Below are 52755 nucleotides of genomic sequence, written 5' to 3'. Positions count from 1 at the left end.
TTCTCTACTTCATATTTAGATGATTTATAAATTCGGGTTACAAAATATTTATCATCAGTAGAGAGATCAACCATTGTTTTTCTATTCTTCATTCCACGATCAAAAACGGCAATATCTTTTTTGTTGGCTATGTGCTCTTCTAGAATATTGCCCAAAGCCAAATCTTCACTAATCATTTTTTGATCCTTGTGAAACTTTACATTAAAGGGCAATTCATTAAAACCAATTGTAAATTTTATACTATTTTTGCCCTGTTCTCCTTTTTTGTTTTTCTGCCCATTTCGCATCCCGAAACTTAACAAAGAAGCAGATAAGCTTGTAATTGTGGAATCATACAAACTTAATTTGATCTTATCTTTATCATTGAGTTTATCCTGAAAAACAGTAACGGTGTGCTGATAAAGTTTTTCGAAATACTCAACGTTTATTTTTCCTATTCTCTCTGCAATACTGCTGTGACTTACACTTTTATCTTTGGGAATTTGAGCATATTTACAAAAAAAATGATTCTCATAAAAATTCTCAAATACTCTAGAGCTGGCTCTATTTTCATTTAAGACTCCAAAAACACAAAGTTTAAATAATTCCTTGCCTTTTAGTTTTTTAGCATTCCAGTCAACCATAGTTTGCTGAGCAAAAAAATCAAGTTGATCTTCTGAAATATAATTTAATATTTCTTTTACTTCTGTTCTGATTTGCATTTTCTGATAGATTTATAAATACAGAAAATAAAAATAATAGTTTTTTACAAAAGTTCCTTACACTCTTGGTTTCGAACTTTGACAAAGGTCCTTAGCTCAAAAAATTCGCAAAGTATTTTACCTCTTGAGAATCTCTGTGTAATTCTTTGTGTGTTTTGTGAATTTTTTTTTGTGTGTGTGTGTGTGTGTGGTGAAATCCCAAATTTAATCTAACTCATCGAGAAGCTTCTCAACATCGTCATAGTTTTCATAATCCTGCGAAATGGTTTCCAGGATTTCTCTACATTCTTTGTACTTCTTTTGTTTCAATTTAGACAAGGCAAGACTCCATGTTGCTTTTTCTTTATAAACAGATGTTCCTGATCTTAACTCATTAAAAACAGCTTCGGCTTTTGGATATTTACTTTCTTCTAATAAAGAAATCCCATAAAAATATTGAATTTCGGGTGTTTTATTTTCTTTTAAAATTGCTTCAAAATGCGGAATTGCTGTTGCGTATTTCCCATCATTAAATGCCGCCTGAGCTTCTTTTAAGTTTTCATTTGTATCGCCTCTTTCTACAAATGCGGCCGTTTCAGGATTATCATAATCAGCAAAAGTTGGGTTGTTATAATCAAAAAAGAACAATCCAAATAAAATAATTACAGATGCCGCCGCTGCATAATACCAAGGACGCATTAAAACAACTTTTGGTTTACTATTATTAAAATGTTTTTCTGAAATTGTTGTTAGATTCGTTTTAAACGCTTCTCTTTCTTCGTCGTGTTCAAATTTAGTTGTAAGTCGGAGCTGCACTTCTTTAAACGTTTCAAATTCTGAGGACAATTCATGATCTTCAGACAATTGTTTTTCAAAATTATTTTTTTCCTCCTCAGTCATTTCTCCCTGAAGATATTGATCGAATAATATATAGCGTTCTTCGTTCATGGCTAATTATTTTTTAGCGATTTAATTTTTTTGGCTTCGTGAATCCATTGCATTAATTGCCCCACACATAACAGTTCTTTTTTTCGGGCACTATCATAAGTACCACTAGCCTTTTTAACCACTTCTTCAGTCTTTTTAGTGGTAAAATTCAGCCTCAATAACTCCTGACACTTATCTCCTAATTTCTGGAACATAGTGTCAAAAAGCTGCTGATTTTCATCAAATTCTTCTGTGTTTGTAATCAGTTGAAGTGCAGATTCATTCATAGATAAAATATCTTCATTGATTGCGACTTCTTTGTTCGATGTTTTTTTGAGCTCGTTCAACCATTTTCTTTTACACAATAAAAAAAAGTAGGCATCAAACGGGCAAGTCAGTTGCAGTGCATTTGCTTTGGCCTGATTAAAAAGTAAAATCATGATTTCCTGAACCACCTCCTGCGCATGTTCTTTATCTCCTGAATTATTCATAATGAACATTACCACTTTTGGAACGTACTTTTTGTAAATTGTCTGAATGATTGCTGAGTCATTTGCAGCAAGTCCTTCAATGTACATTTGATCAGGATGAATCTTATTTTGGCCCATAAAAAAACTTTTTGTAGCTAATTTAGAAAACAATTGTAAATAAACTTCACATTCATAGGTAACAATTAACATATCAAGCCAATATAATGCAACAGAAGTCTTTTAGCATTCAAAAATATGATTTAGGTTATCATAAAAAATAGCCACAGATGAAACGAATTAAAACAGATCGTTACCAATTTTGTCATTCATAGAATTTGCAATTCGTTCTCATTTATATATTATAATTCAACTTTTCTCTAATAAAAATCGACGAATTATATCTTTTACAGGAATTAGTTTATTGACTGTAATTGGTTTATTTTTGGTTTTCAATCACTATCGAAAATGGAAAATCTTCACGAAATTCTCAAGAAAGAGAAATACAGGAAAATAAAATTCAAAGTTACCAAAACACAACATCTTCTGATAAAAGCCAAAATCAACGGCGTTTCTGGTAATTTTATTTTAGATACAGGAGCATCTAATTCCTGTGTAGGATTTGAAAGCATCGAACGTTTTGAATTAAACGCAAAAAAATCAAAAACCAAAGCTTCCGGAGCCGGAGGAACTGGTATGAAAACACAAATTTCGACACACAATAATCTACAACTTGGCAGTTGGAAAAACATTGATTTTGGTTTGGTTATTTTTGATCTTTCACATGTAAATGAAGCTTTACAAGCTTACAAGGCAAAACCTGTTCACGGTATTATTGGGGCAGATGTTTTACTTGAAGGGAAAGCAATTATAGATTATTACAATCATTATTTGTACCTGAAATAATACTTATAAATTCCAAATTTTAAAATTCCAAATTCCAAATCTTAAAGTGGTTTCTGGTTCAATAAAAAATCCCAAATTTCAATTAAGAAATTTGGGATTTTTATTTTTACCAATTCCAACATTGGAATTTGGAATTTTAATATTAAGATTTAAAATTTTAGTGCGTATGTTTAGGATTAAAACCATCTTCACTAACTTCTGTTGGCGTATAATCAGCAAACATTTCAGCTTCGTAATCGATTTTTTCTCCTTTAGATAATCTGGCAATTATTTTTTCCATAATAAGATAAATAACGGGAACCACAACTAAGGTTAGGAATAAAGATGAAATCAATCCACCTATAATTACCCAAGCCAAACCATTTTTCCATTCAGCTCCTGCACCAGATGCTAAAGCAATTGGGAACATACCAAATACCATCGCAATTGTAGTCATCAAAATTGGACGTAAACGAGCGTGATTCGCCTGGATTAGTGCATTTCTAATGCTCTCCCCCGCTGCTCTTCGCTGATTGGTATAATCGACAAGCATGATCGCGTTCTTACACACCAGACCAATCAACATAATAATACCCAAAATGGTAAAGATGTTCAGTGTGTTATTAGTTAAAGCCAGGGCTAATAAAGCTCCAATAAATGAAAGCGGAATAGCAAATAATACTACAAACGGGTGAACGAAACTGTCATAAAGACCTACCATTACCAGGTAAACTAATATAATAGCAGCTAATAAAGCGATTCCTAAAGTACCAAAACCTTCACTTTGGTTTTCCTGATCTCCACCCCAGATATAGTTTACTCCTACTGGTTTTTTAAGTTTATCTAATCTCGCTTGCCATTGTGTTACAATTGTTCCTGAAGGAACCCCAACGTTTTGTCCTTGAACAGTTACAGAAGCAGATTTATCTCTACGCTCTAATTGGCTAGGACCAGAACCTTCAGTAATTGAAGCAAATTGAGACAATTTAATTTGTTGCCCCGCATTATTAATAAATATTAAATTACTAACATCGGTAATGTTTTTTCTATCAAAAGCATTATACTTGATATTGATATCGTATTCGTATTCGCCAGCTCTGAACTTTCCATCCGTATTTCCACTAAAAGCAGTTTGCATGGTCATACCCACTGTTTGAAGTGTTAATCCTAATGCAGCCATTTTATCACGGTCTACTTGTACGTTAACTTCAGGATTTCCATCTTCAACAGTCAATTTAATCTCTGTTGTTCCAGGTATTTTGCGTAATTCAGCTTCTGCTAATTTGGCAAATTTCATAGCGCTTTCTACAGATGGACCAGTTACAACTAATCCCAAAGTAGCATTTTCAGCTGTTCCTAAAATACCAACCGGAACCGTTTTTACTTTGGCTCCAACCAATACTTTTTCTAATTTACGTTTTATTTTCGCAGCATAAACCGAAGCATCATCTGTTCGTTCTGATTGATCAATCATTTTTACGTTAATCTCTGCCTTATAAGCTGTCGCTTGTGCCGCACCCATTCCTTCTGAAGTTTGTCCTACAGTTGTAATTTGGCTAAACACATATTTTTCACCTTTCAAATACGCTTCTGCTTTTTGTGTCATAAAGTTGGTTTGTTCCAACGAGGCGTCTTTCGGCATCTCTATTTGAACTAAAAACTCCCCACTATCTGATTTGGCAAAAAATTCTCCTCCAATAAATCCTCCTCCAAACAACGGAATTATAGTACCGAAAAACAATAGTAAAACAATTATAATAGTTTTGAAGTAATGATCTAAACACCAGTTTAACAATGTAGTAACCCAATCAGTAAAACGAGTTAATAATTTTTCGAAACCAAGAATTACTCTCCCAAATGCATTCTTTCCTTCAATGTGTTCTAATTTTCCAAAACGAGAAGACAACCAGGGAATAATTGTAAACGATGCTAAAAGTGAGAATAAAGTAGAAATAATTACCGTTACACAAAACTGTGTGATAATGTTCGAAACCAAACCAGAACTCATTGCAATAGGCAAGAACACTACGACAATTACCAAAGTAATCGAAGTTACTGTTCCACCAATTTCGGCTGTACCGTCATAAGAGGCACGAATTCGGCTTTTACCCATTTCCATGTGTCTGTAAATATTCTCCAATACTACAATGGCATCATCGACCAGAATACCAACCACAAGAGATAATCCTAATAAACTCATTAAGTTTAAGGTATATCCTAAAAGATAAATCCCAATAAATGTAGCAATTAACGAAGCAGGAATCGAAACCATTACAATCAATGAGTTACGAATACTATGAAGGAAAAACAACATTACAAAAGCAACTAAAACTACCGCAATCAATAAATCGTGAATTACAGAATCTGCAGCTTCTAAGGTATAAACGGTACTATCCTTGGCTATTTCTAACTTTAAATCATTAGTTTTATAATCTTTTTCCAGATTTTTAATACTTTGAATCAACTGCTCACTTACAGCAACCGCATTAGCGTCAGATTGTTTAATTACTTGTAAAATAATCGCACTTTTTTGATTTACTCTCGAAATTTTTTCAGCAATTTTTTGATCATCTTGTACATCTGCAATATCTCGTAAACGGATTTGAATTCCGCCTTTAGATGAAACTACTAAGTTTCTTAATTCTTCAACATTTTTATATTTACCCGCTAAACGAATTAATATTTTCTGATCACGAGTCTGAATATTTCCCGTTGGGAAATCTAAGTTCGAAGTCAAAATATTTTGTTGTACTTCTGGAATAGAAAGCCCGTAACCCTGCATTTTTAATGCATCCAGGTTTACTTGAATTTCACGTTCCTGACCACCAATAATATCTACTTGTGCCACACCGGGAACACGAGATAAAACGGGAGCAATCTTTTTATCAATTAAGTCATAAAAAGCAGCCTCATCCATTTTTCCATTGGCTCCAATAGTCATAATTGGCAAATCACTCAAAGAAAATTTACTTAGCGATGGCGTTTTGGCATCGTCCGGTAAATCACTAATAATGGCATTAATTTTTCGCTGAGCATCATTCATCGAGACATCAACATTAGCTGTTGAAGTCAAAGAGATAGATACAACAGACAAACTTTCATAGGATTTGGAATCAATTTTCTTAATGTTTTCCAATGATGCAATCGCATCTTCCATTTTTTTGGTAATTGTATTTTCTACCTCACTTGGAGAAGCTCCGGGATAAACAGTAGAAATCGTAATAACGTTTTGTTCAAATTTCGGGATCAGCTCATAGCCTAACTGGCTGTAGCTAAACAATCCACCAAGTGTTAGAATTGTAAACAATACAATTACTAACGACGGACGTTTTATGGATATTTCGGCTAATTTCATATTTTTTGCTTTAGGCTGTAGGCTTTAGGCAATAAGCTTAATGCTTATGGCGTATAGCTTAATGCTTTAAATTATTTAATAATTTCTACTGTATTACCGTCTTGTAAATTAATTTGACCAGTAGTAACTACAGTTTCTCCGTCAGATAATCCATTGATAACTTCAACTCTATCTCCTAAAATTCTTCCGGCAGTTACTTTTCTTAATTTTGCAATACCTTTTTCAACTACAAAAATTTCGTTGCTGCTCACACTTCCTACAAAAGCATTACGTGGTACAACCATCATCTGCTGTTTTTGTTGTTTAGAACCAAAGTTTGCCGTTCCGTACATACCCGCTTTAAGGTCGTTATTGATGTTATTTGTAATTTCAATTTCAACCGGGAAGTTTAAAGATTCATCCGCTTTTGCAGCAATAAAAGTAATTTTTCCAGAGAAAGTTTTATCAGGATAAACACTTGCAGTTACATTAACATGGTCTCCTACTTTTAAACTTGCTACCTGATTTTCGTTTACTGTAACTACTAATTTTAATTTAGAAACATTTACGATATCAAACAATGCAGTTGCAGGCGTTGCTGCTAAAATAGATCCCGGCTCAATGTATTTTTTATTGATAAATCCGTTTATTGGCGCTTTTACTTTAGTATCGCCAACATTAATATTTGCTTGTTTTAGGTTAGACTCAGCATTTGTTAATGCTAATTTTGCCTGATCTAATTGTTGCTTAGTCACACCACCGGTTTTAAAAGCATTTTCGTAACGGCTGTAATCTGATTTTGCATTTTGATATACTGCTTGTGCTTGTTGTGCACTTACATTAATCACATCACCTCTCACTGTTAATAAAGTCTGACCTACTCTTACATAATCACCTTCTTTTGCCAAAACACTAATTACTTTTCCTGATTTTTCAGCAGAGAAAGTCAATTGTTGAATTGGTTCAAAATTTCCGTTTGCAACGAAATCCAGCGAAACTTCTTCTGTTTTTACAGAAGCTACTTTTACTGATACTGCAGCATTTTTCTCTGCTACGATATCTGTTTTTTCTTTATTCTCTTTCTTATTCTTATTTAAGACATATCCAATCACACCCAGCGCTGCAATTATGATTACGATTGTTATAATAGTTTTCTTCATTTTTTTTAGTTATTTAATAAGAGTTTTAAGTTCGCCTTTTGATTTGATTAATGCTACTTCGGCAATTTTGTAATTTAAGACTGCTCTGGTAAAGTTATTTTGAGCTTCAAGTGATGCATTTTCAGCATCCAGTAAATCTGTTAATGATGCTAATCCCTGAAGATAATTGTTTTTTGTGTCGCTTAGGATTTCTGTAGCTAAGCGCATGTTTTCTTTTTGATTATTAATAGTGATAAGATTATTATCTATATCAGCCATTGCATTTCTATAATCTAAATCAAGAGAAAGTTTAGTGTCTTTCATGTCTTCCTGAAGGGATCTGATTTCTACATCAGCTTGTCTTACTTTTGCACGAGTTCCGAATCCTGTAAAAATTGGTACGTGTAGATTTAATCCAATTGCTGAGTAATCTGACCAATATACTCCATCTGAAGGTTTTGCAAACCAAGGCATTTGTGGACCCTGACCAATAAAATTGTAACCAGCAGTCAATGAAAGTGTTGGATAATATCCTGCTTCAACTGCTTTTTTATTGTATACTAAAAGCTCTTCCTGTTTTTTCAATAACAAATATTCTGTTCTGTTTTCTGTATTAGGAACTTCTGTCAAGGCAGCAGGCACAACTTCAAATTCTTCTTTAGGAATCTCAATTACAGTTTCAATAGGCATTCCCATATAAAACTTCAAAGCATTTTCCTGTAATGTAATTTGATTTTTAATTTGCTGACGTTCTGTATCAATGTTTGACATTTTTACAACAATACGGTCTAAATCAATTTTTTTAGCCAGACCATTATCAAATTGTCCCTTTACGATGTCACGAACTTTAGTAGTATTTACATAATTACTATCTAATAAAACTAATCTTTCGCGCTGCACATAAACTGAATAATAGTTATTTGCAACTCTCTCAATTACTTGCTCTTCTGTCAACTGATCGTTTATTTGATAAAATTCACGAGTAGATCTCGCTGCTCTTAATCCTGTAAACACAGATTGATCAAATATAGTCTGCGTTAATGAAACTCCTGCGTTTGAAGTCCATTTTTGACCAAATGCCGCCTGAATCGTAGTTCCCGGCTGACCAAATCCTGCTCCATCAATAACTGTTGTCTGAATGATTGGGTTGTGAGTTAAGTTTCCGTTTGCAGAAATTTGTGGTAATGCTCTGGAACGTACTTCCTGAATTTTGTACTCACTATTTTCAACCTGTAATCTTGCCTTTTTTGCATCGGCTTTGTTTTCAAGCGCGTATATAAGAGCATCTTTCAGGGTTAGTCTTTTGACTTGTGCGTTGGCAGACAAGCCAATTGAACACAAAAATATAAGAATTATTCGTTTCATAGATTAATGATTAAATGGTAATTTTTTAAGTTGTTTTTCTAATTCCAGTATTCCTTTTTCAGTTGCCATAGCTCTGGTGTGGTATTCCAACGCTTCTAATTCTATTTTTTGCGCTTCTCTTTCTGAGACTGTAGTTGCATTTATATGAAAAATCAATGTATAATAGAATTTCACATATAAATCTATATTCAAATCCGGTCTGTACAAACCTTCGGTGATCCCTTTTAGGATATTATCTTTAAAATAATGGTTACACTGATCTATTTCATGTGTCATTAAATTTTGATAAATTTCAGGATAATGCTTTTTGAGCTGATAAAGAGGTGAAGTATCTGCTGCATTTTTAAACATATCGCGAAACATTTCTCTAATTTCAAAATTCTCATGAATTGCATTATAGTTTTTAGCAACCACAGAATCAATAACTTCATGTACTTGCTTATGAACTGTCGAGGTACTTTCTTCGATCAAAACTTCTTTATTACAGAAGTATTTATAAATCGTTTTTTTAGAAATACACATTTCGCCTGCGATATCATCCATCGTAACACTCTTAAAACCAAGTTTTAAAAATAATTCACTTGCTTTTGATATAATTTTCTCTTTCATTTTAACTTTCAAATTATATTGCAAATATACTCAGGAAACTAAAATCAGAAAAATAGTTTCCATGATATTTGTAATAATTTTACATTAATTTACTCATTATAATTAGATTATATACTGAATTCTAAATTGGCAATCAGCTTAATATCTTTTCCTAATGCCAAACCTCCGTTATGATTGAACGAATTATAATCTAATCCAAAATCCTGACGTTTAATATCGCCTTTGATCTCAAAAGCAACTTTTCTCTCGCCATTGTAGTTATTAACGCCAATAAATTCAGCATCAAGTTCTACTACCCGAGTCACATCTTTTATCGTTAAATCTCCTTTGAAGAAATTGATATTGTTATTTACTTTTTGAAAAGAAGTCGATTTAAAACTAATAATCGGATGTTCATTTACATCAAAAAAGTCCTGAAGCTGTAAATATGTGTCGATTTGTTGAAAACTATCTTTTTTATTATTGATGTCTAATGAGAACTCAACCGAAGCATCTTCAATTTCATTGTTTTCAATATTCACATAACCATCAAATTTATTGGTAGTTCCTCCCATATAGGCAATTATCGAATGTCTCATTTTAATTAAAACATCTGATTGGCTAGAATCTAAGGTCCATGTTGTTTTCATAAATATTTGATTTTACTGAGTTAATAAATTACCCAAAACCTATTACGGAAACTCTCACAGTGTTTCAAGTTTCCAATTAAAGGTGCAAATATAGAAAGGAAACTCTAAACACCAAGAAAGTTTCCAAGTTTTTTTTAAATAATTTTAAGAACCTGATAATTAATAGATTTTAAGCGGATTTTAAGGAGAAACCCGCATTTAAAATTTTAAGAAAGAAATAATTCATAATGAATCGTATCTTTGAGCCTCGCAATTCAGATTATATTTTATGCACGATATCAGCCAATACCAGGATTTTTTTATTAATTATTTAGAAACCCAAAGCATCAGCAAAGAGCCTAAAAACCTCTACGACCCTATTAAATACATTTTAAGTCTTGGCGGAAAACGCATGCGTCCGGTACTTACTTTAATGGCTTCAGAAGTTTTTGATACTGATTATAAAGTAGCACTTCCTGCCGCAATGGCTGTGGAAGTTTTTCATAATTTCTCATTGGTTCACGATGATATTATGGATGATGCGCCTTTGCGAAGAGGACAGGAAACTGTGCATGAAAAATGGGATCTCAATACTGGGATTCTTTCCGGAGATGCGATGCTGATTCTGGCTTATCAGTATTTTGAACAATACGAACCAACCGTTTTTAGGGATTTAGCAAAATTGTTCAGCAAAACCGCACTTGAAGTTTGCGAAGGACAACAATGGGATGTTGATTTCGAAAAAAGAAACGACGTTACGATTCCTGAATATCTTAAAATGATCGAATATAAAACAGCCGTATTAGTTGCCGCAGCCATGAAAATGGGTGCAATTGTAGCGAAAACTACTGAAAAAGAAGCTGATTTTATTTATGATTTCGGATTAAACTTAGGATTGGCTTTCCAGCTTCAGGATGATTATCTGGATGCTTTTGGAGATCCGGAAACCTTCGGAAAACAAGTTGGCGGTGATATTATGGTCAATAAAAAAACTTATTTATACCTAAAAGCACGCGAATTTTCATCAGCTGAAAAAGCTTTAGAATTAGAAAAATTATTCAGTTTACAATTAGAAGACAATACCGCTAAAATAGAAACGGCAAAAGCAATTTTTAATGAATCAGGAGCTTCAAAAGCTACTCAGGATGCTATAGAAATGTATACTTTTAAAGCTTTTGAAACCTTAGAAAAAATGGATATTAATTCAGAAAAGAAAGATATTTTAAGGACTTTTGGTGAGAACTTGATGGGAAGAAAGGTTTAGTTTTCAAAAGGGTTTCGACTCCGCTCAGCCAGACATCACCAGTGTCATCCTGAGCGAAGTCGAAGGCTTATAAAAAAATAAACCCGACAGGTTTTTAAAACCTGTTAGGTTTGACACAGAACTTAAATACAACTAAAATTTAAGCCACAGATTAAAAGATTTTCACAGATTAAATCCTTGAAATCCTTTAATCTGTGGCTGTTTTTTTGCGCATAGTAAACCTATTAGGTTTGGCACAGAACTTAAATACAAATAAAATCTAAACCACAGATTAAAAGATTTCCACTGATTTAATCCTTGAAATCCTTTAATCTGTGGCTGTTTTTTTTGCGCATAGTACACCTAACAGGTTTTAAAAACCTGTTAGGTGTGTCATTTTCGACACTCAAAAAAGGGCTTCGACTCCGCTCAGCCAGACATCACTAGTGTCATCCTGAACGGAGTCGAAGGCTAATTAAAACAAATCATCAGGATCAACTAAATCTGATAATTTTTGTTTTAGATTATCTTCTAAAATCGTTAATCCGTATTGATAAGAAGCGTTCATCCAGCCAAAACCTTCTTCGGTGATATAATCAAACTCAGTTCCTACGTTTCCGTATTCTGCCAGAATTTTGTGTGAACTTATCGATAGATCAAACTTCTCCGGAATGGTTCCGTTATAATCAACCGCATTTCTGGTAATCAGCCAAAGCCAGCGATAGACCATTTCCTGTGCTTCTTCATTAAAATTATAATTGAGTAAACCTTCCCATAAAAGCATTTGATGCGGTGCCCAGCCAAACGGATAATCCCATTGTCTGATTGGTGCATTTTCGTCAACATCAGCAATTGATTCTTTGGTACAGCCTGCAATTCCTCCTTTCATTTTAAATCTTGGCAGTGTTTTTTTGACCAGAATTTCTGCTTGTTCCTGCGTACTTATTTTTGCCCAAAGCGGATAAAATGTTGGAGCTGCCTCAAATAAATGCTGTTTTTCGTTTACAAAATCGTAGTCGAGATAACAGCCGGATTCCTCATTCCAACACAGTTTGTTGATTTTTTCTTTTCTCGAAGCCGCTTTCGAAAGCCAATATTCACTGGAGAAAGATTTATCCTCAAAATATTGAAATTCATTTTTAAAGTATTTTTCAATCAGAAACGCAATATCAGTTTCATATTTATAAAGCAAACTATTGATGGCAACAGTATTTAAATTGGCACAAATACCTACTAATCGATTCGTAGTGTCGTGACCACTTTCGCGCATGCTGCGATCGTGTATAAAGTACTTATCAAGCTCCTCATCAACCACTTCTCTTTCGAGATATTTCTTTTCAAATTCGCGAGTAGACAAATTATACTTTGGTGCATATTGCTCCAGAATATCATCAAAATGCCCTTCTTCAACCTCAAACGGAAGTCCAATTCCTTCAGCTTTATAACGATTTAATCCATTTGCTGTAAGACGTTTCCCTTCTTCCATCCAAACGGTGTGGTATTCTTTTATAGCCGTTTTTAAATGTCTTTCGATCCAGAAAATATCAGGATTCGACTTTTCTAAAACATCTCTAATTAGTGATGTATAAAGCGGTGGTTGTGTACGGGTCAAATAATAACTACGGTTCGCATTTAGTATTTTTCCGTAATGATCAATCTGGTATTTAAAATTTTCAGCAATACCTAAAGCAAGTTCTGTTTTATCATCTATCAAAAGTCCTTTGGCAATAAAATAACTGTCCCAACCGTACATTTCGTTGAATCTTCCGCCTGGAACTACAAACGGAACGCCTGAAATTTCATTGTTTTTAATTTGAAGTGCCAATGCCAAAATCCCCGGTTTTTTATTGAGAGATAAAACATATTCCGGCGAAATATTTTTAGGCATCTGCACCACTTTCAACTTTGGAGTTACGGCTTCTAATTTCTTGAAATAATCGAAAACTATTTCATCTCCAAAAGGCACGTATAAATAAGCCAATTCATTTTCGATCTTATTATCTTCCAGAATTTTCTTCACCCCATCGGCATCAATAGTTCGGGTCAAACCTTTCCAATACAGATTTTTTATTTTTCCTGAGATTCTTTTTACCGGATCTTCTGTAATTTGATCCAGTGCAATTTCAGCAAATTCTGTCTTGTTTTTTTTAGCCAAAGCCAATTCCTGCAATAAATTAGAAAGCTGATAAGTACCTTCAATCAGCGCCGAATTTCCGTTTTCATCATTCAGTAAAAACTTTTTTGGACCATTATCATCAATGGTTATTTTTTTATCGCCATCAGTATCTTCCTGAGCTAATAATTTTTCGATCGTTTGGGTTATATGTAATTTAAATTTCATCTTTTGCAGTTATTTTTTTGAGAATAAAAAAGGATATTAATAATAAAGACATTGGAATTAAAGTAAAGTAAAAGGCTTTTTCCGGCCCTTCATTTTTAAACAGCCAGCCTGTTATCCTGGAGCCTAATGTGCCACCAAGCGCAGAGAAAATTACAATTAATCCGGTCATTGAACTTTGTAGATTCTTTGGTAAAGCACTTAGTACAATCGAATTCAATAAAGGATAAATGGGCGCAATAAACAATCCGATTAATGGGAATGCAAAACCAATTAATGGGATATCTGAAAGTGTATTGATAGTCTTAACTTCTAACCCGACTGTTTTTGGAAGTACAAAAACGACAATCAGCATGGCAGAAAAGATACAGAAACTTAATACCCAGATCCAATTTATTTTTTTTGTCACAATTCCTGCAATCATTCTTCCGATAGCCAATGAAATAGCCAAAATACTGGCCATCATAATACTGATATTCTCCGGTAAATGAAGCACTTTTGTATTGAATGTTGGCAGCCAGGAAAGGATTCCCTGTTCGATCATGACAAACAAGAAGACACTAATAACAAAAATAACGGTAAGCAATTTTGCCATTAATCTGAACATTTGCATGAAATCATCTTTGAGATTTGCTCCTGCTGAAACCTCGGGTTCTTTGAATTTTACAAAAAATAAAAACAGAAATGACAGGAATGATAATGCTGCCAAGAACCAATATACGTTCAACCATGAATTAGGATCGTTTTCGTTATTAAAAGCCGGAAATAAAAAATAAGCCAATGCAATCCCCACCATAAAAAAACCTTCGATACTGCTCATTAAAGCATTGTGATCTTTCTTGGTTTCGGTCACGGTTCCTATCAGTGAATAAACAGAAACTTTGATTAAGGCAAATGAAACTCCAACGGTTGCAAAAAGAACCTTGGCATTGTCAAAAGAGTTTCCAAAATACATAGAAATACAAGCCAAAGTAACCAATGCCAAACCTATAAGCATCGATTTTCTATAGCCTATTCTTGGTAAAAAAGAGGCTATAAAAAAAGATACAATAGCAATAGGCATGTCTTTAAAAGCTTCCAGAATACTGGCCTGAACTTCATCTACCCCGTAATTTTTCTGCGATTTTAAAATCACAATGCCTACACTATTTAATAAAATAGCAAAGACAAAATAATTGAGATAAAGAGAGATTTTGATTCCTAGGTTTTTCATTTTTCCGGATTTGTTTTTAATGCATATTATGCACGCTGCTGTAAATGGATATTATGCAATGACTAAAATTTATTTAACACATAGAAACATAGATTATATAGTTTAAAAAAGAATGCAAAAAGAAATACATTTCTTTCACATAGTTCCGAAACCGCAGGATGAATTTTAAATAAATGAAATGCCTTTTTGAGTTTGTAAAATCTATGTTTCTATGTGTTTAAAAAATAATTACTTTGTGGTTATGGTGCGGAGACGCACTGCTGTGCGCCTCTACGTTACCGTATATATAAATTTAGAAATTAATTGCTACCGAAAATCTAAAAGCACGTCCTAAAATAGGTCTCGCCATAAACACATCGCTTGCTGCAGATGTTGTTTGTCTTGGATCTCCTTCTGTCAAACCAATTTCGTTGAATAAGTTCGAAGCATCTACTGCAAAACGAAGATTATTATAGGTATAATTTAATCCTGCTCCTACTTCTTTGTAAGCTGGCAAAACTTGTTTGTTATCCTGATTCGTAAATTTTTTATCATAATAAGAGAACTGAACATATGCGGTAAGATCTTTTGTAATATCTACTTCCGGTCTTAGGTTACAGAAAAACTTAGGGATTCTACGAGCTGTATTTCCGTTGAAATTAAAAGCAGAACCATCGGCATTTGTACCTGTAAAATTATCGTATTCCGGTTTTTGAACGGTAAATGTAAAGTTCAGTTTTACAATACTATATCTCGCATTAGTTTCTACTTCAAGACCAATATTATTTACATCAGCAAATTTATTTTCAGAACTTCCGTCAGATAAAATATCAGTAAAAGCTACGTTTTTCAATCCCATGTGAAATAAATTCGCGTTTACAGAGAAAAATGAACTGGCATATTTATATCCTAATTCGATTTGATTTACTTCAGTATTTTGAAGTTTGCTTAAATCAGCTGCATTATCATAAAAAGACTCTTCGATTGGCGATCTAAAACCGTGACTGTAACGGGCATATGAAGCCATTTTGTCATTGAATTTATAATTCGCCGCCGCAGTATACGACCATTCGCTCACATCATATCTCCAATATGTGTACGGATTTCCTTTTACTGTTGTCACCGCATCATCAGCCGTATTGTTGTCTAAAATTCCTAAATTCTCAGCAAAAAATCTAGCGTTGTCTCTATAACCTGAATATTTGTCTTTGTTGTATCTTAAACCAGCGTTGAAAATCAAATTATCTGTCACTTTAATTTCTGCATCAGCATAAATATCATTCAAAAGACCTTTGGTTTCCGCATCTCTTTCTAACCAAGTAATTCTTTCCACACCGTTCCAGGTATGATCTACTCCGGTCGTATTGTCTTTTACGTTTAATAATCTTGGATTGTCTGAAACTCCAACTAAATAAGAATTCCAATTCCAGTATTGGCTTGATTTCCAATTAGAATAATAATAACCGGCAGTTAATTTTACAGGATCTAAATCAAAATTGAAAGACAAATTATTCGCAAAATTGTTCATCTTTTTCTCGATATGCCAAAGATCAGCTCTCATGATCAAAGCGTTTGGATCCAGCTTTTGTCCGTTATCTACATAAGAATAAGTCAGATTACTTGCCGTTGTATTTTGAACACTTGTTGCATAAGCATCTTGTGTCCACGGACCTCCATTTGGAAAAATAGCATTATAATCCAAATCGATATTGGTGTTTTTGAAAGAATTTTTGAAAGTTACTTTCTCTGAAATTTTCTTTTTGAATTCCGCTCCAATTGAATTAATAACGGGATGAGAACCATTTTCTAAATCAGCACTAAAAGTTCCGCCACCATATTGAGGCACATTCAAACGGCTTAAATTTACTGAAGTCAACGTTCCATAATTTGGATTAAATCCAGGAATTCCTTCAATTTTACCGTTATTACTTTTTAGCGGAATTGGTAAATAAAAGGCATTTCTATCGTCCAGATGTTTAAAGTTAATTCTTAAATAATCGTCATCATCAAATTTATAAGTAATATTTCCTTTTATCTGACCTCCCTTATTTGCTGTAAAACCAGTATTTCTTACCCCATTATCAGCTCTGTAAAAACCTCCAACATTAAAGAATAATTTTTCCTGAATCAAAGCTCCTGACAAATTAAGATCAGTTCTGAACATTCCGTAATCTGAAGTAGTGAATTTTGCTCTTCCTTTAAATTCATTCTGACCTGTTTTAGAAATAAAATTGATAATTCCTCCAGGAGCATTATTGGCAAAAATAGATGCAGAACCTCCACGAACGGCTTCCATTTTACTTACCGTTTCGTCTAGTCTGTAAAAAGTATCGGCGTTAGCAAATTGCAAAGCCCCATCTTCAAAAACCGGCAATCCGTCTTCCTGAATTTGTACATATTCATAAGCTCCCGCAGACGGAATTCCTCTTGCAAAAAGATTATTTCCTATTTCTCCTCCGGATGCTTCAACAACAAATCCCGGAATTGACTGCAATAAAGCTGCCGTGCTAGATGGCGCTCTGTCTTCGATTGCTTTTGCTCCCATTGTTGTAATTGCAACACTGGATTCCAGTTTAGATCTTGGCGTTGATGATCCTGTCACAACAACTTCTTTTAAGCTTTGTGATTCTCCTTCAAGAAGTAAATTTACCTCCAGAGATTCTCCTTCTTTTATTGCAATTTTTTTCTCGAAGGTTTTATATCCCACATTCGTCGCAATAATGGTATAAGTTCCGGCTGTAACATTCGAGAAAGAATATTCTCCGTTTTCATTTGTAACAGTACTTTTTCCTGTTTCCTTAATCGATACATTTGCTCCGGGAACAGTTACTCCGCTATCGTCGAGCACTTTTCCTGAAACTATATTGGTATTTTGGGCAAACCCATTATTTGGTAAAAAAAATAGGCAAAACATTAAAAGTAATGTACCTAAATACTGGTGTAGCTTTTTCATTTTTTTGTTTGGTTAGTTTGTAATTATGGTTATCACTGTCAAACTTAATAACTAATTATAAGGAATATAGAAAATTAAAATCGAAAACGTTTTCGAAAAGACCTAAAACGTTTTCGGAACTTAAAAACTTATCAATGCAGTTTATTTTTAGTACTTTTATTTCATGAATGACACAAAATTAATAGATATAGCCTCGGCATTAGGAATTTCGGTTACTACGGTTTCAAAAGCCTTAAAAGGATATACAGATATTAGTAAAGCTACGCGCGCCAGAGTGATTGAAATGGCAGAAACCATGAACTACATGCCAAATTCTGTTGCGGTAAATCTTCGAACTAATGAAACCAAAACAATTGGTGTTATTATTCCGGCCACCGTTCATCATTTTTTTTCAAGTGTATTAAATGGAATTCTTGAAGAAGCCGAAAAAAGAGGATATCTGGTCATTATATTACAATCGAATGAAAAATACGAACTAGAGAAAAAACAGCTTGCTTTATTAATTCAAAAACGAGTTGATGGGGTTTTAATGTCGCTCTCGAATGAGACTGACGATTTCACTCATATTAATGAAGCGATCCGAAAAAAAACGCCTGTTGTTTTATTTGATAAAATTGCCAAAAGGGTAGATTGTTCGAAAGTCGTTATTAATGATGCAAAAGCGGCGTATGATGCCGTTACTTACCTTATTAATAAAGGATATAAAAGGATTGCCCATTTTAGAGGTTCGTATGTTCCGCAGAATTCTATCGATCGCTTTTTAGGATATAAAAGAGCGCTCGAAGCGCACGGAATTGAGTACGATTCGAAACTAGTTTATGTTTGCGACAATAATACTGATTTTGAAGACGGATACGAAAATGCCCAAAAAATAATGACCGAAAATCCGGATATCGATGCCATTTTTGCCATTACAGATTTAGTTGCTATCGGGATTATTAAATACTTTAATGAAGCCGGAATAAAAACACCGGAACAAGTAGCTGTTTTTGGTTTTAGCAATTGGTTTATGAGTACCGTTATTTCTCCTAAATTAACTACGATAGATCAGCCCGGATTCGAAATGGGACATCAGGCGGTTTCGCTTTTAATTGATGAAATTGTCGACATAAAAGAACATCGTCCCGTAACGCATCAAATTATTGAACTTCCTACAAGAATCATTGAACGAGAATCAACAGTTAAATGATTTTTTAGTTTTAACTTTGCCTCAATCTTAAAAAGCATCAATGTTTCCGATTCCTGAAAATACCGATTTTTTATTGGCTGATGCCGAAAAAGAAAATTTATATCTGAGCCTGATTGAACAAATTAATAAAGACTTTAATTTAGCCAATGAAGGAATTGATTTCCCACTAAGTGTTTCTCCTGAAGAATTAAAAATTCAGCTTCACGAAAAAATATACAGAATGATTCAGTACAAATTTGCTGAATACCTGAATCTCCTTTATATCATTGATGTATCTGAAGAAGAAATTAAAAAACTGGATGGTTCTGATTTGGTGATCCTGTCTGAACAGGTTTCTTTTTTGATTTTAAAAAGAGAGTGGCAAAAAGTTTGGTTTAGGAATTATTACAAGTAAAAAGGTACTAAGTTGCTAAGGTTCTGAGATGCTAAGGTTTTTGATTTGATCTTACAATTTTTTGTAATTTATCTAATTCACCACCAAATCCATTAGTATCTAATTTACTTCCAGTAATTTGAAAACGACCGCATTTAAAACAAATTTTTGCTATACCAACTGTTTTTTCTTTCTTTTTAAAAATAAAAATATCATGATACTCTGCAGCACAAGAAGCATAAGCATCTGGTGACGAATCTTTTTCGCTAAAAACATTTTGAATGTCTTTTTGCTGTTTAATAGTTAAGTCTGATTTTTTATAATTATGCTTTAATAGAATCTTCTCGAAATTTTCTTTTGGAATAGTATCCGGAAAATGATGCACAAATAAAGTTATGAATTCTGTTTCTTTTTCAGTATTAATATCTTTCCTAATAAGTTTCGAAAAATCCTCCTCAGAAAAATTCAAATAATAATGATCAATTTTATCCGAATCAAAAAAAGGTCTTAATTCTTTCTTTAAAACCTTTTTGGATGCAACTTCTACTTTATTAGAATTGTTACAACTCGAAATTACAATGACAATAAGTACAAAAATATATTTTCTCACTTTTTTTGGATTTAAAACTTAATGTCTTCAATCTGAAATATTAAATTTCGACAATACCCGTTCCTAGTTTTTTATTTTCAACTATTTTATTAACCAAGTCTCGAAATGTTTCAATATCTCCAGTACTGATAGTGCTTTCATATTTCCAGTTTGGAAATATTCTGTCTAACCAATGATGTAAACATCTTTCTGTTTCTACTTTTACATCGAATTTATCAAAAACTTTCACCCCTGTTAATGTTACTTCTTCTAATAGAGGAGAAAAATTATCATTAATAACCAAAAAATCTTCGATTCTTGTCGACGGTTTTAAACTTACAACATCTACACCTTTAATTTTTAAATTTCGTTTTAAGGTTTGAAAAACAGAGAATGTTAAACATTCTGAACCCAAAATTTTGATTGGTTTGACAATTTCTTTTTCAGCGACAGTTGATAAAAAATCACAAAGATCACCTAAAGTTTTTTTGTCATCCGGATTGAAGACTGTATCCCAACTTTTTATTGGCACATCAATTCTAAATTCTTGATTTAAAAATTTAGTTAATTCATTCCAAGGTAATAAATCCTGAGCTTCACGCCATTCGCGTATTAATGTATCCTTTGTTAAAACAAAAGTTCCATCAACCATAAAATCAAATTGGCCTGAAAGTCTATGCTGTTCTTTGAATATTTCTAAAAGCTCATTAGAAGTATAATAGATCTTATCATTCATAACTTATATTTTCTTTTATCCATTCGAAAACTTAGCATCTTAGCACCTCAGAACCTTAGCAACTCTAAAAATATACCCTCACAAAAGGCATAAAACCAGATCCGTAAAGACTTTTATTAGGATTGTACAAAACATCATATTTTGCACCAATGGTAACGTTTCCGGTTCTGTAACCTGCACCAAGATATAAGGAGGTATTCCAATAATTATCAGAATATGAAGGCCTGTATGGCGTAGAGTTATAATCTGTATTTACTCTCACCTGCTCTAACTCTGCTGATAATTGTATTTCCGGAATCGGATTTATAAGTCCCACCAGACTCCCTCCATAAACAAAAGAGTTGTAATAACTTTTAGAGGACAGGTAACCAAACTGTAGCCCGACACCAACCGCTACAATTTCGTTTACGTTATAAATCGCACTTGGCATTACAGAAATATCTGTGTATCCGGAGCCAATTCCTACACCAAGCCCACCTCCAAATTGAACTCTTTCCCAAAAATGATTACTGTTGTCAATAATGTACTTTTGCTGCGAAATTGCAGAACTTGAAAACAAGACTACCAAAATCACAAAAAATGGTTTAAAAACGATTGAAATTTGATTATAATTCATAGTTGAGTCTACTTTTAACAAATTTTTACGTAAAAGTACGTAAAAAAAAGATTTAAATAAATGCGATTGTTGTACTTTTGCCATTCTATTTAACAAAAAGTATATTCACTCATATTATGGATAGGTTTTCATTTTTAAATGCAGCGCATACAGAGTTTTTCGCACAATTATATGATCAGTATTTAGTAAATCCAGATAGCGTTGAGCCAAGCTGGAGAAGTTTTTTTCAAGGTTTCGACTTTGGACAAACGACTTATAATGACGAAAATCCAGTTCAACGAATTGTTGAATATGTGACTAACGACAATCAAGATTGTAGTCTTGTTTCTGACAAGCTACAAAAAGAATTCAATGTACTAAAGTTAATCGATGCTTACCGTACTCGCGGGCATTTGTTTACCAAAACAAATCCGGTTCGTGATCGCAGAACATCTTCTCCAACATTAGACATCGAAAATTTCGGATTAACAACTGCTGATCTTGCTACAGTTTTTGACGCTGGGCAGGCTATCGGAGTTGGACCATCTACTTTGCAAGACATTGTAACGCGTCTTAAATCTATTTATTGCCAGCATATTGGTATTGAATATATGTATATCAGAAATCCTGGTGTTGTACAATGGATTCAGGATAAATTGGCGGTAAATGTTAATCAGCCTAATTTCTCTTCTGAAGAAAAGAAAACAATCTTAAACAAATTAAACCAGGCGGTTTCTTTCGAGAACTTTTTACATACTAAATATGTAGGTCAAAAAAGATTTTCATTAGAAGGAGGAGAATCGATTATTCCGGCTTTAGATGCCTTAATCGAACTAGCTGCTGAAAAAGGTGTTGAACAATTCGTAATGGGAATGGCTCACCGTGGTCGTTTGAACGTTTTGGCTAACATCTTCGGAAAATCTACTCAGGATATCTTTGGTGAGTTTGACGGTAAAGATTACGATCAGGAATATTTTGATGGTGACGTAAAATACCACTTAGGTCTTACTGCTGACAAAAAAACAAGAACAGGAAAAAATATCAATATCAATTTAGCACCAAACCCTTCTCACTTAGAAACGGTTGGAGCTGTAATTGAAGGAATCACAAGAGCAAAACAAGAGAAATATTATCCAAATGATTTTTCTAAAGTATTGCCAATTGCCGTTCACGGAGATGCTGCAATCGCAGGTCAGGGTATTTTGTATGAAATTGTTCAAATGTCATTGCTTGACGGATACAAAACTGGCGGAACAATTCACATCGTGATCAACAATCAGGTTGGTTTTACAACAAACTATTTAGACGCACGTTCATCTACTTATTGTACAGATGTTGCTAAAGTTACACTTTCACCGGTATTACACGTAAATGCTGATGATGCTGAAGCTGTTGTACATGCAGTATCTTTTGCATTAGACTACAGAATGCAATTTGGTCGTGACGTATTTATTGACTTATTAGGATACAGAAAATACGGTCATAACGAAGGTGATGAGCCTCGTTTTACTCAACCTGTATTATATAAAATCATCGCAAAACATAAAAATCCAAGAGATATTTATGCTGAGAAATTATTGTCAGACGGCGTAATCGATGCATCTTATGTAAACGCTTTAGAAAAAGAATACAAATCTACAATGGAGGAGAATTTACAAGCTTCCCGTAAAAAAGATTTGACCATCATAACTCCATTCATGAAAAACGAATGGGACGGATTTGTTCAGGTAACAGATACGCAAATGCTTGAAAACGTAGACACTTCATTCTCAAGAGAAGGCCTTACTGCTGTTGCAAATGCAATTTCTAATTTACCTGCAGACAAACAATTCATCAGTAAAATTCAGAAATTAATCAACGACAGAAAAACAATGTTCTTCGAAACCAATTTATTAGATTGGGGAATGGCAGAACATCTGGCTTACGGATCATTACTTCAAGAAGGTTATGACATCCGTATTTCAGGACAAGATGTTGAGCGTGGTACTTTCTCTCACCGTCATGCCGTTGTAAAAGTGGAGGATTCTGAAGAAGAAGTAATTCTTATTAATAACCTTGAAGGTAAAAAAGGAAACTTTAATATCTACAACTCATTATTATCAGAATACGGAGTTTTAGGTTTTGATTACGGATATGCATTAGCATCTCCAAATGCATTGACAATTTGGGAAGCACAGTTTGGAGATTTCTCTAACGGAGCTCAAATCATGTTAGACCAATATATTTCTTGTGGAGAAGATAAATGGAACAACCAAAATGGTATTGTTTTATTATTGCCACACGGATACGAAGGACAAGGTGCTGAACACTCTTCTGCAAGAATGGAACGTTACTTACAACTTTGCGCAAGACAAAATATGTATGTTGCAGATTGTACAACTCCTGCTAACTTTTTTCACTTGTTGAGAAGACAAATGAAAACAAAATTCCGTAAACCACTTATCGTGTTTACACCAAAAAGTTTATTACGTGATCCTAGATGTGTATCTACAATTGAAGAATTGGAGAACGGAAGTTTCCAGGAAACAATTGATGATAATACAGTAGATAAAAAAGGAGTAAAAACATTGGTTTTTGTTACTGGTAAATTCTACTATGACATCGTTGCTGAAAGAGAAAATAACGGAAGAAATGACGTTGCTGTTGTTCGTATTGAGCAATTATTCCCTTTCCCGGTTGCACAACTTAAAGAAATCATCGCACAATATCCAAATGCTGACGATTATGTTTGGGCTCAGGAAGAACCTAAAAACATGGGAGCTTACAGCTTTATGTTAATGAACTTTGACCTTGTAAAATGGAGATTAGCTTCATTAAAAGCTTACGCTGCTCCGGCATCAGGAAGTTATACACGTGCAAAACGTCGTCATGCAGATGCGATTAGAATGGTATTCGATAAAGATTTATTCAGATAAAAAATTAGTTTAACGTTTAAAGCTTAAAGTAGGACCAAACACTTTAAGCTTTAAGCAATACAAACCTTAAACAAAAACAAAGATGATTTTAGAAATGAAAGTCCCATCACCAGGGGAATCAATAAAAGAAGTTGAAATTGCAACTTGGTTAGTAAAAGACGGAGATTATGTAGAAAAAGATCAAGCTATTGCTGAAGTTGATTCAGACAAAGCAACTCTTGAGTTACCTGCAGAAGCAAGCGGAATCATTACGCTAAAGGCAGAAGAAGGTGATGCAGTAGCTGTAGGAGCTGTAGTTTGTTTAATCGATACAAGTGCAGCAAAACCAGCAGGAGATGCTCCGGCAGCTGAAGCACCAAAAGCTGAAGTGAAAGCTGAAGCACCTAAGGCAGAAGCAAAATCTGAAGCTCCAAAAGCAGCACCTGCTCCAGCAACAACTTACGCTACAGGAACTCCATCTCCGGCAGCAAGAAAAATATTAGACGAAAAAAATATAGCACCGGCAACTGTTTCAGGAACTGGTAAAGGCGGAAGAATCACTAAAGATGATGCTGTAAATGCAGTACCTTCTATGGGAACTCCAACTGGAGGAAACCGTGGATCTGAGCGTACAAAATTATCAATGTTACGTCGTAAAGTAGCAGAGAGATTAGTAGCAGCTAAAAATGAAACAGCAATGTTAACGACTTTCAACGAAGTTAACATGACACCAATCAACTTGATTCGTAATGAATACAAAGATGCTTTCAAAGCAAAACATGGCGGTCTTGGTTTAGGCTACATGTCTTTCTTTACAAAAGCTGTTACAAGAGCTTTGCAATTATATCCGGACGTAAACTCTATGATGGATGGTGATTATAAAGTAGCTTACGATTTTGCTGATATCTCTATCGCAGTTTCAGGACCAAAAGGTTTAATGGTTCCTGTAGTTCGTAATGCTGAAAACTTAAGTTTCCGCGGAATTGAAGCTGAAATTAAAAGATTAGCATTGAGAGCCCGTGATGGTCAAATTACTGTTGACGATATGACTGGCGGAACTTTTACTATTACTAATGGTGGTGTTTTTGGAAGTATGTTAAGTACTCCGATCATCAACCCTCCTCAATCAGGAATTTTAGGAATGCACAATATTATTGAGCGTCCAATTGCTGTAAACGGTAAAGTTGAAATTCACCCAATGATGTACGTAGCACTTTCTTACGATCACAGAATTATTGACGGACGTGAGTCTGTTGGTTTCTTAGTGGCTGTAAAAGAAGCTTTAGAAAATCCTTTGGAATTATTATTAAATGGCGACGCTAAACGTTCTTTAGAGTTGTAATTTTAAGTAATTTCGGTAATTATATAAAACCTGTTCATTTATTTGAACAGGTTTTTTTATATAAATCTTACTTAAGATTTGCTTAAGATGTTAATTTTTTAAACAAACGTAAATTTTACCCTTTCAAATTATTTTATTTAGAATAAATAAGAATAGCTTGTGTAGTTGATAATCAACAACTAAATTTGCGCTATTAAAATCAATTCTAAATAAAGATGAAGAATAAATTCATAATTTCTTTTTTGAGCTTTTGTTTTTTTCTACTAGCGACTGTAAATATTTCAGCACAAGAAAAAGCAAGCCTTAAAGGTAAAATATCATTAAGCGATAACGAATCTCCTGAAGGTATTTCTGTTGCACTAAAAGGAACAAGATTTGGGGCAACTACAGATCAGGATGGTAACTACAGAATAAAAAACATCAAACCCGGAACGTATATTCTAAAAGTTTCCGGAGTTGGATATACTTCTACTGAAAAAAAGATTACCATTAACGAAGGCGAAGAAGCAATCCAGAACGTGAATCTTATTTCAAATTCAGAAGAACTTACAGAAGTTGTGGTAAAGGGAGGCAAAAATCATTTTGCACGCAAAGAAAATCAACAAGTATCAAGATTGCCACTTAAAAATCTTGAAAATCCACAAGTTTATACCACTATCACAGGCGAAGTATTAAAAGAACAAGTTGTAACTAATTTTGATGACGCTTTAAAAAATGCATCTGGTATTACACAACTTTGGGCTGCAACAGGCCGTGGCGGAGATGGTGCAGGATATTATTCCCTAAGAGGTTTTGCTGTTCAGCCAACCATGGTTAATGGTTTACCAGGTTTAACAAACGGAAGTTTAGACCCTGCAAATGTTGACAGAATTGAAATTATAAAAGGACCATCAGGAACTTTATTTGGAAGCAGTTTAATTTCTTACGGAGGATTAATAAATACTACCACAAAAAGACCTTATAAAGGATTTGGCGGAGAAGTAAATTACACTGGCGGAAGTTATGGCTTAAATCGTGTTACTGTAGATTTAAACACGCCATTAAATGACAAAAAAACAATAAACTTCAGAGTAAACTCAGCATACAACAAACAAGAAAGCTTTCAGGATGCCGGTTTTAGAGAATCCTTTTTTATTGCTCCATCATTATCTTATGAAGTAAACGACAGATTATCATTTTTGGTAAACACTGAGTTTATGAGCAACGAAACAACAAATCCTACCATGTTGTTTTTAGACAGAAGCAATCCTTTAAGAGTTCACAATATCTCTGAACTAAAATACGACAACAAACGTTCTTACACCAGTAACGAACTTACCTTAAAAACGCCTTCGTATAATATACAGGCACAAATGAATTACAAACTTTCTGATCAATGGAGATCGCAAACCGTTTTCTCTTCAAGTTCAGCAAAGTCTACAGGAAACTATGCTTATTTATACGAAGAAACAAGCGACCCTAAATATAAGGACCTAAATAGCGGAATTGTTCTAGGGAGATCTTTCAACTATCAGGATAGTAAAAACCTCACGACTGACATCCAGCAAAATTTTATTGGTGATTTCAAAATCGGGGACTTAAGAAACAGACTTGTAGTTGGTTTTGATTATTTCAACAGAACAGCAACAGATCATGGTTCCGGATATTTTAGTAACGGAATTGTATACATTGGCGACGATTTACAAAATTTCAACTCTCTTTTTGGTCCGTCAAATGGTGGTGATACAGGGATTCTGACAAAGGCAGCATCTGATATCATTGTAGCCAATGGTCCAAGAAACAACAGTAAAACGAAACAAGAAGTTTACAGCGCTTATTTTTCAGATGTATTCAACTTTACACCAGCCTTATCAGCAATGGTAAGTTTACGTGCTGATCGTTTCATTAATAGTGGTGATGTTTCAACAGATACAGACAACTATAATCAGACAGCATTTTCTCCAAAATTTGGTTTAGTATACCAACCTATTTTAGATAAAGTTTCACTTTTTGCCAACTATATGAATGGTTTTGCAAACGTTGCTCCTGGCGAAGATGTTAATGGTACTACAAGAACGCCAAGAACTTTTAATCCTGAACACGCAAATCAATTTGAGGCAGGTACTAAATTGAATCTTCTAAAAGATAAAGTTTATGCTACTTTCAGTTATTACGATATCAAAGTAACAGATCAGGTATATAGCATACGAACTTCAGCAACTCAAGTAACAAATTACCAAAATGGTGGTCAGCACAATAAAGGTTTTGAAGCCGAAATCGTAGCCAATCCTGTTCCTGGTTTAAATATTATGTTGGGTTATAGCTACAATGACGCAAAATTAACTGCCGGTGATCCTGATTTCGTAGGTTTCAGACCTGAAAGTTCAGGACCTCAAAATCTAGCAAACCTTTGGGCAAGCTACAAATTTACCCAAGGCTCATTAAGAGGATTTGGTTTAGGATTTGGAGGAAATTATGTTGGTGATAACAAGATCATGAACAGAGCAACAGCAGGAACATTCACAATTCCGGAATACGTAGCCTTGAATTCGTCTTTATTTTATAATGCAGAAAAATTCGCCATCAATCTTAAAGTAAACAATATTACAAACGAAGAAATTTACGATGGTTGGTCAACAATTCATCCTAAAGATCCCAGAACTTTTGCAGCAAGTTTCACTTACAAATTCTAATAAAATCAAAAACACCTTTCTCTTATAGCAGAAAGGTGTTTTTTAAATTCTATAAAATTATGATAACAATAGCAAGCCTTATCGTTTTTTTAGCTTTTTACACACTTTACTACACCTCAAAAAGAGCTACTTTATCTTATGATCTTGGTTTTGAGAAGTGGATGAAAAGCAATCCTAAACCAACCAAATACGTGGGTTTAGGACTTCTTTTATTAGCCTACTCACTTTGGCTTGTTACTCAATCTTTATGTTGCGGAACTTTAATGTTTTTTATCCAGCTTATGACCGTTGGAAGCTTAATTATCATTTTAGCACCCTTAAAAAAAATTAGTCCATTTGCTATTATTGCCCTTTTTGCAATTGTTGCTATAATAGAATTTTATTACAACTAACTTATTTCTAACCAAAATATGCCAGCAAATCCTAAATACCTAACCCAATCTATATGGCAACGCTTTGCCAAAATCACAGCGGCTATAATTGGCGGCTATTTTGTTTCAGTCAGTTTTCACTTAGCATTAGCATCCTGGTTCAATCGCGCTAATATTTTGATGACAATGGCTTTTAGCGGATTCATACTTTGGGTAGCGCTTATGGTAATTGCTTTTTTAGCAAAAAGCGGATTGAAAATCTGGGGGATATATATACTCCTTACTTTAGTTTTTTCTCTTTTTATTTATCTGGGCCAAACCTGCAATCCGATAGCAAAATAACTTATGAATAACCGTAATTATAATATCTATTTTCATACACATACCGTTAGCGGAATTGTTATCAGCGTAATACTTTTTGTGATTTTTTTCGCTGGATCCTTTTCTTTTTTCAGAGATGAAATCAACAACTGGGAAAGAAATGAATCTACTGCCCTTACTAATGAAATTCAATTAGACTATAACAAAGCTTTAAACAAGTTAGACAAGGAATATATTCTGCACGGAAGAAATATTACCATTTCTAAACCAAGCAACGAAAGAAGAGTTGCCGTTTATCTCGAAGGCACCAGAGATACTTTGGCTCCGGCCAAGCAAAAAGAAGGATCGTTTTTTTACCTTGATACGAAAACCTTTAAAACATTCACCTATGAACAATCTTATTCGTTAGGCGAATTTCTATACCGATTACATTTCTTAGCTCAAATTCCTTATCCTGTTGGTTATTATCTTTCAGGCTTTGTTGCTTTGTTTTTCTTATTCGCAATCGTAACCGGTGTTTTATTGCACTGGAAAAAGATTGTTTCTAACTTCTATATTTTCCGTCCAAAGGAAAAATTAAAAACATTGTGGACAGATGCTCATACGGCACTTGGAATGATTGGCCTGCCATTTCAGTTTGTATATGCCGTAACGGGAGCCTTTTTTATGATTAAACTTTTGATTGTTGCACCTGCTGTGATGACTTTGTACAAAGGCGATCAGAGTAAATTATACAAAGAATTAGAATATACTGATCCGGATTATAAGTTTGACAATAAAAAACTGGCCACTCCTTTTAATATTGATCAATTGGTTGCAAAAGCAAAGAGCAATTGGAAAGATTTTGAAATTACACGCGTTTTTATTCAGAATTACGGTGACGCGAATATGCACGTTTTGGTTGAAGGTGAAATGCTCAGCAATAAAAAATTCACCGGAATAGGAAAAGTTGTTTACCGAATTAGCGACGGAAAAGAAATCGCAAAGAAAAACCCTATCACACAAAACAATTATTTAGATGTTGTCAAAAATGTTTTATATAGAATTCATTTTGGTGATTACGGAGGATACGCATTACGAATCGTAAGTTTCGTTTTAGGAATCATCACATGTTTTGTTATCATTTCAGGCGTAATGATTTGGTTAGTTGCCAGACAAAAAAATAACCTGCCTGAGAAAAAAAGACGCTTCAATGCAGCAGTTGTCCGTATTTATTTGGCAATTTGTTTGAGTATGTACCCTATTACAGCCTTAGCATTTATTGGTGCAAAAATATTTTATCCTTTAAGCCAATCTAACTTATTCAGTCTTTATTTTGGAGGATGGTTATTGCTAACGCTATTTTTTATTCTTAAAAAGAATGACGCATTTACCAATAAATTCTGTTTACTTTCAGGAAGTATTTTAGGTTTTTTAATTCCAATTACAAACGGAATCGTTTCCGGAAATTGGTTTTGGAATTCGTTTATGCAAAATCATATTCAGGTTTTCTTTGTAGATGTTTTCTGGATTGTTTTGGCATCCATAACACTTTATATTTCATTTACCTTAAAGTCAAAAAAAGCAGTTTCCTAAAAATTAGCTTAAATAATTTGCCCTCTATTGATTAAGCATATACTTTTACGCTTTATTCAAAACATGGGTTTAAAAAAACAAGTACGTTTTCTACATAAATGGCTCGGATTAATTTCCGGGTTTATTGTTTTTATTATAAGTGTGACGGGTTGCATTTTTTGTTTTCATGACGAAATAAAAGATATTACCCGAAAAGAATGGCGATTGGCAGAACCTCAGAACAAACCTTTTGTATTGCCATCTGTTTTACAGGAAAAGGCAAAAGAAATTCTACCAAGTTATAAATCAAGCATGGTTTCCTATTACGGAAGAGATCGTGCAGCAATCGTATATACATATTCTGATATAGGAAGTTTATATCTCTACTTTAATCCCTACACAGGAAAATATTTAAAAACCGAAAATCCCGAAACAGATTTTTTCATCATTGTAGAACATATTCACCTTTATTTGCTTTTACCGGATTATATAGGCAAACACATTATTGGCGGTGCAACCATCATTTTTATTTTATTATTGATCTCAGGAATTATTCAATGGTGGCCAAAGAAAAAGAAAGACCTTAAAAGAAGTCTTTCTGTAAAATGGTCTGCAAAATGGCGCCGTGTAAATTATGACTGGCACAATACATCCGGATTTTACATTTCGATTATCGCGGTTATTATCGCCATTACAGGTCTAACTTTTACATATGAATGGGTTGGAGACGGGATTTATAAAACCTTCAATTTTAGCGGTGACAAAAACGTAGAAACAAAAATTCCGGTAATTGACACTACTAAATTTAGCAATAATAAAAATACTGCCGTCGATCTTGCTTTTATTGAAACCGCAAAACTACAGCCAAAAGCCGAAATGATTTTTGTGACGTATCCGCAACAAAAAGGAGACATCATTAATACAGGAGCTTATCCTCATACGCTACGATACGATCATCAGAGCAATTATTATTTTCATCCAAATGACGGCAAGTTACTTCAAAGCCAGCCTTTTGATAAAAAAAGTTTAGGTTTACAAGTTGTCGAAATGAATTATGGGATCCACACAGGACAAATCTTAGATCTCCCGGGAAAAATTATTGCTTTTATTGTCAGCCTGATTGCTGCATGCCTGCCTGTAACCGGTTTTATAATCTGGTATGGAAGAAGAAATAAATCCTGCAAAAAAATAAAGGCATAAAAAATTTAATCACACGCAAGGATTTAATTTTACTTTACGCATAAAAAACAAAAAGTTCGCAAAGCTATATTAATACAAAGCTTTCCGAACTTTCTGTTTTTATAAAACCTTGCTGATAAATATCTTTGTGTTCTTTGCAGTTAAAATAATTAGCTAATACAAAATATTGTATATTTTTCGACAACACAATATGTCATGATACAAAAAAAACCGCTGAATGAGCGGTTATTTTTATGTTTTAGAAATCATATTAATTTCTGTTTGCTAAAGCATTTTTCTGCAAATTTTTAACTGAAGTAATTTTGCTGTTTTCATACGCAACTTCACAAAGGTTTTTTTCATTGAAGAAAACCCATTTTCCAGTTTTCAATCCGTCTGTGTATTCGCCTACCGCAACTTTATTCCCTCTTTCATCGTACGATACCCAAACACCATCTAATTTACCATCCTTAAAAAAGCCTTGTTGCTGCACATTACCATTTTCATAATAGTAAGTAGCTTTTACTTTGTTTCCAACAGCTTCTAATTCCGGGTTTACTTCTTGTGCAACTAGAATTCCAGAGAACAATATTGCAACTAAAATTACACACTTTTTCATATCTTTAGGTATTAATGTTATCAAATCTTATATCAAATATAATTATTTGTTTACATTAAAAAAACTTTTACTTAACAATTTGGTAACATTAGGTAAAAGCTTAACATTGGAAATCAGCCTGATATAAAAAAACGAAAGCTTGCGCCTTGGTTTTACTGGTATTCTTTAAAAAATGAAACAGAACTATATCGTTTTCAATTTTATCAATAAATTACTTCAATAATGTATCTAATTGCTTCTGAAGATCTGGAGACGAAGGTCTGTCAGCATCAGAGCTGAAAACATTTCCGTTAGGATCAACAATAATAAATCTTGGAATTCCCGTAACACCGTAATTCGTTACAAACTCAGATTCCCAATCTTTATCAGCAAACAATTGTACACCGCCCAGATTTTTGTCCGTTACAAATTTTTTCCATTTTTCATTGTCCTTCACTTTATCAATAGAAATACTTACGAACTCAATATTTTTTCCGTGATACTTTTCCTCAATTTTTTGCAAGTAAGGAATCTCAGCTCTACACGGCGCGCACCAGGTTGCCCAAAGATCAATATAAACATATTTTCCTTTCAGGTCAGAAAGTTTTGTTTTTCCTCCTTTGTGATTTTCATAATCAAAACCCGGAGAAGGTTTTCCTTTAAGTTTATTTGCCTTAGAAGCTCTTTCATATTCCTGAACAGCATATTGGTTAAAACTTTCAAAACTTTGTTTTAATGCAGTTTTAAACTCAGGATCAAAATTCCCTTTCTCAACATTTTCAATATCCGTCTTTCTCTTTGCTTCTAATAATGATGCAAACTCAGCAGGTTCTTTTACGAAAGCCTCCTCTCGAAATTTTTCATCTTTTAAAGCTTGATGTGCCAGAAAATTGCTTTCATCAACACCTTTCCCTTTATAAACAATCGTTTCATCAAATTCTTTGGCATTCATTGTTAAGCTAATATCTGAATCCGATTTTAGATATAAATTAGAAGATTCTGTACCATCAGAAAACATATAAAATCCTTTTGGAGCTTCAAAATTAGCCACAAAAAGCTCTTTTTTATTAATTGGGATAACTTGCTTAAAATTATCTCTTCCTTTAATCACCAAAGTATCACTATTTCTGTTCGCTATTTTAGCCGTAAATTTCACTTGATTTTTAGCTTGACCAATGACATTCAAAGTGCTAAAAATCAACAGGCCGGTTACAAAAAGTTTGTTCATATAAATTAAAGTTTGTTTTTAGTGATTCAAATCTAAAGAAATTAGAGCTGCTAAATTAAGAATTAACAAAATATTTGAAATTAATGAACATCAAGTTACGACTTTACTATATTAATTTGAATTTTGTGTTTACTTTTGCAGTCTAAAATTTAGATCATGTATAGAAGTCATAATTGTGGCGAATTAAACGCCTCAAGTATTAATACGGAAGTTACACTAGCGGGTTGGGTTCAAAAATCTCGCGATAAAGGATTTATGAATTGGGTCGACTTACGTGACCGTTACGGAATTACACAACTTATTTTCGACGAAAGCCGTACAGACAAAACTGTTTTTGAACTGGCAAAAACTCTTGGTAGAGAGTTCGTAATTCAGGTAAAAGGAACTGTAATTGAACGTGAGGACAAGAACAAAAACAAAAACATGATTACCGGTGACATAGAAATTTTAGTTACCGAATTAACTATACTTAACGCTGCCTTGACTCCTCCGTTTACTATTGAGGACGAAACTGATGGTGGTGAAGATATCAGAATGAAATATCGCTACCTTGATATTAGAAGAAATCCTGTAAAAAACAGTTTATTATTCCGTCATAAAGTAGCAATGGAAGTTCGTAAATATTTATCTGATTTAGATTTTTGCGAAGTAGAAACTCCTTACTTAATCAAATCGACCCCTGAAGGAGCAAGAGATTTCGTTGTACCAAGCCGTATGAACGAAGGACAATTTTATGCATTACCACAATCACCACAAACTTTCAAGCAATTATTGATGGTGGGCGGAATGGATAAATATTTCCAGATCGTAAAATGCTTCCGTGACGAAGATTTACGAGCAGACCGTCAGCCTGAGTTTACACAAATCGATTGCGAAATGGCATTTGTAGAACAAGAAGACATTTTGAATGTTTTTGAAGGTCTGACAAGACATTTACTAAAAGAAATTAAAGGTATTGAAGTAGATAAATTCCCTAGAATTACCTACGATTATGCCATGAAAACATATGGAAACGACAAACCGGACATTCGTTTTGGGATGGAGTTTGGTGAGTTAAACGAATTTGCACAACACAAAGAATTCCCAGTATTTAATGCTGCTGAATTAGTTGTGGGAATTGCAGTTCCGGGAGCAGGAAATTATACCCGTAAAGAAATTGACGGATTAATTGACTGGGTAAAACGTCCGCAAGTTGGAGCATCAGGAATGGTATATGCAAAATGTAATGACGACGGAACTTTTAAATCATCTGTAGACAAATTCTACGATCAGGAGGATTTAGGACAATGGGCAAAAATTACAGGAGCAAAACCCGGAGATATGATTTTTGTACTTTCAGGTCCTGCAAACAAAACACGTGCACAACTTTCAGCACTTCGTATGGAATTGGCAACTCGTTTAGGATTGCGTAACCCTAAAGTATTCGCTCCTCTTTGGGTAATTGATTTCCCATTATTAGAACTGGATGAAGAAAGCGGTCGTTATCATGCAATGCACCACCCGTTTACATCTCCAAAACCGGAAGATATGGCGTTATTGGAAACTGAGCCGGGAAAAGTTCGTGCAAATGCGTATGACATGGTATTGAACGGAAATGAAATTGGTGGAGGATCGATTCGTATTCACGATAAAGCGACACAACAATTAATGTTCAAATATTTAGGATTTACAGAAGACGAAGCAAAAGCACAATTTGGCTTTTTAATGGACGCTTTTCAATTTGGAGCACCACCACACGGAGGTTTAGCATTTGGTCTTGACAGATTAGTAGCGATCTTAGGAGGTCAGGAAACGATCAGAGATTTTATTGCATTCCCTAAAAACAATTCGGGACGCGATGTTATGATTGATGCTCCTGCTGCAATTGATGATGCTCAGTTAAAAGAACTTTCGATTAAACTGGATATTAAATAGCTCTAAAACGATTATGAAAAAACTGATTTTGCTGCTTTTCGCAATAAACTTATATGCCCAGAGTCCAAAACAAGTTTTATATTCATTTTACGACTGGAAATATCCAAAAATAAAAATAGAAAGCAATACAATTGGTGTGATCATCGAAGATCCATCAAACAATAGCGTAATAGACAATCAAGTCTCTGCATACGCAATCAAAAATCTTAACTTAAGAAACCTGCAAATAGTCGCTCCCGAAAAGAGCGACTATTTATTGTATATACAACCCATAAGTACCGAGCTTAATGCAACCGTAGTAAAAATCAATAACATTAATGATATTAGTTATATTGGAAAAATTATCTTTTCTTCAAAATTAAACTTTACCATTAAGCAAAAAAACGAAATCGTTTATAGCAAAGATTTTAACTATTCTCAATCCGTTTCAGAGGTAAGTACTTATAACAATTTCAGTATTAAAACAGAGGAAATTGCCAACAGCCAGGTACAGCAACTTCTAAAAAAAAATAGTATAACAATTGACCAAAATTGTCGTGACATTTATGCCAATACCGTTTTATATAATTTCTTTAAAGAAATTAAAGAAACTATTGATTTTAGCCGAATAGAAGAAACACTGCCCTTATACAAATTCAAAGACGATGATCTTGAACAAATAAATAAATCTGTCGATGCACTTGAAATTACAAGAAAACTAGAAGACAACGAAGAGAATTATATTAAAATTAAAAATCTGCTTTTAGAAAAAATACAATTTTGGGAAACTGAAGTTTCTAAATACGATTATAATGATAAAAAAACCAAAAAGATTTATTGGGCTTTAATGGCCAATATTTCAACAAGCTATTATGCCTTGGGAAATAACGCAAAAGCAATCGAATTCAAAGACAAAGCTTTACTTGTTGATTACAATAAAAACTACAGGTATTTAGCAGAAATGCCTGAGAAAAAAATCAAGGATTTGTCCTTTTTATTAAATTCCGAAGGCAAACCTTTTATTGACTTCGAAAATAATGATTTTTCGAAAAAACAAAATTTTGATGCTGTCTATTTTTGCAATCAAAAAGGAAAACTTCTTATAAACAGTAATGTTTCAGAGCAAGAAATTGCAATCAGAAAAAACCGTGTTGAAGTAATTTATCAGGTTTTAGCATGTTCTAAATTTTATGATTTCCTGTTGAGCGTAGTCAATGATTTTAATGAAAAAGAAGAGGATAAAAGTCTGTTTTTTAAAAATACAGATGACTATTTTTTCAACCTTACAAAACATTATAATGATCTAAGTAAAGAATTACTGGTTGCTGATCTGAAAAATTTTAACATAGAAGAAAAAAAGACCATTTTAACCGCTTCCAATAAAATCCATGATTTAACAGATGTATTATACAAACGACTAGAACAATCTCAAGAAAAAAACAAAGAAGGCCGTTACTCAGATCTTTTTAAAACAATTGTTAAAATGCAGGATTTTTTAGCCCATTATCCCGGCACAAGCAAAAAAGAAGACCTAAAAGCATTGACCAATATGGTTTTTATTACTCAGGACCAGGCTCTTCTAGACCTTCCGTATTTGGGCTTTTTAGCAGATGAACTCACAACAGAAGGGCATAGTGACTATAAAAACCATCCAAAAATTTATCAAACCCTTTTTAAACAATACAAAAAAACATTTAACAACTTAATGGGAAGTGCCGTTTTTAAAAATCTCCACGATAAAGAAGTTATAAAATTCGATGAAATTATGTATTCGTTTTACATGCCATTATCCAGAGAAAAAATCGAAAACGTAAATATTAAATTCAAAAATCAATACAATAGCGATTCAATTTTGAGACTTTTAATGCTTTATTCTAAATAGCTATGAAAAAATTGCTTTTAATCTCTATAATTTTCATTTTAAACAGCTGTGCATTTGTACCCAGTACTACTGTAAAAGACGACTCTTTTACGAGGCAGAATGCCGATGACCAGGAAAGAGATTTTAACTTACAAGTTAAGACAATAGGCTTTTCAGAAAAAAACAACAATAAAGAAGTCGAAATTGAATATGAGTTAAAGAATAATTCAAAATTGAATGCTTTCGACAAGAAACTCAAGACTTACAAATTGTTTTTTATTCTCAAAATGAAAGACGGTCGGGAAATAGCAAAAGAGAAGACAATATGGTCGATTATTCCTCCTAATACCGCAATAATTGAAAAAGAGAAAGTTTACATCTCAGATTATACCGTTGCAACCTGTACAACACGACTTTACATAAATTACAAATAATAAAAAGACAACAAGTCTGAAGATTATTCCCACAATACATGATGATTCTCAAATAAAGCGTATCCAGATCAAAATTGATGCAAAATAAATAGCGAAAACCCTGTGAATCAATAATTTTTACAAAAAATTAACAGCTTATTGTCTTTTGTATGAATTTATATCTTACATTTGCTTCATTATAAATTATTATTACAATTACAATGCGTACAGGTACAGTAAAATTTTTCAATGAATCTAAAGGTTATGGATTCATTACAGACGAAGAAACAGGAAAAGATATCTTCGTTCACGCTTCAGGAATTAACGCGGAAGAATTACGCGAAGGTGACCGTGTAAGCTACGAAGAAGAAGAAGGAAGAAAAGGGAAAGTTGCTGCTAAAGTAGCAGTAATCTAAGAAAAATATAGCAATTTATTTTTTTTGCCTCTGAATGGTTTAAAAACGTTTCGATTTATTTCGAAACGTTTTTTTTTGCTCAAATCTTAAAAAAAACATAAAATAGCTTACTGTTATTTATAATCAATAAAAATTACCCGCAAACACCCTTGAACAGCACACTTAAATCATTTTTTAGTTTGTGATTTACAGAGTTGAAAGTTATCTTTGTGACTTATTCTTTAAGTAAAAAACCTAAGATTATGCAATCTGATCAATACAATTACATTCCTATTTTAATGCAGGCTATTTTAGCAGTTGGTTTTGTGGTAGGAACTATTATTATTTCTGGAAAATTAGGACCAAAAAGAACCTCTGAGGTTAAAGATAAAAACTTCGAATGCGGTATCGAATCTGTTGGTAATGCCCGTGTTCCTTTTTCAGTAAAATACTTCTTAGTTGCTATTTTATTTGTATTGTTTGATGTAGAGGTAATATTCCTTTATCCTTGGGCTGTAAACTTCAAAGATCTTGGCATAGAAGGAATGCTAAAGATGATCGTATTTATGTCACTTCTTTTAGTTGGCTTTTTCTACATCATCAAGAAAAAAGCATTAGAGTGGGAATAAAATGATTTTAGATTTTAGATTGGTGATTTTAGAATTACAATTTAAGATTTAATCTTCCCGAATTAATATACTGATTTAAAAAATTGATTTTACCTTTTAAGATTATCCAAATCTAAAATCTAAAATCAGAAATCTAAAATAAAAATGAGCGATTCAAAAGTAAATATGGTAGCCCCTCCTGAAGGTGTTGTTGGCGAAGGTTTTTTCGCTACAAAACTAAATGATGTTGTGGGTATGGCACGTGCGAATTCTCTTTGGCCATTGCCTTTTGCAACTTCTTGTTGCGGAATTGAGTTTATGGCAACAATGGCTTCACACTACGATTTAGCACGTTTTGGATCTGAGCGTGTGAGTTTTTCTCCTCGTCAGGCAGATATGTTATTAGTAATGGGAACTATTTCTAAAAAAATGGCCCCTATTTTAAGACAAGTTTACGAACAAATGGCAGAACCTCGCTGGGTAATTGCCGTTGGAGCTTGTGCTTCATCAGGTGGAATTTTTGACACCTATTCAGTTTTACAAGGAATTGACAAAGTAATCCCTGTTGACGTTTACGTACCAGGATGCCCGCCAAGACCAGAACAAATTGTTGATGGAGTTATGAAACTTCAAGAATTGGTAAGAAGCGAATCTGTTAGACGCAGAAGCTCACCAGAATACCAAGAATTATTAGCTTCATATAATATTTCATAAGATGGCTTTAGAAAATACCCTGATACAAAATAAACTTACAGAAACATTTGACACAAGTGTTTTTAACTTTCACGAAGAGAGAGATGTTTTTTCACTGGAAACTTCTGCTGACAAGATCACAGCTTTAATTCTTTTTTTGAAAAACGATTCTGATCTGCGTTTTCACTTTTTAACCGATTTATGCGGTGTTCACTATCCAGACAACGAAACAGATCGTCAGTATGCCATAGTTTACCATATGCACAATTGGTACGAAAACAAACGTATTAGAATAAAAGTGTTCCTAAACGGAGAAAAACCGGAAATAAAAACCATTTCAAATATTTTCTTAAGTTCAAACTGGATGGAAAGAGAAACATACGATTTCTTTGGGATTGACTTTATTGGACATCCGCAATTAAAACGTATCCTGAATATGGATGAGATGATATCGTTCCCAATGCGTAAAGAATTCCCAATGGAAGACAGCGGAAGAACTGATAAGGATGACAGATTCTTTGGAAGAACAACAACAAATTGCTAAAAAATAAATAATTCAACATTATAAAATGTCAGAACTATTATTACCACCAGAGCATCGCTATGCTAAAATAGTTAAGGATAAACTAAACGAAGACGGAAGCGAGCTTTCAGTATTGAATTTAGGTCCAACACACCCGGCCACTCACGGTATTTTTCAAAACATCCTGTTAATGGATGGTGAGAGAATTCTTGAAGCTGAACCAACCATTGGTTACATACACAGAGCTTTCGAGAAAATTGCCGAAAATCGTCCTTTTTACCAGATCACACCTCTTACAGACCGTATGAACTATTGCTCCTCTCCTATTAACAATATGGGATGGTGGATGACTTTAGAGAAACTATTAAATATCGAAGTTCCTAAAAGAGCGCAGTATTTAAGAGTTATCGTAATGGAGTTGGCACGTATTACAGATCACTTGATTTGTAATTCTATTCTTGGTGTTGATACAGGTGCTTACACTGGTTTCTTGTATGTATTTCAATTTAGAGAAAAAGTTTACGAAATCTACGAAGAAATTTGTGGTGCTCGTCTAACAACAAATATGGGAAGAATTGGTGGTTTCGAAAGAGATTGGTCACCAGAAGCATTCCGCAAACTAGATGTATTTTTAAGAGATTTTCCTGTCGCTTGGCAAGAATTTGAAAACTTATTCGAAAGAAACAGAATTTTCCTTGACAGAACTGTAGACGTAGGTGCAATCTCAGCAGAGCAAGCAATGGCTTACGGATTTACAGGTCCAAATTTACGTGCTGCAGGAGTTGATTACGACGTACGTGTAGCGCATCCTTATTCATCATACGAAGATTTCGACTTTATTGTTCCTGTTGGAAAATCAGGTGATACTTACGATCGTTTTTGCGTTCGTAATGCAGAAGTTCGCGAAAGTTTAAGCATTATTCGTCAGGCTTTAGATAAAATGCCTGCCGGAAATGAATATCATGCAGAAGTTCCGGATTATTACCTTCCTCCAAAAGAAGACGTTTACACTTCTATGGAATCATTAATTTATCACTTTAAAATTGTTATGGGAGAAGTTCCCGTTCCAGTTGCAGAAATTTATCATGCTGTTGAAGGCGGAAACGGAGAATTAGGATTCTATTTAGTTACTGACGGAAGCAGAACTCCATATAGATTACATTTCAGAAGACCTTGTTTTATTTATTACCAGGCATATCCGGAAATGATCAAAGGCTCTTTATTATCTGATGCAATTGTTATTCTATCAAGTTTAAATGTTATTGCAGGAGAATTAGACGCATAAAAAAATGCAGATTTTAGAATGTCGATTGAAGATTGAAAAATTTAAAATCAGAAATCTAAAATAAAAAAAGGATTGCAGAATGTAGGTTATAGATGGCAGATTGAAAAATCTAAAATCAGAAATCTAAAATCTAAAATTAAGAATGGAAAGAAAACATTACAAACAAGAAATAAACATGACAGAAGCATTGATGAACCGCATCAATGAATTGATCAGTCATTATCCTGAAGACAAAAGAAAATCAGCCCTATTGCCTGTTTTGCACGAAGTACAAGATGCGCATGATAACTGGTTAAGTATCGAGTTGCAGGATAAAGTTGCCGAAATTTTGCATATAAAACCAATTGAGGTTTATGAAGTGGTTACTTTTTATACCATGTACAACCAAAAACCAATTGGAAAATACATGTTTGAATTTTGCCAGACTTCTTGTTGTTGTTTAAATGGTGCTGAAAATTTAATGGATTATACTTCTGAAAAATTAGGCATTAAAATGGGCGAAACAACTCCGGACGGAATGTTTACCATTGCCGGTGTAGAATGTTTAGGGGCATGCGGATACGCTCCGATGTTGCAATTAGGCGATTTCTACAAAGAAAAATTGACAGAAGAAAAAATCGATCAGTTAATCGCTGATTGTAGAGATGATAAAATAATATTACACGATAAATAAGATGTCAAAGAAAATATTATTAGACAAAATCAATGTTCCAGGAATCAAAACCTACGAAGTATACCGCCAAAATGGAGGTTATGCATCTGTAGAAAAAGCTTTGAAAACGCTTACGCCGGACGAAGTTGTTGAAGAAGTAAAAAAATCAGGTCTTCGTGGTCGTGGTGGCGCAGGTTTCCCGGCAGGAATGAAATGGAGTTTTATTGATAAAAAATCAGGAAAACCAAGACATTTAGTTTGCAACGCTGACGAATCTGAACCAGGAACTTTCAAAGATCGTTATTTGATGGAATATATTCCTCACTTATTGATCGAAGGAATGATTACTTCAAGTTTTGCCTTAGGCGCTAACCTATCATACATCTACATTCGTGGAGAATATATGTGGGTTTTCAAAATATTAGAAAGAGCAATCGCCGAAGCTAAAGCTGCCGGTTGGTTAGGAAAAAATATATTAGGTACAGGTTACGATTTAGAATTGTATGTTCACTGTGGAGCTGGTGCTTATATCTGCGGAGAAGAAACTGCACTTATAGAATCATTAGAAGGTAAAAGAGGAAACCCTCGTATTAAACCGCCATTCCCGGCTGTTTCAGGACTTTGGGCAAACCCAACCGTAGTAAACAATGTTGAAACTATTGCCACTGTGCCATGGATTATCAATAACTCTGGTGATGATTATGCAAAAATAGGTATTGGTCGTTCAACAGGAACTAAATTAATCTCTGCTTCAGGACACATAAAAAATCCGGGCGTATACGAAATTGAATTAGGATTAAGTGTTGACGAATTCATGAATTCTGATGAGTATTTAGGAGGAATGTCTTCGAGCAGACCTTTGAAAGCATTTGTTCCGGGAGGATCTTCAGTACCAATTTTACCGGCTGAATTAATTTTCAAGACAGCAAATGGCGAAGACAGATTAATGTCTTACGAATCTTTAAGTGATGGTGGTTTTGCTACCGGATCTATGTTAGGTTCAGGAGGATTTATTGTTTACAACGATACAGCATGTATCGTGAGAAACACCTGGAATTTCTCTCGTTTCTATCACCATGAATCTTGCGGACAATGTACACCTTGTCGTGAAGGAACCGGTTGGTTAGAAAAAATATTATGGAGAATCGAAAACGGTCAGGGCCGTGAGGAAGATATCGAATTATTGTGGAGCATTCAAAGTAAAATTGAAGGAAATACAATTTGCCCGCTTGGCGATGCAGCAGCATGGCCAGTAGCAGCAGCGATACGCCATTTTAGAGATGAGTTTGAATACCACGTTCGTTTCCCTGAAAAAATAAAAAACAGAGATCACTTTGTTGCCGAGCCTTTTTCGCAAGTAAAACATTTGGTAGGCGGTAAAGTAATCGCATAAATACAGTTTTCAAAGTATAGAAAACTAAAAACATTAAGATTAAAGTATTCAAATAACTTGAAACTTTAAACCTGAAACAAAATTTGATTATGAAAGTAACCATAGACGGTCAAAGTATAGACGTAGAGCCAGGAACAACGATCCTGCAGGCTGCACGTATGATTGGAGGAGATTTGGTTCCGCCAGCCATGTGCTATTACTCAAAATTAAAAGGCAGTGGCGGTAAATGTCGTTGTTGTTTAGTTGAAGTTGCAAAAGGAAGTGAAGCTGACCCTAGACCAATGCCAAAATTGATGGCATCTTGTGTAACAGGATGTATGGACGGAATGGAAGTGAACAGCAAATCATCTGCTCGTGTAACCGAAGCCCGTAAATCTGTAACGGAATTTTTATTGATCAACCACCCGTTAGATTGCCCTATTTGTGATCAGGCAGGTGAATGTGATTTACAAAACTTAAGTTTCGAACACGGAAATCCTAAGTCACGTTTTATTGAAGAAAAAAGAACATTCGAACCAGAAGATATTGGTCCGCATATTCAACTACATATGAACCGTTGTATTTTATGCCAAAGATGTGTACAAGTTGCAGATCAATTGACAGACAACAGAGTTCACGGAGTATTAGATCGTGGTGATCACGCTAATATTTCAACCGGAATTTCAAAAGCTATTGACAATGAGTTTTCCGGAAATATGATCGACGTTTGTCCTGTAGGAGCATTGACGGACAAAACTTTCCGATTTAAATCGAGAGTTTGGTTCAACAAACCTTTCAATGCACACAGAGAATGTACAACTCCGGGATGTTGTGGAAAAACAACTGTATGGATGTTTGGAGGAGAAATCCAACGTGTAACAGGTCGTAAAGACGAGTATCATGAAGTAGAAGAATTCATTTGCAACAGCTGTCGTTTTGACCACAAAAATGTAAATGACTGGGTTATTGAAGGTCCAAGAGAATTTGAAAAAGATTCTGTTATTAACCAAAATAACTACACTCAGAAACTGGAAAAAGTAGAAATCGATACAGAGAAAAATATCCTTTTAGGAAGAGATATCGACCGTAAAAAAATTAGTATGGCTGAAATTCCATTAACCCCTAACAACCAAAATTCTTAGCCATGGTAGATGGAACATTTATTATAGAAAAAAGTGTTGTGATTATTGTGGTTTTTGCCATAACAATGATAATGGCGATGTATTCTACCTGGGCTGAACGTAAAGTTGCTGCCTATCTTCAGGATCGTGTAGGGCCTAACCGTGCCGGATGGGGTGGTTTATTACAACCTCTTGCTGATGGTATGAAATTATTCTCGAAAGAAGAGTTTTTCCCAAATACACCTAACAAATTTTTATTTGTTGTAGGACCGGCAATTGCCATGAGTACAGCTTTAATGACGAGCGCAGTAATTCCTTGGGGAGATAAATTACATATTTTTGGACGTGATGTTTATTTGCAGGCAACCGATATTAATATTGGAATATTATACATTTTTGGAGTACTTTCAGTAGGAGTTTATGGTATCATGATTGGTGGATGGGCTTCAAACAATAAATTCTCCTTGATGGGAGCAATTCGTGCTGCCTCACAAATGGTTTCATACGAAGTTGCCATGGGATTATCAATCATTGCTTTATTGATGATGACCGGAACTTTAAGCTTAAAAGTTATTTCTGAACAACAATCAGAATGGCACTGGAATGTTTTATACCAGCCACTATCTTTTCTGATTTTCTTAATTTGTTCGTTTGCTGAAACAAACAGAACTCCTTTTGACCTTGCAGAATGTGAAAACGAATTAATTGGTGGTTACCATACAGAATATTCATCAATGAAAATGGGATTCTATTTATTTGCTGAATACGCGAGTATGTTTATCTCTGCTACAATTATCTCTGTATTATTCTTTGGAGGATACAATTATCCGGGAATGAGCTGGATGGTAGAAAACGCAGGAGTAAACCCGGCAAACCTTTTAGGAATTGCAGTATTGTTTGTTAAAATATGTTTCTTCATATTTTTCTATATGTGGGTACGTTGGACAATTCCAAGATTTAGATATGACCAATTAATGAATTTAGGCTGGAAAATTTTGATTCCGCTTTCTATCATTAATATCATGATTACAGGAATTGTTATATTAAGACATGATATCGCAGTTTATTTAGGATTTTAATAAACGAGAGCCCAACCCTGTTGCGATAGTTATCGGGAAGCTTCAAATTAAAAATAAAATAGATTTTCGATTTGATTACCATCAAATTACGAATCATAAATCATACATTAAAAAATGTCAATAGAAACTATATCATTATCGGGTAGAAAAAAGATGGTCTCAAACAAAGAGATGACTTTTTTAGAGCGAATGTATCTTGTGGCGATTGTGAAAGGATTGTTAATTACGTTTAAACATTTATTCAGAAAAAAAGTGACAATTCACTATCCTGAACAAGTGCGTGAGATGAGCCCTGTTTATCGTGGTCAGCACCAATTGAAACGTGATGAGCAAGGTCGTGAAAATTGTACCGCTTGCGGATTATGTGCTTTATCATGTCCAGCTGAAGCGATCACAATGAAAGCCGCTGAACGTAAAGCAGATGAAAAGCATTTGTACAGAGAAGAAAAATACGCTTCGATCTACGAAATCAATATGTTACGTTGCATTTTTTGTGGTTTATGTGAGGAAGCATGTCCAAAAGATGCCATCTATCTAACAACTTCAAAAGTGTTGGTTCCTTCTAGCTACGAAAGAGAAGATTTCATTTTTGGAAAAGACAGATTAGTGATGCCTCTTGATGTGGCAATCAAAAATGCTCAACTTAATAATGCTAATTAAATGATACATATTCCTGATTTTGCACACGCAACAACTGTACAAGTAATATTTTGTTTCTTAGCTTTTATTACAGTAATTACCGCTTTCCTGACCATTTTTAGCAGAAACCCAATTCATAGTGCTATTTATTTAGTAATTTGTTTTTTCTCAATTGCTGGTCATTATTTATTATTAAATGCTCAATTCTTAGCTATTGTACACATTATAGTCTATTCCGGAGCAATTATGATTTTGTTCCTGTTTACGATCATGTTAATGAACCTGAACGAACAACGTGAAGTACACCGACCTAGAATTACGCGTTTAGGAGCAATTGTTTCTTTCTGTTTGATTTGTGTTGTATTGATTGCAATTTTCATCAACTCTAAACCAATTGTTGGCGAATACGATTCAACAGGCGAAGATTTTCAGTCAATTCAAGTACTTGGTAAAATATTATTAAACGAATATATGGTTCCGTTCGAATTTGCATCCATCTTACTATTGGTAGCGATGATTGGAAGTGTACTATTGTCTAAAAAAGAAAAATTAAATAAATAATGGGTAATATATTAAATCAAATAGGTATTGAAAACTACATCTTTTTGAGTGTTGTACTTTTCTGTATTGGTATTTTTGGTGTATTGTACAGACGAAATGCTATTATCGTTTTCATGTCTATCGAAATCATGTTGAATGCTGTTAACCTTTTATTTGTTGCTTTTTCGACTTATCATCAAGATGCACAAGGGCAAGTTTTTGTATTCTTTTCGATGGCGGTTGCTGCGGCCGAAGTTGCAGTTGGATTGGCTATTTTAGTTTCGATCTTTAGAAATTTAGGTTCGATTAGTATCGATAATTTAAAAAATTTAAAAGGATAAATAAAAATGGATACCAATTTAGCTTTACTTTTAGTTTTATCTCCTTTTTTAGGATTTTTAATCAATGTTTTCTTTGGCAAAAGCTTAGGAAAAACCGCTTCAGGAATTATTGGAACTGCTGCTGTAGTCGTTTCTTTTGCTGTTACGCTTTTCTTTTTCAATCAAATCAGCCAAACAAAACAAGCTCTTCAGGTTACTTTATTTGACTGGATTCAAATCAGTAACATAAAAATTAATCTTGGATTTTTATTAGATCAATTATCATTGCTTTGGTTACTTTTCGTAACCGGTATTGGATCATTGATTCACTTATACTCTATCAGTTACATGCATGACGATGAGAATATGCACAAGTTTTTTGCATATTTGAATCTGTTCGTATTTTTTATGATTACGCTTGTAATTGGAAGTAACTTATTAGTTTTATTTATTGGTTGGGAAGGTGTTGGACTTTGCTCCTACTTATTAATTGGATTCTGGCATAAAAACCAGGATTACAATGATGCAGCGAAAAAAGCTTTTATTATGAACAGAATTGGAGATTTAGGTCTTTTGATCGGAATGTTCATTATTGGCTCTATGTTCTCTACTTTAGATTATGCAACTTTAAAAACTGCTATCGCAGGAGCAACAAACTTAAATGTACCGTTGCTTTCATTAGCTGCATTATGTTTGTTTATTGGTGCTTGTGGTAAATCAGCACAGATTCCATTATATACCTGGTTACCTGATGCGATGGCTGGACCAACTCCGGTTTCTGCATTGATTCACGCTGCGACAATGGTTACTGCTGGTATCTTTATGGTAACAAGATTGAATTTCGTATTTGATTTAGCTCCGGAAGTACAAACTATAATTGCTGTTATTGGAGCGATCACTTCGTTAGTAGCTGCAACAATTGGTTTAGTACAGACAGATATCAAAAAAGTATTGGCCTACTCTACTGTTTCTCAATTAGGATTAATGTTTTTAGCATTAGGACTTGGTGCATATGAAGTTGCCGTTTTTCACGTAATTACTCACGCTTTCTTCAAAGCTTGTTTGTTCTTAGGTTCAGGATCTGTAATTCACGGTTTGCACGGAGAACAAGATATGCGTAAAATGGGTGGTTTGCGTAAAGCAATGCCAATCACTTTCTGGACAATGATGATTTCATCATTAGCCATTTCAGGAATTCCGTTTTTCTCAGGATTTTTCTCTAAAGACGAAATCTTATTAACGGCTTTCGAACACAGTAAAACACTTTATGTTATTGGTTCTGTTGCCTCAATCATGACAGCTTTTTATATGTTTAGATTAATGTTTCTTACTTTCTTTAAAGATTTTAGAGGAACAGACGAACAAAAACATCATTTACATGAAAGCAACGGATTAATTACTTTCCCTCTTATCGTTTTGGCAATCCTTGCTACTTTTGGCGGACTAATCAGCTTACCTGGAAACAGCTGGTTAAATGAGTATTTAGCTCCACTTTTCACAAAAGTCGCTGGCGAAGAACATCATTTAGGTACAACAGAATATACTCTAATGGGAGTTGCTGTTTTGGGTGGATTACTAGGTATCTTAATAGCTTACGTTAAATATTTCAAACAAGACAATGTTCCTGAAGCAGATGAAAATATTACTGGCTTAACTAAAGTTTTATACAACAAATATTATGTAGACGAAATTTACGATGCCGTATTTGTTCGCTCTATTAACGGGCTATCAAGATTTTTCAGGGATTATATTGAGACCAGTTTATCTGCTCTTGTTTTTGGATTAGGAAAAGTAACCAATGAACTCGCTTTTCAAGGTAAAAAATTACAAAACGGAAGTATTGGATTATACCTTTTTGCTTTTGTTTTGGGGCTTTGCGCCATTGTTTCCTATATATTTTTAGCTAAATAATTTTACAACTATGAACGTTTCTCTTATATTAATTATTCTTTTAATTGGTGCATTTGCCACTTATTTTGCTGGTGACAAACTAGCATCAAAAGTAGCTTTGTTCTTTAGTTTGGCGGCTTTAGGTTGTTCAATTGTATTGCTAAATCATTTTTATGCAAACGAAAACATCAGTTTAATAAAAGCCTGGATTACGAAACCTAATATTTCATTTGCTTTAAATGCTGATGGATTAGGAATGGCAATGGTTCTATTAACTGCAGCTTTGACTCCCATCATTATATTTTCTTCTTTCGGGAACGATTATAAAAATGCAAAAGGTTTTTATGCTCTGATTTTATTTATGGCTTTTGCTATGACAGGAACTTTCCTTGCGGCAGATGGTCTTTTATATTATATTTTCTGGGAATTAGCACTTATTCCTATTTACTTTATTGCTCTTATTTGGGGGAATGGCGATGCAGAAGAACGCAGAAAAGCGGTGGTTAAATTCTTTATTTACACACTTGCAGGTTCGTTATTCATGTTAGTAGCTTTTATCTACTTATACCAAAAAGCAGGTACTTTCTTAATCGAAGATTTATACAAACTAAATTTATCTGCTAGTGAACAACTTTGGATATTCTTAGCTTTCTTTTTAGCGTATGCTATTAAAATCCCAATTATTCCTTTCCACACATGGCAGGCAAATGTGTACCAAAAAGCACCAACTGTTGGAACTATGCTTTTATCTGGTATCATGCTAAAAATGGGATTGTACAGTGTTATTCGTTGGCAGTTGCCAATTGCACCATTAGCAGCAAAAGAGTACATGGATATCTTCATTGCTTTAGGAGTTGCCGGTGTAATTTACGGATCGATTGTAGCTTTAAGACAAAAGGATTTAAAGAAATTATTGGCTTATTCTTCATTAGCTCACGTTGGATTAATTGCTGCAGGAACTTACACACTTACTATTGATGGTTTGCGCGGAGCTGTTTTGCAAATGATCGCTCACGGTTTTGTTGTAGTAGGATTGTTTTTTGCTGCCGAAGTTATTTTTAGAAGATTCGAAACAAGAGAAATTGGTGAATTGGGCGGTATCCGTACACAATCTCCAAAATTTACTTCTATGTTTTTAATTTTGGTATTGGCTTCAGTAGCTTTACCGGGAACTTTTAACTTTGTTGGAGAATTTACAGTTTTGTATAGTCTTTCTCAAATCAATATTTGGTTTGCTGTCTTAGGCGGAACAACTATTATTTTAGGAGCTTATTATATGCTTAAAATGTTTCAAAATGTAATGTTAGGAGAAACAAATTCTAAAACTTTTGCAGATGTTTCTGTAAATGAAGGAATTTCATTCGTAGCAATTATTGCGGTTTTAATATTCTTCGGATTTTATCCAAAACCAATTACAGATTTGATTACACCAAGTTTAGAAACTATTCTAAACGTTATCAATAAAAATTAACGATTTCAGAAAGAAGATTAACGATTTTTGATTCAGATTTTGTCTGACACTTAAAAAGTTAAATTTATTACTGAAAGGAAAATTAAATATATTTTAAATAAAAATAAATTAGGGCATCATTAGTTTGAGATTTCCTAAATCAAAAAAACAAAAATGAATACATTAATAGCTATAACAGGATTGGGTGTTTTTTGCCTATTGTTTGAAATTCTTAATTTAAGAAAGGCCATAGTTCCTATTACCATTATTGGTTTATTAGGTGTCTTGGCAATCAACTATTACGAATTTGGATCAACAGCAAGTTACCATGATAATATGATCACAGTGAGCAAGTTCTCTACTGCGTTTTCATCATTGTTTATTGTTCTTACTATATTCTTAGTAGCGTTAAGCCATAATTTTTACGAAAATCATCCAACCAAAATCTCAGATTTTGTCGCTATAAAAGTTTTTTTACTAGCTGGAGCCGTAGCCATGGTTACTTTTGGAAACTTAGCAATGTTTTTCTTAGGAATAGAAATTTTATCAATCGCACTTTACATCTTGGCAGCAAGTGATCGTTTGAATCTAAAAAGTAACGAAGCCGGTATGAAATACTTTTTGATGGGATCTTTCGCATCAGGAATTATTTTATTTGGAATTTGTTTGATTTACGGAGCAATGGGAACTTTTGATGTTGCAGAAATTCACGAAAGTTCTTTATCTGCCGAATTGCCAATCTGGTTTCCTATTGGAATGATTTTAATGATTATTGGTATGTTATTTAAAGTAGCTGCAGTTCCGTTTCATTTCTGGGCACCGGATGTTTACGAAGGATCTCCTGCTTTGACAACTGCATTAATGAGTACTTTGGCTAAAGTTGTAGCAATTGCAACACTTTACAAATTAATTGCTGCATTAAATTTTATTCCTTCTCTGGACAATCAGGACTTATTAGGAACTTTTGAAAACATCGTAGTAATTATTTCGATTGCTTCTATGACTGTTGGAAACATAATGGCACTACGTCAGGTAAATGTAAAACGTATGTTGGCATTCTCAGGAATTTCGCATGCCGGTTTTATGTTGATGACTTTGTTAACTGTTTCAACTTCAGCAGGTGTATTATTATATTATACTACTGCTTACGCATTAGCAGGAATTGCTGCTTTTAGTGTTGTATTATACGTTTGCAAAAATCAGGATAACGAAGACATTACTAATTTTCATGGTTTAGGAAAAACAAATCCCTTATTAGCCGCAATCCTTACAGGTTCATTGTTATCTATGGCCGGTATTCCGATTTTCTCCGGATTTTTTGCTAAATTATTCTTATTCAATCAAACTATACAGGCAGGATATATTGCTTTGGTAATTGTTGCTGTGATCAACTCTATTATTAGTGTTGGATATTATTTCAAATTGATCTTAGCTATGTATTCTAAAGAGCCAAATCAGGAACGCACCGGAAAACCTTTCCTTATTTATGCAGTAGCTGTAATCTCAATTACATTAAATATTATTTTAGGTCTATTCCCATCTTTAGTTTTGGATTTATTAAACTAAAATAATTTTATATTTCATATAGAAGCCATCAATTGTTATTGATGGCTTTTTTATTGGAATCAATTGTTAAAATTCTATAGTATTAAGGGCACATCGAAAAATATCAATTATATTTGAATTTTTAAAACCAATCATATTATGAATTCTAAAAATCCATTTTTAAGCAACAAACGTTTTTCATCAAATGCTGTTTCAAAAGCTGAAGGAGCACATCAGGGTCAAATTATTGATTACAATCAAGAAATGACTTTATCTGGTACTATGAATAAAACAGCTATTTTGTTTTTAATCTTATGCGGATCTGCAATGATTACATGGTGGATGGCATTTAACGGGATGAATGCAATGTTACCTACAATTGGAGGTGCTATTGTTGGATTTATCTTAGTTATAATTGCTGCATTCAAACCACATCTTTCTCCATACCTTGCTCCGGGCTATGCCTTATTCGAAGGGTTATTTATTGGTGGAATTTCTGCAATATTTGAAGCTATGTATCCTGGAATTGTAGTTAATGCTGTTAGCGCAACATTAGTAACATTTCTAGTATGTCTGGGTTTATATAAATTCAAAATTGTAAAAGTTACAGAACAATTTAAATCAGTAGTAATTGCTGCAACATTAGCAATAGCAACTTATTACTTAATTTCCTGGATAGCTTCTTTGATATTTAACTTTACTCCTGTTCATTACGGAAATGGAATGATGAGTATTGGAATCAGTGTTTTTGTAATTATCATTGCTGCCTTAAATCTATTTTTAGACTTCGATTTGATCGAAAAAGGTGTACAGGAAAAAATGCCAAAATTCATGGAATGGTATGGTGCCATGGGACTTATGATTACACTAGTTTGGTTATACGTTGAATTTTTACGTTTACTTTCTAAATTAAATAGTAAAAACTAATTACTTCTTAAATAATTACAAAGCCCTTTTGAAAAATCGAGGGCACTGAAAAAGTCCTTTTCAGGAATAATTGTTAATTAAAGGAGTAGAAGCTAAAAGTTTTCTACTCTTTTTTTTTGTATCTTTTGGGTGTAATCATAAGGCTTTTTAGATGTTAATTCAACAGCA

46 protein-coding genes are annotated in these 52755 nt (G+C 33.9%); 30 read left to right on the top strand and 16 right to left on the bottom strand.

The window, feature by feature from the left end; translation table 11 throughout:
- From ACQKCJ_RS20575 to ACQKCJ_RS20565, 3 genes are all read right to left on the bottom strand, one after another.
- Positions 1-701, bottom strand: a 701-nt coding sequence (locus tag ACQKCJ_RS20575; RefSeq protein WP_427402845.1) for a hypothetical protein, incomplete at its 3' end; no start/stop codon positions are given.
- Positions 702-905: 204 nt separating this feature from the next.
- Positions 906-1628, bottom strand: a complete 723-nt coding sequence (locus ACQKCJ_RS20570; protein ID WP_427402844.1) for a CDC27 family protein — start codon at positions 1626-1628, stop codon at positions 906-908.
- Between the two features lie 2 nt (positions 1629-1630).
- A complete protein-coding gene (locus tag ACQKCJ_RS20565; RefSeq protein ID WP_427402843.1) occupies positions 1631-2215 on the bottom strand; it encodes an RNA polymerase sigma factor in 585 nt (194 codons plus the stop codon).
- 327 nt (positions 2216-2542) lie between these two features.
- Here ACQKCJ_RS20565 and ACQKCJ_RS20560 point away from each other — a divergent pair, with 327 nt between their 5' ends.
- Positions 2543-2980 carry a retropepsin-like aspartic protease gene (locus ACQKCJ_RS20560; RefSeq protein ID WP_271337529.1) on the top strand — a complete coding sequence of 146 codons (438 nt, stop codon included), beginning with the start codon at positions 2543-2545 and terminating at the stop codon, positions 2978-2980.
- 157 nt (positions 2981-3137) lie between these two features.
- Here ACQKCJ_RS20560 and ACQKCJ_RS20555 read toward each other — a convergent pair whose 3' ends face one another.
- The 5 genes from ACQKCJ_RS20555 to ACQKCJ_RS20535 form a co-directional block, all read right to left on the bottom strand.
- Positions 3138-6314 carry an efflux RND transporter permease subunit gene (locus ACQKCJ_RS20555; protein WP_271337528.1) on the bottom strand — a complete coding sequence of 1059 codons (3177 nt, stop codon included), beginning with the start codon at positions 6312-6314 and terminating at the stop codon, positions 3138-3140.
- Between the two features lie 71 nt (positions 6315-6385).
- Positions 6386-7453, bottom strand: coding sequence for an efflux RND transporter periplasmic adaptor subunit (locus ACQKCJ_RS20550; RefSeq protein ID WP_271337527.1), 1068 nt, complete (start codon positions 7451-7453; stop codon positions 6386-6388).
- A gap of 9 nt (positions 7454-7462) precedes the next feature.
- On the bottom strand, positions 7463-8797 hold the full coding sequence (locus ACQKCJ_RS20545) for a TolC family protein (protein WP_427402842.1): 1335 nt from the start codon (positions 8795-8797) through the stop codon (positions 7463-7465).
- A gap of 3 nt (positions 8798-8800) precedes the next feature.
- Positions 8801-9406 (bottom strand): TetR/AcrR family transcriptional regulator, encoded by a 606-nt coding sequence (locus tag ACQKCJ_RS20540; protein ID WP_271337525.1) that lies wholly within the window; start codon positions 9404-9406, stop codon positions 8801-8803.
- A 107-nt stretch (positions 9407-9513) separates the two neighbouring features.
- The gene (locus ACQKCJ_RS20535) at positions 9514-10035 is read right to left on the bottom strand and encodes a YceI family protein (protein WP_271337524.1); all 522 of its coding nucleotides are present in this window, start codon (positions 10033-10035) and stop codon (positions 9514-9516) included.
- Between the two features lie 268 nt (positions 10036-10303).
- Here ACQKCJ_RS20535 and ACQKCJ_RS20530 point away from each other — a divergent pair, with 268 nt between their 5' ends.
- Positions 10304-11278, top strand: a complete 975-nt coding sequence (locus tag ACQKCJ_RS20530) for a polyprenyl synthetase family protein (RefSeq protein ID WP_271337523.1) — start codon at positions 10304-10306, stop codon at positions 11276-11278.
- Between the two features lie 454 nt (positions 11279-11732).
- Here ACQKCJ_RS20530 and ACQKCJ_RS20525 read toward each other — a convergent pair whose 3' ends face one another.
- From ACQKCJ_RS20525 to ACQKCJ_RS20515, 3 genes are all read right to left on the bottom strand, one after another.
- The gene (locus tag ACQKCJ_RS20525) at positions 11733-13598 is read right to left on the bottom strand and encodes a trehalase family glycosidase (RefSeq protein ID WP_427402841.1); all 1866 of its coding nucleotides are present in this window, start codon (positions 13596-13598) and stop codon (positions 11733-11735) included.
- Positions 13588-14808 carry an MFS transporter gene (locus tag ACQKCJ_RS20520; RefSeq protein WP_271337521.1) on the bottom strand — a complete coding sequence of 407 codons (1221 nt, stop codon included), beginning with the start codon at positions 14806-14808 and terminating at the stop codon, positions 13588-13590. The genes ACQKCJ_RS20525 and ACQKCJ_RS20520 overlap by 11 nt, the downstream gene beginning before the upstream one ends.
- Positions 14809-15100: 292 nt before the next feature.
- Positions 15101-17740: a TonB-dependent receptor gene (locus tag ACQKCJ_RS20515; RefSeq protein WP_427402840.1), complete on the bottom strand. Its 2640-nt coding sequence runs from the start codon at positions 17738-17740 to the stop codon at positions 15101-15103.
- A 163-nt stretch (positions 17741-17903) separates the two neighbouring features.
- Between ACQKCJ_RS20515 and ACQKCJ_RS20510 the strand changes: the two genes are divergently transcribed.
- Positions 17904-18929: a LacI family DNA-binding transcriptional regulator gene (locus ACQKCJ_RS20510; protein ID WP_271337519.1), complete on the top strand. Its 1026-nt coding sequence runs from the start codon at positions 17904-17906 to the stop codon at positions 18927-18929.
- Positions 18930-18969: 40 nt separating this feature from the next.
- Positions 18970-19323, top strand: a complete 354-nt coding sequence (locus tag ACQKCJ_RS20505) for a hypothetical protein (protein WP_427402839.1) — start codon at positions 18970-18972, stop codon at positions 19321-19323.
- A gap of 31 nt (positions 19324-19354) precedes the next feature.
- Here the strand turns inward: ACQKCJ_RS20505 and ACQKCJ_RS20500 are convergent, their stop codons facing one another.
- The 3 genes from ACQKCJ_RS20500 to ACQKCJ_RS20490 form a co-directional block, all read right to left on the bottom strand.
- Positions 19355-19912: a hypothetical protein gene (locus ACQKCJ_RS20500; RefSeq protein WP_427402838.1), complete on the bottom strand. Its 558-nt coding sequence runs from the start codon at positions 19910-19912 to the stop codon at positions 19355-19357.
- Between the two features lie 40 nt (positions 19913-19952).
- A complete protein-coding gene (locus ACQKCJ_RS20495; protein WP_427402837.1) occupies positions 19953-20627 on the bottom strand; it encodes a hypothetical protein in 675 nt (224 codons plus the stop codon).
- Between the two features lie 64 nt (positions 20628-20691).
- Positions 20692-21243: a hypothetical protein gene (locus tag ACQKCJ_RS20490; protein ID WP_271337515.1), complete on the bottom strand. Its 552-nt coding sequence runs from the start codon at positions 21241-21243 to the stop codon at positions 20692-20694.
- Positions 21244-21359: 116 nt separating this feature from the next.
- Here ACQKCJ_RS20490 and ACQKCJ_RS20485 point away from each other — a divergent pair, with 116 nt between their 5' ends.
- The 7 genes from ACQKCJ_RS20485 (at position 21360) to ACQKCJ_RS20455 (ending at position 31576) form a co-directional block, all read left to right on the top strand.
- Positions 21360-24137: a 2-oxoglutarate dehydrogenase E1 component gene (locus ACQKCJ_RS20485; protein ID WP_271337514.1), complete on the top strand. Its 2778-nt coding sequence runs from the start codon at positions 21360-21362 to the stop codon at positions 24135-24137.
- 82 nt (positions 24138-24219) lie between these two features.
- Complete coding sequence (gene odhB / locus ACQKCJ_RS20480; protein WP_427402836.1) at positions 24220-25458, top strand: 2-oxoglutarate dehydrogenase complex dihydrolipoyllysine-residue succinyltransferase; 1239 nt, start codon at positions 24220-24222, stop codon at positions 25456-25458.
- A gap of 215 nt (positions 25459-25673) precedes the next feature.
- On the top strand, positions 25674-28130 hold the full coding sequence (locus tag ACQKCJ_RS20475; protein ID WP_427402835.1) for a TonB-dependent siderophore receptor: 2457 nt from the start codon (positions 25674-25676) through the stop codon (positions 28128-28130).
- A gap of 59 nt (positions 28131-28189) precedes the next feature.
- A complete protein-coding gene (locus ACQKCJ_RS20470) occupies positions 28190-28522 on the top strand; it encodes a hypothetical protein (RefSeq protein WP_427402834.1) in 333 nt (110 codons plus the stop codon).
- A gap of 18 nt (positions 28523-28540) precedes the next feature.
- Positions 28541-28843 (top strand): hypothetical protein, encoded by a 303-nt coding sequence (locus ACQKCJ_RS20465; protein WP_271337510.1) that lies wholly within the window; start codon positions 28541-28543, stop codon positions 28841-28843.
- 3 nt (positions 28844-28846) lie between these two features.
- Positions 28847-30397, top strand: a complete 1551-nt coding sequence (locus ACQKCJ_RS20460; protein WP_427402833.1) for a PepSY-associated TM helix domain-containing protein — start codon at positions 28847-28849, stop codon at positions 30395-30397.
- 63 nt (positions 30398-30460) lie between these two features.
- Complete coding sequence (locus ACQKCJ_RS20455) at positions 30461-31576, top strand: PepSY-associated TM helix domain-containing protein (protein WP_427402832.1); 1116 nt, start codon at positions 30461-30463, stop codon at positions 31574-31576.
- A 250-nt stretch (positions 31577-31826) separates the two neighbouring features.
- Here ACQKCJ_RS20455 and ACQKCJ_RS20450 read toward each other — a convergent pair whose 3' ends face one another.
- The gene (locus ACQKCJ_RS20450) at positions 31827-32174 is read right to left on the bottom strand and encodes a toxin-antitoxin system YwqK family antitoxin (protein ID WP_271337506.1); all 348 of its coding nucleotides are present in this window, start codon (positions 32172-32174) and stop codon (positions 31827-31829) included.
- A gap of 211 nt (positions 32175-32385) precedes the next feature.
- Positions 32386-33381, bottom strand: a complete 996-nt coding sequence (locus ACQKCJ_RS20445; protein WP_427402831.1) for a TlpA family protein disulfide reductase — start codon at positions 33379-33381, stop codon at positions 32386-32388.
- A gap of 156 nt (positions 33382-33537) precedes the next feature.
- On the opposite strand from ACQKCJ_RS20445, the gene aspS reads away from it, so the two are divergent.
- The 19 genes from aspS to ACQKCJ_RS20350 all read left to right on the top strand — a co-directional run bounded on the left by aspS (position 33538) and on the right by ACQKCJ_RS20350 (position 52587).
- On the top strand, positions 33538-35295 hold the full coding sequence (gene aspS / locus ACQKCJ_RS20440) for an aspartate--tRNA ligase (protein WP_427402830.1): 1758 nt from the start codon (positions 33538-33540) through the stop codon (positions 35293-35295).
- Between the two features lie 13 nt (positions 35296-35308).
- Positions 35309-37156 (top strand): hypothetical protein, encoded by a 1848-nt coding sequence (locus ACQKCJ_RS20435; protein WP_427402829.1) that lies wholly within the window; start codon positions 35309-35311, stop codon positions 37154-37156.
- 2 nt (positions 37157-37158) lie between these two features.
- Complete coding sequence (locus ACQKCJ_RS20430) at positions 37159-37569, top strand: hypothetical protein (protein ID WP_427402828.1); 411 nt, start codon at positions 37159-37161, stop codon at positions 37567-37569.
- Positions 37570-37769: 200 nt separating this feature from the next.
- Positions 37770-37964, top strand: a complete 195-nt coding sequence (locus ACQKCJ_RS20425) for a cold-shock protein (protein ID WP_007137066.1) — start codon at positions 37770-37772, stop codon at positions 37962-37964.
- 242 nt (positions 37965-38206) lie between these two features.
- Entirely contained in the window at positions 38207-38572 is a 366-nt protein-coding gene (locus ACQKCJ_RS20420) for an NADH-quinone oxidoreductase subunit A (protein WP_427402827.1), read from the top strand.
- Positions 38573-38716: 144 nt separating this feature from the next.
- On the top strand, positions 38717-39265 hold the full coding sequence (locus ACQKCJ_RS20415) for an NADH-quinone oxidoreductase subunit B (protein WP_072955467.1): 549 nt from the start codon (positions 38717-38719) through the stop codon (positions 39263-39265).
- 1 nt (position 39266) lies between these two features.
- Positions 39267-39788, top strand: coding sequence for an NADH-quinone oxidoreductase subunit C (locus ACQKCJ_RS20410; RefSeq protein WP_427402826.1), 522 nt, complete (start codon positions 39267-39269; stop codon positions 39786-39788).
- 25 nt (positions 39789-39813) lie between these two features.
- Positions 39814-41052, top strand: a complete 1239-nt coding sequence (locus ACQKCJ_RS20405) for an NADH-quinone oxidoreductase subunit D (RefSeq protein ID WP_072955473.1) — start codon at positions 39814-39816, stop codon at positions 41050-41052.
- A gap of 142 nt (positions 41053-41194) precedes the next feature.
- Complete coding sequence (locus ACQKCJ_RS20400) at positions 41195-41725, top strand: complex I 24 kDa subunit family protein (RefSeq protein WP_072955476.1); 531 nt, start codon at positions 41195-41197, stop codon at positions 41723-41725.
- Between the two features lies 1 nt (position 41726).
- Positions 41727-43097, top strand: coding sequence for an NADH-quinone oxidoreductase subunit NuoF (nuoF, locus tag ACQKCJ_RS20395; protein WP_427402825.1), 1371 nt, complete (start codon positions 41727-41729; stop codon positions 43095-43097).
- Positions 43098-43186: 89 nt separating this feature from the next.
- Positions 43187-44218 carry a 2Fe-2S iron-sulfur cluster-binding protein gene (locus ACQKCJ_RS20390; protein WP_271337497.1) on the top strand — a complete coding sequence of 344 codons (1032 nt, stop codon included), beginning with the start codon at positions 43187-43189 and terminating at the stop codon, positions 44216-44218.
- A 2-nt stretch (positions 44219-44220) separates the two neighbouring features.
- Positions 44221-45276, top strand: coding sequence for an NADH-quinone oxidoreductase subunit NuoH (nuoH, locus tag ACQKCJ_RS20385; RefSeq protein WP_271337496.1), 1056 nt, complete (start codon positions 44221-44223; stop codon positions 45274-45276).
- Between the two features lie 114 nt (positions 45277-45390).
- Positions 45391-45936, top strand: a complete 546-nt coding sequence (locus tag ACQKCJ_RS20380) for a NuoI/complex I 23 kDa subunit family protein (protein WP_271337495.1) — start codon at positions 45391-45393, stop codon at positions 45934-45936.
- The gene (locus ACQKCJ_RS20375; protein ID WP_072955492.1) at positions 45937-46476 is read left to right on the top strand and encodes an NADH-quinone oxidoreductase subunit J family protein; all 540 of its coding nucleotides are present in this window, start codon (positions 45937-45939) and stop codon (positions 46474-46476) included.
- Entirely contained in the window at positions 46476-46796 is a 321-nt protein-coding gene (gene nuoK / locus ACQKCJ_RS20370; RefSeq protein WP_017494599.1) for an NADH-quinone oxidoreductase subunit NuoK, read from the top strand. The genes ACQKCJ_RS20375 and nuoK overlap by 1 nt, the downstream gene beginning before the upstream one ends.
- A 6-nt stretch (positions 46797-46802) precedes the next feature.
- Entirely contained in the window at positions 46803-48686 is a 1884-nt protein-coding gene (gene nuoL / locus ACQKCJ_RS20365) for an NADH-quinone oxidoreductase subunit L (RefSeq protein WP_271337492.1), read from the top strand.
- A gap of 10 nt (positions 48687-48696) precedes the next feature.
- A complete protein-coding gene (locus tag ACQKCJ_RS20360; RefSeq protein ID WP_271337491.1) occupies positions 48697-50136 on the top strand; it encodes a complex I subunit 4 family protein in 1440 nt (479 codons plus the stop codon).
- Between the two features lie 153 nt (positions 50137-50289).
- Positions 50290-51681, top strand: coding sequence for an NADH-quinone oxidoreductase subunit N (locus ACQKCJ_RS20355; protein WP_271337490.1), 1392 nt, complete (start codon positions 50290-50292; stop codon positions 51679-51681).
- A gap of 138 nt (positions 51682-51819) precedes the next feature.
- Complete coding sequence (locus tag ACQKCJ_RS20350; RefSeq protein WP_271337489.1) at positions 51820-52587, top strand: Bax inhibitor-1/YccA family protein; 768 nt, start codon at positions 51820-51822, stop codon at positions 52585-52587.
- Positions 52588-52755: the final 168 nt, after the last annotated feature.

This window comes from Flavobacterium sp. NPDC079362 (assembly GCF_050267765.1).
Classification (GTDB): domain Bacteria; phylum Bacteroidota; class Bacteroidia; order Flavobacteriales; family Flavobacteriaceae; genus Flavobacterium; species Flavobacterium azizsancarii.
Note: the sequence above shows the minus strand (reverse complement) of the source record. Positions and strands in the feature narration are given on the sequence as shown.

Bases quoted from the DNA above. Each gene is read 5' to 3' on its own strand.
- ACQKCJ_RS20415 (WP_072955467.1), top strand. From the start codon at position 38,717: ATGAGCGATTCAAAAGTAAATATGGTAGCCCCTCCTGAAGGTGTTGTT.
- ACQKCJ_RS20390 (WP_271337497.1), top strand. From the start codon at position 43,187: ATGAAAGTAACCATAGACGGTCAAAGTATAGACGTAGAGCCAGGAACA.
- ACQKCJ_RS20545 (WP_427402842.1), bottom strand. From the start codon at position 8,797: ATGAAACGAATAATTCTTATATTTTTGTGTTCAATTGGCTTGTCTGCC.
- ACQKCJ_RS20525 (WP_427402841.1), bottom strand. From the start codon at position 13,598: ATGAAATTTAAATTACATATAACCCAAACGATCGAAAAATTATTAGCT.
- ACQKCJ_RS20375 (WP_072955492.1), top strand. From the start codon at position 45,937: ATGATACATATTCCTGATTTTGCACACGCAACAACTGTACAAGTAATA.
- ACQKCJ_RS20465 (WP_271337510.1), top strand. From the start codon at position 28,541: ATGCCAGCAAATCCTAAATACCTAACCCAATCTATATGGCAACGCTTT.
- ACQKCJ_RS20450 (WP_271337506.1), bottom strand. From the start codon at position 32,174: ATGAAAAAGTGTGTAATTTTAGTTGCAATATTGTTCTCTGGAATTCTA.
- ACQKCJ_RS20505 (WP_427402839.1), top strand. From the start codon at position 18,970: ATGTTTCCGATTCCTGAAAATACCGATTTTTTATTGGCTGATGCCGAA.
- ACQKCJ_RS20380 (WP_271337495.1), top strand. From the start codon at position 45,391: ATGTCAATAGAAACTATATCATTATCGGGTAGAAAAAAGATGGTCTCA.
- ACQKCJ_RS20540 (WP_271337525.1), bottom strand. From the start codon at position 9,406: ATGAAAGAGAAAATTATATCAAAAGCAAGTGAATTATTTTTAAAACTT.
- ACQKCJ_RS20350 (WP_271337489.1), top strand. From the start codon at position 51,820: ATGAATTCTAAAAATCCATTTTTAAGCAACAAACGTTTTTCATCAAAT.
- ACQKCJ_RS20455 (WP_427402832.1), top strand. From the start codon at position 30,461: ATGGGTTTAAAAAAACAAGTACGTTTTCTACATAAATGGCTCGGATTA.
- ACQKCJ_RS20445 (WP_427402831.1), bottom strand. From the start codon at position 33,381: ATGAACAAACTTTTTGTAACCGGCCTGTTGATTTTTAGCACTTTGAAT.
- ACQKCJ_RS20535 (WP_271337524.1), bottom strand. From the start codon at position 10,035: ATGAAAACAACATGGACCTTAGATTCTAGCCAATCAGATGTTTTAATT.
- ACQKCJ_RS20520 (WP_271337521.1), bottom strand. From the start codon at position 14,808: ATGAAAAACCTAGGAATCAAAATCTCTCTTTATCTCAATTATTTTGTC.
- ACQKCJ_RS20400 (WP_072955476.1), top strand. From the start codon at position 41,195: ATGGAAAGAAAACATTACAAACAAGAAATAAACATGACAGAAGCATTG.
- nuoF (WP_427402825.1), top strand. From the start codon at position 41,727: ATGTCAAAGAAAATATTATTAGACAAAATCAATGTTCCAGGAATCAAA.
- ACQKCJ_RS20555 (WP_271337528.1), bottom strand. From the start codon at position 6,314: ATGAAATTAGCCGAAATATCCATAAAACGTCCGTCGTTAGTAATTGTA.
- ACQKCJ_RS20560 (WP_271337529.1), top strand. From the start codon at position 2,543: ATGGAAAATCTTCACGAAATTCTCAAGAAAGAGAAATACAGGAAAATA.
- odhB (WP_427402836.1), top strand. From the start codon at position 24,220: ATGATTTTAGAAATGAAAGTCCCATCACCAGGGGAATCAATAAAAGAA.
- nuoK (WP_017494599.1), top strand. From the start codon at position 46,476: ATGGGTAATATATTAAATCAAATAGGTATTGAAAACTACATCTTTTTG.
- ACQKCJ_RS20515 (WP_427402840.1), bottom strand. From the start codon at position 17,740: ATGAAAAAGCTACACCAGTATTTAGGTACATTACTTTTAATGTTTTGC.
- ACQKCJ_RS20550 (WP_271337527.1), bottom strand. From the start codon at position 7,453: ATGAAGAAAACTATTATAACAATCGTAATCATAATTGCAGCGCTGGGT.
- ACQKCJ_RS20495 (WP_427402837.1), bottom strand. From the start codon at position 20,627: ATGAATGATAAGATCTATTATACTTCTAATGAGCTTTTAGAAATATTC.
- ACQKCJ_RS20565 (WP_427402843.1), bottom strand. From the start codon at position 2,215: ATGGGCCAAAATAAGATTCATCCTGATCAAATGTACATTGAAGGACTT.
- ACQKCJ_RS20475 (WP_427402835.1), top strand. From the start codon at position 25,674: ATGAAGAATAAATTCATAATTTCTTTTTTGAGCTTTTGTTTTTTTCTA.
- ACQKCJ_RS20405 (WP_072955473.1), top strand. From the start codon at position 39,814: ATGTCAGAACTATTATTACCACCAGAGCATCGCTATGCTAAAATAGTT.
- ACQKCJ_RS20430 (WP_427402828.1), top strand. From the start codon at position 37,159: ATGAAAAAATTGCTTTTAATCTCTATAATTTTCATTTTAAACAGCTGT.
- ACQKCJ_RS20435 (WP_427402829.1), top strand. From the start codon at position 35,309: ATGAAAAAACTGATTTTGCTGCTTTTCGCAATAAACTTATATGCCCAG.
- ACQKCJ_RS20425 (WP_007137066.1), top strand. From the start codon at position 37,770: ATGCGTACAGGTACAGTAAAATTTTTCAATGAATCTAAAGGTTATGGA.
- nuoL (WP_271337492.1), top strand. From the start codon at position 46,803: ATGGATACCAATTTAGCTTTACTTTTAGTTTTATCTCCTTTTTTAGGA.
- ACQKCJ_RS20510 (WP_271337519.1), top strand. From the start codon at position 17,904: ATGAATGACACAAAATTAATAGATATAGCCTCGGCATTAGGAATTTCG.
- ACQKCJ_RS20485 (WP_271337514.1), top strand. From the start codon at position 21,360: ATGGATAGGTTTTCATTTTTAAATGCAGCGCATACAGAGTTTTTCGCA.
- ACQKCJ_RS20530 (WP_271337523.1), top strand. From the start codon at position 10,304: ATGCACGATATCAGCCAATACCAGGATTTTTTTATTAATTATTTAGAA.
- ACQKCJ_RS20470 (WP_427402834.1), top strand. From the start codon at position 28,190: ATGATAACAATAGCAAGCCTTATCGTTTTTTTAGCTTTTTACACACTT.
- ACQKCJ_RS20460 (WP_427402833.1), top strand. From the start codon at position 28,847: ATGAATAACCGTAATTATAATATCTATTTTCATACACATACCGTTAGC.
- ACQKCJ_RS20490 (WP_271337515.1), bottom strand. From the start codon at position 21,243: ATGAATTATAATCAAATTTCAATCGTTTTTAAACCATTTTTTGTGATT.
- ACQKCJ_RS20355 (WP_271337490.1), top strand. From the start codon at position 50,290: ATGAATACATTAATAGCTATAACAGGATTGGGTGTTTTTTGCCTATTG.
- aspS (WP_427402830.1), top strand. From the start codon at position 33,538: ATGTATAGAAGTCATAATTGTGGCGAATTAAACGCCTCAAGTATTAAT.
- nuoH (WP_271337496.1), top strand. From the start codon at position 44,221: ATGGTAGATGGAACATTTATTATAGAAAAAAGTGTTGTGATTATTGTG.
- ACQKCJ_RS20570 (WP_427402844.1), bottom strand. From the start codon at position 1,628: ATGAACGAAGAACGCTATATATTATTCGATCAATATCTTCAGGGAGAA.
- ACQKCJ_RS20360 (WP_271337491.1), top strand. From the start codon at position 48,697: ATGAACGTTTCTCTTATATTAATTATTCTTTTAATTGGTGCATTTGCC.
- ACQKCJ_RS20410 (WP_427402826.1), top strand. From the start codon at position 39,267: ATGGCTTTAGAAAATACCCTGATACAAAATAAACTTACAGAAACATTT.
- ACQKCJ_RS20420 (WP_427402827.1), top strand. From the start codon at position 38,207: ATGCAATCTGATCAATACAATTACATTCCTATTTTAATGCAGGCTATT.